The following is a 52,990-nucleotide window of genomic DNA, read 5'->3' on the forward strand; positions in this document are numbered from 1 at the left end:
CCGACACCGTCGCCGGCGAGATCCGCGCCGCCGTCGGGGCAGGGGGCGCAGCGCCTGTCGTCGTGGCGACCGCGCCGGTAAGGGCGGCTGATCCGAAGATGGCCCCGAAAGCGGCCAAGGCCCTGCTGCCCGGCCTCGGCGGCAAGGCCAATATCCTCGCCGTCAGCGCCTGCTCCAGCCGCCTGCGCCTGGAATTGGCCGACCCCGCCAAGCTGGACGAAGCCGCGCTGAAGGCCGCCGGCGTGCGCGCCCTCGTCAGCCTCGACGGACCCGTCGTGCACCTGGTGCTCGGCCCGCACGCCGAGGCGGTGGCCCGGGCGCTGGGTGAAAAGGCGACCGTTTAGCGCTCGATCCCTTCATTGCTTTCCTGGGCCCTGTGCCCAGGACCCATGGCTCAGCCCGCTCAGACCTTTCGAGCTTGATCGAGGTCTGAGCGGTCGCCGGCATGGGCCCTCGCCACAGGGGCGAGGGAAACGAGATGGGGATAGCCTGGGCGAGCGCCTTAAGCCGCGGCCAGCGCCCGCTCGCGGCGGTCGTCCCAGACGGCGATCGCCCAGATCACGAAGCCGCCGGCCGCCAGGGCGCAGCCGACCCAGCCGGTCGAGCGCCAGCCGAAGCCGGCCGAGACGGCCATGCCGGCGAGCCAGGGGCCCAGCGCATTGGCGGTGTTGAAGGCCGAGTGGTTCAGCGCCGCCGCCAGGGTCTGGGCCTCGCCGGCCACGTCCATAAGGCGGGTCTGCAGGGCGGCGCCCAGGCCGCCGCCGCAGCCGATCAGGAACACCACCGGGACCAGGGTCCACAGGCTGCCCACGGCCATCGGATAGAGGGCCAGCGAGGCGACGCTCCACAGCAGGATGGCGCCGACGGCCGGCATCAGGGCGCGGTCGGCGGCCCAGGCGCAGACCAGGGTGCCGGCGGTCATGCCCAGACCGAACACCATCAGCACCAGCGGCAGGGCGGAGGGCGAGGCGTGGGTGACCTCGACCAGGGTCGAGGCGAGATAGGTGTAGACGGCGAACATGCCGCCAAAGCCGATAGCGCCGATGCCCAGGGTCAGCCAGACGCGGCGGCTGGCCAGGGCCGACAGCTCGCGCAGGGGGCTGGCGTCCTTGGGCGCGGGCTCGCGCGGGGCCAGCAGGAACACCGAGACGGCGGTCAGGGTCGCCAGGGCCGAGACGATGACGAAGCCCCAGCGCCAGCCGATCCATTGGCCCACGGCGTTGGCCAGGGGCACGCCGACGATGGTGGCCACCGTCAGGCCGATCATCACCCGCGCCACGGCCGAGGCCCGCTTGTCGGGCGGCGCCAGTGAGGCGGCGACCAGGGCCGCGACGCCGAAATAGGCCCCGTGCGGCAGGCCGCTGAGGAAGCGGAAGATCACCATGGTCTCGAAGGTCGGCGACAGGGCCGACAGGCCGTTGCCGATGGCGAACAGCACCATCAGCCCGACCAGCAGGGTGCGCCGCGCGATCTTGGCCGCCAGCACCGCGATCACCGGCGCGCCGACGACGACGCCCAAAGCATAGGCGCTGATGGCGTGGCCGGCGGTCGGCTCGTCGACGCCCAGGGCGCGGGCGAAGTCGGGCAGCAGGCTCATCGAGGCGAACTCGGTGGTGCCGATGGCGAAGCCGCCAAGCGCCAGGGCCAGTTGGACGAGCGCGGCGGAGGGCGCGGCGCGGCGGGCGGGGACGCTCATGGCGGACCTTGCTGGGGCGGAAAGCGGCGAAGCCGGTCGCGCACGCGCCTATCGCCCGCCCGGACGCGAAAGCCCGGCGGGGACGGCGCGCGGTTAGGAGCCGCGCTGCGGTTGATCGAGTGTGTGCATAGCTATTCACTCGCCATTCCGAACGCAACCCTCTAAAGACTCCGGCGCGAAAGCATTTTCGAGCGAAGTGGCCGCCGGTTCGCGTGAAGAGAATGCGCATGCAATAACCCAAAGCTCCGGCAAGGCCGGCGCTTTGGGGAAAAGGGTGCGAGGGATCGCCGCATGAGCGGAAACTGGCGGCCGCCGTCGTCGACCGACGTGGCCAGGGCGGCGGGGGTGTCGCAGTCTGCGGTGTCGCGCGCCTTCACGCCGGGCGCCCGGATCGCGCAGGCCACGCGCGCCAGGATCCTGGAGGCGGCGCAGGCCCTGGGCTATCGGCCCAACCTGTTGCCAAAGATCCTACAGACCAACCGCTCGGGCATCGTCGCCGTCGTGGTCGGCGGCTTCTACAATCCCTATTTCGCGATGACGCTGGAGGCTTTCTCCAAGGCCCTGACGGCGGCCGGCCGGCAGATGATGCTGGTGCGCGTCGACAGCGACCGCATTCTTGACGGGGTGGTCGACCAGCTGGCCGGCTATCGCGTCGACGCCGTGGTGTCGGCCCTGGCCCTGACCTCGCAAGGCGCCGCCGACCAGCTGTCGAAGCTGCGCATCCCGATCGTCACCCTGAACTCGGACCTGGCGGGCGACTGGATCCGCTCGGTGTCGTCCGACAACTTCGCCGCCGGGGTCGCGGCTGCGCGGCTGCTGAGCGAGCGGGGAGGGCGGCGCTTCGGCTTCGTGGCCGGTCCCGCCGACAGTCCGGCCCAGGTCGCCCGCGAGGCCGGTTTCGCCCATGGCCTGGCGAAGCTTGGCCTGCCGCCGGCGATGCGGGCGGGCGGCGGCTACGACTACGCCAGCGGCGCCCGGGCGGCGCGGGACCTGTTCGGCGGCGCCGATCGCCCTGACGCCCTGTTCTGCGCCAACGACCTGGCCGCCTTCGGGGTCATCGACGTGCTGCGCGAGGATTTCGCTCTGACCGCGCCGCGCGACGTGCAGGTGATCGGCTACGACAATCTCGACATGGCCGAATGGGCCCCCTACCGCCTGACCTCGTTCGACCAGGACGTCGAGGCCCATGTGGCGGTGGCGATGGAGCTGCTCGACCTTCAAGCCGGCGCGACCTGCGTGGCGCGCACGGTGCCGTCGCGGCTGGTCGAGCGCGAGAGCACGCGACGGGGCTAGGCTAGGAGGTCGGCGCTTCGGCGCCGGTCACGATGGCCTCCACCCGAGAAGTGAGGCGGTCACACAGGTGATCCCACAAGACCCGTGCGGCCACGCTTTCGGAATGCACCCCAAGCGCGGGAGCGCGATGGTTCCCGTATCCATGGATCATGGCCAGGGCGGGCGCGTCGCCTTCTCCGAAGGAAATGATCGCCATGCCGGTCGGGCACAGGATCTGAAACTGCTCGGAGCGGGATACGAATTGCCGGGCGTCAGCGACGCCGTAAACGACAATCACGTCGCCATGGCGGCGAATGGCGTGATCGACCTGAGCGTCGATATAGCCGTTCCAGGCCTGCTCAACGCCAGGCGGGAGTTCGCGTACGGCCTTGGCTGCTTTCTCGCGGCGGGCAATATCGGCCGTCCAGGCTCCAAGAGCGACGAGCATAGCCAGGAGCATCGACGGGATGATCCATCGATGGCGTCCTGTTGGGCGATGTCCGGCGAGAGGCACGCCTGCCAGCCTCCTTCAAAGAAGGAAAGTCTGCGCGCTATGGTCAGCGTGGAATATTGGCGCTGAGTTTATGTGACGAATGGGCGCATGGACGGTGTCGACGTCGGCGCAAGCCGGTCGATCAGGTCTAGTTTTTCAGGGGGTAATGGCGGAGAGGGTGGGATTCGAACCCACGGTGCCCTTCCAGGCACGCCGCATTTCGAGTGCGGTACATTCGACCACTCTGCCACCTCTCCAGGGGGTCTTCGTGACCAGCTTTGGGCCGGTCTTGAGTGAGGGCGGGATACCTATCCGCGACGCCGGAAGAGCGCAAGAGGCTACGGCGCGCTTTTTCGTCTTTTCTTGCGGCGGGCCGCGAGCCTCCGTCGCGGCTCAGGCCTTCGGGTACAAAATCATCTGGGTGCAGCGGAAAAGAGCGATGGTTTTTCCGCTGCCTTCGGCCGTGACGACGGCGTCCCAGACCTGGGTGTTGCGGCCGCCGTGCACGAGTTTGGCCTCGCAGGCCACGCCGCCGTCGCGGGCCGTGCCCAGGAAGTTCGACTTCAGCTCGATCGTGGTGAAGCCGGTCGCGCCCTCGGGCAGCGAGACGACGCAGCCATAGCCGCTGGCCGAGTCGGCGAGCGCGATCACGGCGGCGGCGTGCAGGAAGCCGTTGGGGGCCATGTGGTGGCGGGCGACGTCGAAGCGGCCGCGCACCAGGCCGGGCTTGGCCTCCTGCCATTGCAGTCCCAGGTGGTCGGGCAGGCTGCCGGCCTGGACGGCGGTGAGGTTGGCGCTCTGGTCGTCGGCCATGGGGGCGGCTCCTGATACTTCACGTGCGAAGCATTAGGCGCGCCGGCGACCGTCGTGGCAAGTGCGTTTTTAAAGAGAACGAATGTTCCGCGGCGGAAAGCGCACGCCGTCCGCGTCCGGCGCGGGCAGCTTGCCCGAACGCACCGCCACGTCGAGGGCGGCGAGGGTCAGGGCCGAAGGCTCGGCGGTCTCGCCGGCGCGGCGGGCCACGAACTCGGCTTGCGCCACGCCGTCGCCGGCGTCGGGATTGGCGGCCTTCTGGGCGGCGACGGTGGTGTCGGCGGCGGCCGGGTCGGCGCCCGCCCAGCTGGACAGCACCCGCACGTCGTCGGGCAGGGCCAGCAGCCTGCGGGCGTCGGTGAACAGGCCGGCGGCGTCGGCGCCGGGGGCGTCGCTGGCCGGCAGGCCGGTCGGCAGGAGGGCGTCGCCGACGAAGACCACGTCGCCGGCCTTATAGGCCACGGCGCCGGGCAGGCGGCCGGAGAGGGCGATGGGGTGGAACTCGATCCCGCCCATGATCAGCGGCTCGTCGTCCTCGCGGGCCAGCTTGTCGAAGTCCCAGCCTTCGAGGTCGACGCCCTCGGCGCCGAGGGCCGGCACGAGGCGTTGCAGGCTTTCCAGCACCTGGGCGCCGATGGCGACCGAGGCCCCGGTCTCGTACTTCAGGTGGCCGGCGGCCGACAGGTGGCCGGTGTGGACGGCGGTCTCGAGGATCCAGGTCGGGCCCAGGTCCTTCTCGCGAATGTCGGCGATGATGGCGTCGACGAAGGCGGTCGAGGTCTCGCCGGTGGCCGGATCGAAGTCCAGCACCGGATCGACGATGGCGCAGAGCAGGGTCGCCGGATCAGAGACGAGATAGGTCACGCGCCCGCTGGCGGCGTGGTGGTACGCTGTGATTTCCGGCTGCATGCTTACGCCTGAAGGTCCCCGTTTGCGGGCACCATGACGGCAAGCCGTTAAGCTTCGGCGAACGCCGCAATCGTCTGATCAGCGACGGGCGTCGATGTCGCAGGGCCGCTGGGAGCCGCGCATCTGGGTGGCCCACAGCGGTTCCACATAGCGGCCGTCGTCGGCGCGCAGGCCGTCGACGCAGCGCTCGGCCGATGCGCCGCGGCCCGACATGTCGAGCGACACGGCGACCGACTGGCTCTTGCCGCCACGGGCGTAGGGGCCGTAGCCATAGCCGCCGTAGCCGATCCCGCCGTAGCCCAGGCCGCCATAGCCGGGACCGCCGTAGCCGAAGTCGTCGTAGCCATAGCCCCAGCGGCCGTTCTTTCCGAACTCGGTCTGCGAGACGGCGACGCCCAGCGTGCCGGTCTCGCCGACCGGGAACAGGGCGCTGGCCGACATGTGGCGATAGCCGCCGGTGCCGACGCCGACCTCGACGCTGCCGTGGACCTTGCGCTTGATCGGGCCGGCGTCGTCGTCGCGCGACAGGTTCAGCGGGCCGTCCTGGGCGGTCGTCTTGACCGGCGAGGCCTTCAGCCAGGCGTCGATCTGCTCCTGGGTGGTCAGGGGGCGGGTGGTCTCGGGCGTGGCCGGCGCTGGCGCGGCCGCGGCCTGGGCGGGGCTCGACGTCGTCTTGGCGGTGGCCACCACCTCGTCGTCGGCGCCGGCGGCGAGCGCCAGCACGGGCGCGGCCAGCAGGGCGAGGCCAAGCGAGAAGGGCGTGACGAGACGGGCGGCGAACAGCATGTGACGGATCTCCAACCCTCAACCGATACGCGGGCGGCGAAGCTGAATTAGGGCGCGAATGTTACGCGGGCGCAAGGCCGCCAAGCGCTGTCGGCGGGTCAATGGGATGCGAAGTCGCCTTCGTCCGGGTGACCCGATAGCCAGCGCTCGGCGACGGTGCGCAACGACGGGACCTCGGCCAGCACGTCCGCCTTCCAGGTCCCGTCTTCGGCGCCGCCGGCCAGAGCCGCGACGCGATCCAGGGCGACCAGATCCTGGCGGGGGTCGTGGATGTAGAATTCGGGCATGTGGTGCTGGTTGTCGTCGATGTCGGCCAGGATCCAGTTGACCAGCGTCCGCTTGGCGAGATCGCAGCCGGGATCCAGGGCCAGGGCGGCCTCAAGGTGGGCGCAGGGATCGTCACAGCGCAGCAGGCCCAGCCACAGGCGCGGCTCGGCCGAATGGGGCGCCTGGACGCTCCAGGCGCGGACGGCGGGCTTGACCAGCCGCTCGTACAGCGGCTGGGGCAGGATCAGATGTTGGCCCATGAAGCTTTGGCTCTGTGGCAGCAGCCAGCGGGCGAAGACCAGCCGCTCGTCGTCGGTCCAGCCTGCCGCCTCGTCCAGAAAGGTCTCCAGCGCGGTCATCGCGGCTGGTCGAACGCCAGCGCCGCGCTTTGCGCAGTAGTCGGCGAAGCCGCGCCAGGCCGGCTTGTCGCCCAGCGTGGCGGCGATGCCCCGCAGCCTGTCGAGGTCCTTGTCCCAGGGCACGGCTAGAGCGCCTCCAGCCCGATCTCGACCGCGGCCATGTCGGCGGGCAGGGGGGTCTCGAAGCGCAGGGCCTCTCCCGTCACCGGATGGACGAAGCCCAGCAGGGCCGCGTGCAGGGCCTGGCGGGAAAAGCCGGTCTCGACCAGGATGGCCTTGACCGGGGCGGCGGGCGCGCCGGCGCCGTAGACGGGATCGCCCAGGCAGGGCGAGCCCTTGCTGGCCATGTGCACGCGGATCTGGTGGGTGCGGCCGGTCTCCAGCCGGCAGGACACCCGCGCGGCCTGCGGCTTTGCGCCTTCGCCGCCGAAGGTGCGCTCGACCTTGTAGTGGGTGACCGCCTCGCGGCCGCCGCTCTTCAGCACCGCCATCTTCTTGCGGTCGTGCGGCGAGCGGCCCAGGCGCGTTTCGATCGTGCCCGACGACGGATGCGGCGCACCGCGCACCAGGGCCACGTACATGCGGTCGATGTCGTGCGTGGCGAACAGGGCCGACAGGCCGCGATGGGCCGCGTCGCTCTTGGCCGCGACCATGACGCCGGAGGTCTCCTTGTCGAGGCGGTGAACGATGCCCGGCCGGGCCACGCCGCCGACGCCCGACAGGCTGTCGCCGCAGTGGTGCAGCAGGGCGTTGACCAGGGTGCCGGTCTCGCTGCCGGGGGCCGGGTGCACGGCCATGCCGGCCGGCTTGTCGACCACGATCAGGTGGGCGTCTTCATAGAGCACGCTGAGTGGGATGGCCTCGGGCTCGGGAATGGCCGGCGCCGGCGGCGGCTCGACCACCAAGTAGTCGCCGGCCTGGGCCTTGGCCGATCCGTTGGTCACCGCTTGCGGCTGGCCGTCCGCCCCGAGGCGGAAGACGCGCCCCTCGGCCATCAGGGCCTGGAGCCGGGCCCGGGAGAGTTCGTCGAACAGCACGGCCAGCGCCTTGTCGAGTCGCTGGCCGACGAGGTCTGCGTCGAGCCGGCCTTGCAGGCGGCGCTCGCCCGCCATATCGGCGGCCCCTGCGTCGTCGGGGGCGTCCAGCAGGTCCTCGATCTCGTCGTCGGCGTCGGCCAAGGGTTTCACGGCTCCTTCACAACCCCGTCGCGTGGGCGACACGGCCGCTCCCTAGGGGCGAGGCCTCGTACAGTTGTTGGAGGGGAATAGTCCATGCGCGCCATCCGCACCACCTCGCTCGCCGGAACCAGCCTGCTGGCCCTGATGATCGCCGGCCAGGCCTTCGCCGCCGACGCCCCGCCCTCGATCGAGGTGCAGGAGGTGGTGGTCACCGCCCAGAAGCGCGAGCAGAGCGTGCTGGACGTGCCGATCGCCCTGACCGCCTATTCGGGCGAAACCCTCGAGGCGCTGGGCCTGCAGGAGTTCGAGGAGCTGGGCCAGTTCGTGCCTGGCTTCGACGTGCAGAACCAGTCGCCGAACAACCCCGGCTTCGTGATGCGCGGCATCACGTCCGACAGCGGCGAGGCCACCACCGAGCCGCGCGTGTCGGTCTACCAGGACGGCGTCTCGATCTCGAAGTCGCGCGGCTCCTATGTCGAGCTCTTCGACCTGGAGCGCGTCGAGATCGCCAAGGGCCCGCAGTCGACCCTCTATGGTCGCGGCGCCCTGATCGGCGCGGTCAACATCATCCAGGCCAAGGCCAGGCACGAGGCGGCCGCCAACCTGAAGTTCGAGGGCGGCGACAACGGCTACGCCCTGATCGAGGGCATGGTGAACGTGCCGATCGGCGACTCCCTGGCGGTGCGCGTGGCCGCCCGCTCCAAGAAGCGCGACGGCTATGTCGAGAACCTGCTGGGCGGCGAGGACTTCAACTCCACCGACACCCAGGCCGTGCGCGTGGCCATCGCCTACGACCCGGGCGACCGCTTCAAGCTGGACGTCCTCTACAACTATCAGCAGGACAATCCGTCGGGCACCTCGTTCAAGTCGCTGACCTACGCCCCGACCAACCCGCAGACCGGCGCGGTGCTCGGCGACCGGGGGCGCAATTCCGGCGCGGCGCTGTCGACCGTCGAGGGCTTCGAGAACAACCAGGAACTGGGTCTGAACCGTCGCCTGTGGAGCCTGACGGCCCTGGCCAGCTACAGGCTCAACGACAAGTTCACGCTGAACTCGACCTCGGCCTATCGCTACTTCACCGGCGAGGAAGTGTTCGATCCGGACGGCTTCTCGCTGCCGATGCTGACCTTCGCCGAAGACGCGCAGGGCAAGTCGGCCAGCCAGGAATTCCGCCTCAACTACGACGCCGGCGGCCGCATCACCGCCTTCGGCGGCGCCAGCTGGTTCTGGGAAGACGGCAGCCAGCGCGTGCCGATGCTGATCAACGAGAAGGTCGCCGGCCTCTTCCTGACCGGCCAGCTGCCGATCCCCAACGCCCTGCCGATGTCGGTGATCAACGTGCTGCCGGCGCTGGCGGCCCTGCCGTCGGCCCGCCGCGAGGAATATACCAACTACGGCGAGACCAATTCCTACGACGTGTTCGGCGACGTCACCTTCAAGGCCACCGACCGCCTCGAGCTGACCGCCGGCGCGCGCTACACCTACGACGACAAGACCAGCGGCTACGGCGCCACGATGAGCGGTCCGTCGATCATCATGCTGGCCCAGACCGGCGCCCAGCGCGGCCTGATCGTGCAGCCCACCCTGAACGGCAAGGCGCAATACCAGGACTTCACCGACAACGGCGTCACCTACCGCCTGGTGGCCCGCTACAAGGCGGCCGACAACGTCAGCCTCTACGGCTCGGTCTCGACCGGCCGCCGGCCCAAGGTGCTGGCCGGCAGCAACGGCGCGCCCGGCGCGGCGGCGACCTTCCGCGAGGTGGCGGCCGAGGAGGTCACCTCCTACGAGGCCGGCGCCAAGACCGCCTTGCTGGACCGTCGCCTGACCCTGGAAGGCGCGATCTACCGCTACGACTACGAGAACTTCCAGACCAGCCAGCGCACCGACGCGGGCCAGGTGATCCCGCTGAACGCAGGCGAGGCCAAGGCCACCGGCTTCGAGGGCCAGGTGAACTTCCAGGCGACGAAGGACTTCCTGGTCTTCGCCACCTACGGCTACAGCCACGCCCGCTTCGGCAACGGCCTGTTCGACGGCAATCACTTCCGCCTGTCGCCCGACCACCAGGCCTCGATCGGCGTGAAGGCCGGCTTCGACACCGGCGTGGGCCGCTTCACCCTGATCCCGACCTACACCTGGCAGTCGGAGATGTTCTTCGACAACAACAACGACATCGCCGCCCTGCAGACCACCACCGGCGTGATCAAGGACACGGTTCAGGACGAGAAGCAGAAGGCCTACGGCCTCCTGAACCTGCGCCTGACCTACCAGCCCAAGGACAGCGCGCTGACCTTCGGGGCCTTCGTCACCAACGTGCTGGAACAGGACTACATCAAGGACGCCGGCAACACCGGCGACGCCTTCGGCATCCCCACCTTCATCGCCGGCGAACCGCGCTTCATGGGCGTGTCGGTGTCGATCAAGCGGTAGGGGGCGTCTTGCGAGGGACCTCCCCCTGTGGGGGAGGTGATCGCGTAGCGATCGGAGGGGGGAGTTTCCGGGAAATCGGCAACTCCCTCGAAAGCTGAGAACGACCCCCCACCGGCCTTCGGCCGCCTCCCCCACGGGGGGAGGTTCGTTGACCCCTCGCCTAGCTCGCCCTTCCTCGGCTAGACCTCGGCCATGGATCCGCGCCAACTCGACGTCATCGTGCGCATCGCCGGCGCGGCGCTTCTGCTGGGGCTGGCGGCGTTGCTGGCGCGCGATCCCAAGGGGCGGCGGCTGGCGGCGAGCTTCGGGCCGCTGGCGCTGTGCCTGGCGGGGTTCCTGGCCGGCAACACGCCTGACGCGGCGCTGCGCCTGGCCGGTCTGGCGGGGGCGGTGGCGCATCTGCTGAGCGGCTATGCGGCCGCCTTTCTCTGGTGGTTCTGCCTGGCGGCCTTCGATCCGGGTTTCAAGCCGCGCGGGGCGGTGCTGGCCGGCGGCGTCGCCTGGATCCTCGTGGCCAGCGCCGACCGGGGCGTGTTCGGTGCAGCCCTGGCCGAGCGGGGGCTGTCGTGGCTGTTGGTCGGCATGGGGCTTGGCATGGTCGGCCACCTGGCCGTGCGGGTGATCGGCGACCGCGAGGGCGACCTGGTGGAAGGCCGCCGCGCCGCGCGGATCTGGGTGGTGGCGCTGATGGCCGGACAACTGCTGGCCGACCTGATCGTCGACCTGGTGATGGGCCTCGACTGGCGGCCGCTAGGTTTCTCCATCGTCCAGAACCTGGCCCTGCTGGCCTTCGCCGCCTGGCTGGCGAGCCTGGTGCTGCGTGTCGAGGTGCGTCCGCTGGGCGCGGCGCCGGCCCCTGCCTCGGCGGCTCCCGCGCCCGAGGATCCGGTCGAGGCGCGGCTGGCCCAGCGCCTGAAGACCCTGGTCGAGGTCGAGCGCATCCACCTGGATCCCGACCTGACCTTCGCCGGCTTCGTGCGGGCGATGGGCGCGCCCGAGCGCACCGTGCGCCGCTTCGTCAATCACCGGCTGGGCCACGACCATTTCCGGGCCTTCCTCAACGCCCAGCGGATGGACGAGGCGCGTCGGCTGCTGGCCGATCCGGCCCGCGCCGACGACAAGCTGATCGCCATCGCCCACGATGCGGGCTTCGCCTCGCTGGCCTCGTTCAACCGCGTGTTCCTGGCGACCGAAGGCGTCTCGCCCAGCGCCTGGCGGACGGCGCAGGCGGTTTCACCGGGTTTTGAGGAACGCTCCGCCGCCTTCTGAGGAGCCGAAGCCAGCGGGCGCCCCTAGAGCGCCGGGACCAAGTTTCGGGGAACAGGCATGAACGGCTTCATATCCATCCTGGCGATCGTGGCGATGCTGCTGGCGGCCGGCGGCGCGATCGCCCTCGTGCGTCGCGGCGGCGTCGACTGGCGCTCGCTGTTGGCGGCGGCGGGGTTTGTTTTGCTCAATGACGCCCTGCTGACGCGCGGCTATGGCCTGCTGCCCCAGCTGCTGCCGGCCAGCGGCTGGAACTGGCAGGGCAAGCTCCTGGCCCTGGCCGCCACTCTGGTCGTCGTCGCCCTGCTGGGCTGGAAGCGTTGCGGCCTGACCCTGACCCAGAACAAGGCAAGCCTGAAGACCGCCCTGCCGGTGGCGGGACTCTATGTCGGCCTGTTCCTGGCGCTGGCCTTGGTCTTTCCGAACGAGCCGGCCTCGGCCGAAACCATCGCCTTTCAACTGACCATGCCGGGGCTGGAGGAGGAGATGTTCTATCGCGGCCTGCTGCTGCTGGCGCTCGATCGCGCGTTCGGAACGCCGTGGAAGTTGGGCGGGATCACGTTCGGCTGGGGCGCGATCCTGTCGTGCGCCCTGTTCGGCCTGGCGCACGCCTTCGGCTATGGCCGCGACGGCTTTTCGTTCGACGCGCTGACCATGGCCCTGACCGCCCTGCCGTCGCTGATCGCGGTGTGGCTGCGGCTGCGGACCGGCAGCGTGCTCTTGCCAGTGCTGCTGCACAACTTCGGCAACGCGGTGATGCTGGTGGTGTGAGGCAGGCTCAGGCGAAGGCTGGCCTGGAGGGGGCGACCGCCTTCAGGGCCGCGCCGAAATAGTCCTGCACCTCCTGGAAGAGGTCGGGGCGGTAGATGGCCCGCGGGTCGTTGGCCTTGTCGTCGTCGAAGGCGTGGGTGGCGTCGGGATAGAGCTTCAGGTCCACCTTCACGCCGTCGGCGGTTAGGCGGTCGAGCGCCTTCTTGGGGAAGCGCCAGCCGACCACCCCGTCCTTCTGGCCCAGCACCGACCACACCGGCGGAGCGCCCGGGCCCCAGCCGCGTCGGCTGGTCATCGAGGGATAGGCCGCATACGGATAGACCAGCAGCGCGCCCTTCACCTGCTTGCGCAGGGCGACCGCGTCGGCGTCGGCCAGGCCGGTGGCGCTGGGGGCCGAGGTTCCGGCGGCGTAGGCGTCCATGATCGACCAGGCGCCGTGGCTCCAGCCGGCCAGGAACACCTGGTCGGCCCGGGCCCAGCCTTGCGTCTTCAGCCAGGCCAGGGTCCCGAAGATGTCGGCCGCGCGCTTGGCCCCATGCAGGGTCATCAGGGTGCAGACGAACAGCTTGCCATCCAGCGTGCTCATGCCGCGCGGCTTGAAGGAGTCGAGCACGATGGCCGCATAGCCGGCCTTCACCGCGACCTCGGCATAGGTCTCCAGGAACGGGGTCTTGCCCCCGCAGCCATGCAGGATCAGCGCGACGGGGAAGGGGCCCAGCCCCGCGGGCTTGAACACCCGCGAGCGCGCGACGACCTTGGCTCCCCAGGCTGTGCTGTCCATGCGAGGTCGAACTCCGTGCGTCGTCCTCGTCCTTCGACGGGCTCGGGATGAGGACGATGGTTGCGGCCCGTCGGTCGAGATCCTCACCCTGAGCTTGTCGAAGCTTGTCCTTGGGCGCGCCGCGCAGGCGCGGCCCGAGGGGGCGAGGATCTCGTGACGCGAGTTAGTGGCGGAACACTCGCACGCCGGTGAAGGCCATAGTGAGGCCGAGCTTGTCGGCGGCCTCGATGACCTCGGCGTCGCGCATCGAGCCGCCCGGCTGGATGATCGCCGTGGCGCCCGCTTCAGCCGCCTGGATCAGGCCGTCGGCGAACGGGAAGAAGGCCTCCGAGGCGCAGGCGCACCCACCGAGATCCAGGCCAAAATCAGCTGCCCGAAGGGCGGCGATCCGGGCGCTGTCCTTGCGGTTCATCTGGCCGGCGCCGACGCCCAGGGTCTGGCCGGCGCGGGCGTAGACGATGGCGTTCGACTTGACGTGCTTGCCGATCTGGAAGGCGAACAGCATGTCGCGGATCTCTTCGTCCGTCGGCTGGCGCTTGGTGACGATCTTCAGGTCGCTCGCCTTGATCCGCGCGTCGTCGCGCGACTGCACGAGGAAGCCGCCGGCAACACTCTTGAAGGTGTCGCCGGTCGACAGCGGGTCGGGCAGGCCGCCGGTGACGAGCAGGCGCAGGTTCTTCTTGGTGGCGAACACGGCGACGGCGTCGTCGTCGGCTTCCGGGGCGATCACCACCTCGGTGAAGATCTCGACCATGGCCTCGGCGGCCTCGCGGGTCAGGCGGGTGTTGGTGGCGACGATGCCGCCGAAGGCCGAGGTGGGGTCGCAGGCGAGAGCCCGCTCATAGGCCTCGCGCTGGGTGGCGCCCAGGGCCACGCCGCAGGGGTTGGCGTGCTTGATGATGGCGACGGCCGGGCCTTGCGCCGGGTCGAACTCGGCGATCAGCTCGAAGGCGGCATCGGTGTCGTTGATGTTGTTGTAGGAAAGTTCCTTGCCCTGCAGCTGCCTGGCCGTGGCCACGCCGACGCGGGGATTGGGGAAGGTGTAGAACGCCGCCTTCTGGTGCGGGTTCTCGCCATAGCGCATGGTCTGGCGCAGCTCGCCGGCGATCGACTTGCGGGCCGGGAAGTCCTGGCCCAGCTGCTGGGCGAACCAGGCCGAGATCGCCGCGTCATAGGCCGCCGTGCGGGCGTAGGCGCGGGCGGCCAGGGTCTTGCGCAGGGCCAGAGACGTGCCGCCGGCCGCCTTCAGGGCTTCCAGCACTTCGGCCAGGTCGGAAGGGTCGGTGCAGACCGAAACGTAGCCGTGGTTCTTGGCCGCCGAGCGGATCATGGCCGGGCCGCCGATGTCGATGTTCTCGACGCACTCTTCGTACGAGCCGCCCTTCGCGACGGTGGCTTCGAACGGATAGAGGTTCACATAGAGGATATCGATGCCGCCGATGCCGTGGTCGGCCATGGCTTTCGCATGTTCGGGCGCATCCCGAACGCCCAGCAGGCCGCCGTGGACGATGGGGTGCAGGGTCTTGACCCGGCCGTCCATCATCTCGGGGAAGCCGGTCAGGTCCGACACGTCCTTCACCGGCAGGCCGGCCGCGGCGATGGCCGCCTTGGTGCCGCCGGTCGAGACCAGCTCGACGCCCGCCTCGTGCAGGACCTTGGCCGCTTCGACGAGGCCGGTCTTGTCGGAGACCGACAGCAGGGCGCGCTTGGGGGCGACGAGATCGGGGGCGGACGGATAGTCGGGGGCGGCGGGCACGGGGGACTCCGGGTCTGGTTGCGATCAGAAAGGAGCCCAGGCGCGCGGCGGGCTTGCGAGCAGCAAAAGTGGACGCCGGTTTTGCGTCCGCTCGCAAGCTTCTTTGCCGAGTGCGCTTTCTAATGAAAGCGCACCGTCTCGAGCTCCCCGGTGGTCACCCACCTTCAACGCCAGTCACTCGAACGGCGCGGAACATACGGAGGGGCGTCGGGGAGTCAATGCGGCGTGGTGGTTGAGGGAACCTCCCCCTTTGGGGGAGGCGATCGCGAAGCGATCGGTGGGGGGATTTGGTGGGCAATCGGCCCTGGTCGGCGGCAGCTGAAAACGTCCCCCCTCCGGCCCTCTGGGCCACCTCCCCCAGAGGGGGAGGATCTCTGAAGCGCGGCGCCCGCTAAGATGCTCCCCCTCTGGGGGAGCCGTCGCGGAGCGACTGAGGGGGACGCCGTCAGCCGCTCGGCGCGGTCAGCAGCACTTCGACCGCCACGCCCGCCGCCGCCAGCGCCTGGATGTCGGCCGCCTCGACCGGGGCGGCCACCAGTCGCACGACCTGGCGGCCGCTCTTGGCCAGTTCGATCAGGTGCTGCGCGGTCGCCTCGGCCACGGGCAGGCGGTGGGCGTCGCGGCGGGCCATGGTGACGACTTCGGGATCGGCGGCCTCGTCGATGACCAGCACGTCGGCGGCCGACAGGGCCCGCACGGCGCGCAGGGTCAGAAGGTCGGCGGGGCCCTTGCCGGCCACGAAGCGCACCTTGCCCTCCTTCTTCACGCTCTTGGCCAGGGCCTCGCGGAACAGGGCGCCGGCCTTTTCCATGTCGCCGGTCATGGCCGCCTGGGCCGCCTCGCCCGAGAGGGCTTCGCGCAGGAAGGCCCGGCGTTCGTGCAGGGTGGGCAGGGCGCCGCGCACCTCGCTCTGGAAGTTGCGCATCAGGGCGGCCACGCGGCCGGCGCCCTCGGGCACCTGGGCCTCGATGTCGGAGCGCAGCATGGTGGCCAGCACGGGGGCCGCGCCGCCAGTGCCGACGGCGGCCACCACCTCGCCGCGGTCGATGACGGCGGGGGTGTTGAAGTCGCACATGTCGGGCTTGTCGACGACATTGACCAGCACCCCGGCGGCGCGCGCCGCGCGGGCCGCCGCCTGGGCGAACACCTCGTCGGCGCTGGAGACGAACGCCAGCACCGCGCCCGAATAGGAGCCGGGCAGGAAGGCGGCGTGGCCGTCGAGGCGCACCAGGGTGGCGGGCGAGCCGTCGAACAGCCGGGCCTTGGCTTCGGCGCCTTCGCCGGTTCCGGCGATCACCACCTTGCGGCCGGCGAGGGGGAAGTAGGCGGGAAAGGAGTCCAAGGCGGGGTCCTCTGGCGTGGGGCGCGCGGGTCGAGGCCCCGCAGGTCGAGGTTCAAGGCTAGGGCGCGTCGGCCGCGAGCGTGAGCCTTTTCGCGCAACAGGCGTCGAGGAACTGGAGCCGAGGCCATCCTGACGGCGTTAAATTTCACTGGCGGAGCTTCGGGAGAACGGTGTTAGCTCCGATTTCGAGGGCAGGAGACGACGCATGGCGGCGAGCTTGGACGTCAACGGCAAGACGGTGTCGGTGCAGGCCGAGCCGGACACGCCGCTCCTGTGGGTGCTGCGCGACGAACTGGGCCTGACGGGCACGAAGTTCGGCTGCGGCCTGGCCCAGTGCGGGGCCTGCACGGTGCATGTGAACGGCGACCCGGTGCGGTCCTGCGTCACCCCGATCGCCGCCCTTTCCGGCGCGAAGATCACCACTATCGAGGGCCTGGGCGGCGCCCATCCGCTGCAGCAGGCCTGGGTCAGGCTGGACGTGCCGCAGTGCGGCTACTGCCAGTCGGGCCAGATCATGTCGGCCGCGGCGCTGCTGGCGGCGACCAAGGCGCCCAGCGACGAGGACATCGACGCGGCCATGGGCGGGAATATCTGCCGCTGCGGCGCCTATCAGCGGATCCGGGCGGCGATCAAGGAGGCCGCGAGCAGCGCCGCCGCTCCGGTGGTCGCCGCGCCGCCGGCCGCCAAGCAGGCCGAGGTCGAGGCCGCCGTCGACGAGGCGGTCGCGGCGGCGGCGGGCGCCACCTCTCGGGTCCAGCGCGGAGAGGTGCGATGAACAAGCTGGTGGGCAAGGAAGGCTTCAGCCGTCGCGAGGTGGTGGTCGGGGCGGTGGTCGTCGGCGGAGCGCTGGCGGTGGGCTGCTCGCCGGCCGACCTGATGAGCGCCGGCTCCAAGGTCGAGGTCGGGGCGTTCGGCCCCTTCATCCGCTTCGAGCCTGACGGCTTCGTCACGGTGATCTCCAAGCACATCGAGTTCGGCCAGGGCAATCACGCGGGCCTGGCGGCGATCGTCGCCGAGGAGCTGGACGCCGACTGGACCAAGGTCCGCGTCGAGCAGTCGCCGGCCAACGCCAAGCTCTACGGCAACGGCGCCCTGGGCGCGCAGCTGACCGGCGGCAGCTCGGCGATCTCCAACAGCTGGGAGCAGCTGCGCAAGGCCGGGGCCGGCGCGCGGGCGATGTTCGTCGAGGCCGCCGCCAACCGCTGGAACGTCCCGGCCGGCGAGATCGTCGTCAAGGACGGGGTGCTGACCCACGCCTCGGGCAAGAGCGCCGCCTTCGCCGATCTGATGGCCGACGCCGCCAAGGCGACGCCGCCGGCCAGTCCGGTGCTGAAGGACCCCAAGACCTTCACCCTGATCGGCACAGACCGCGTGCGCCGCAAGGACGCGCAAGCCAAGAGCGACGGGACTGCCCGCTACACTCAGGACGTCCATCTGCCCGAGATGCTGACGGCCATGGTCGCCCATGCGCCGAAGTTCGGGGCCAAGGTCGAGAGCTTCGACGCCGACGCGGCCAGGAAGGTCGCCGGGGTGGTCGACGTGTTCGAGATCCCCACCGGCGTGGCGGTGGTGGCCAGCTCCACCTGGGCCGCGCGCCTCGGCCGTGAGGCGCTGACCGTGCGCTGGGACGAGGCCAAGGCCGAGAAACGGGGCTCGGCGCAGATCGCCGCGGCCTTCCGCGACCTCGCCACGGGCAAGGGTCCGGCAGACCAGAAGTGGGAGCCGTTCGGGTCCAAGGGCGACGCGGCCCAGGCGGCCGGAGGATCGGACGCCTTCGAGGCGGTCTACGAGTTCCCCTATCTGGCCCACGCCACCATGGAGCCGATGAACTGCGTGGCGATCGTCGACGGCAATTCGGTCAAGCTGGTGCACGGCTCGCAGGGCCAGACCCTGGACCAGCTGAACGCGGCCAAGATCGTCGGGACCCTGCCGGGCTCGGTCGAGATCGAGACCCTGTTCGCCGGCGGCTCGTTCGGGCGGCGGGCGACCTTCACCTCCGACTACGTGGCCGAGTGCGTGCACGTGGCCAAGAAGGTGGGAGGCGGCAAGCCGGTGAAGCTGGTCTGGACCCGTGAGGACGACATGCGCGCCGGCCACTATCGCCCGCTGGTGGTCCATGCCGTGCGGGTCACGCTGGACAAGGACGGCCTGCCCGCGACCTGGCGCCACCGCGTCGTCAGCCAGTCGATCATGAAGGACTCGCCGATGCCCTCGAAGGGCGTCGACCAGACCGCCGTCGAGGGGGCGATGGACTCGCCCTATCTGAAGGCCACGCCCGTCGTCGACGCCCAGGTCGCCTTTCCCGAGGTCGGCGTGCCGGTGCTGTGGTGGCGCTCGGTGGGGGCCACCCACACCGCCTTCGTCATGGAGCACACCATCGACCAACTGGCTCGCAAGGCCGGCAAGGACCCGGTCGAGTACCGTCGCGCGCTTTACGCCAAGGCCGGCGCCAACCGCCACCTGGCGGCGCTGGATCTGGCGGTCGAGAAGGCCGGGCCGACTGCTTCGGCGGGCTGGACGCGCGGCGTGGCGGTGCACGAAAGCTTCGGCTCGGTCGTCGCCCAGGTCGCCGAGGTCAAGCTGGTGGACGGCGCGCCCAGGGTCGGCCGGGTGGTCACCGCCATCGACTGCGGCACGGCCGTCTCGCCCGACCAGATCGCCGCCCAGATGGAAGGCGGAACCTGCTATGGCCTGTCGGCGGCGCTCTACGGCGAGATCACCCTCACCGACGGGGCGGTCGACCAGAGCAATTTCGACACCTATCGCGTGCTGCGGATCGGCGAGGCGCCGAGCGTGGAAACCCACATCGTTCCGTCCACCGCGCCGCCCACCGGCGTGGGCGAGCCGGGCACGCCGGTGATCGCCCCGGCGGTCGCCAACGCCCTGCTGGCGCTGTCGGGCCAGGCTGCCGCCAGGCTCCCCTTCGTCCGGTCTGTCTGAACGTTAACCTTGGCGCGACCGGAATTGACGTCGGACCGCTGGACGAGAGGCTGTGCTAGGACCATCTTAGCGCCATGGTCGAGCCTGCCGACAGCCTTGGTTTCGAGAAACTCACGCCCCGTGAGCGAGAGATCCTGCGCCTGATCGCCCAGCATCAGCGCTCGAAGGAAATCGCGCGCCTGCTCAGCCTGTCGCCCAAGACCGTCGAGATGCATGTGCTCAGCGCCCGTCGGCGCCTGGCCGGCATGCCGCGCCGCGACGCCGCCCTGGCCTTCGTGGCCTGGGAGCAGGCCCCCGGTAATTGGGACCCCGGTAATGACTACCGTAGGCAATCGCCAGACCTAGCCGTCGAGCCCGAGCCGGTCTCTCCTGACTTCAACAGCGGGAGCGGCCATGGCCATGAACGACAACTCACCCAAGACGAGGCCTTCGGGCGCTCCCGGTTCGGCCTTCTTCATCGCGAGCTGGAAATCGCTGGAAGAGGGCCTGACCCTGATGGCGGGCACCCCCGAGCGGGAGCGCCTGGTGCCGGAAACGGTCTCGGCGCTGCGCAAGGCGCAGGCGGCTGGCGATCCTCCTTCGAAGCTGCTGCTGCGAGTTCTCGCGGCGACGGCCTTCCTGTCGGACGACAGCCCGATCCGGTCCGAACGCGGGGAGGTTGGCGCCATGACCTGACTCCCGCCCAATGGATGGGCCTGATCCTGGTTTCTGCCCTGGCGGCCGGCGTGCTGCTCAGCGTGGTGACCATGGGAGCCCATGAATTCCTCTTCGCCCTCCAGCGGTTCCGCGAGGGCTGGAGCACACCGCCGGCGCACTGACCGGCGACCAGCTTTCCAACAATCAAATTGCCTTGAACGTGCGGGGGGCTCCCGCGCGAGTGGGAGAGTCTTGCATGAAACGCAGCGACGCGGCCCGTGCTGGGGCCGAGAAACTGAAGCGCGCCGAAGCCGCCATCGATGCGGCCCTGCGCGAAACCGCCGAGCTGGTGGGCCTGCTGCCCTCCCTGCGGCTCGATGCTCAGCTGTCGGCCGTGATCGGCCAGGAAGCCATCGAGACCCTCGGCGACACCCTGAACCACATCCTTTCCGCCCGTCGGACGATCGTGAAGGCGCACGGCGATCTCGCCGAGGTCCGCGCCCAGATCGGCTGCGGCGCCCTGGCCATCGGCGACATGGGCAAGTCCGAGGACGGCGATACGCCGCGGACTATCGGCCTGCGCGCCATCGACGGCGCCCGCGCCGCGTAGTCCGCGGCCGTCCCCCTCTCAATTCTGGAGCCAATCCATGACCGCCGTTCTCGCCGCGCTTCAGCCGGCGATCGATGAAGCCGCCGAGTTCGGCCGCTGCCTGCGCGACCTCTGCCCGATCCAAAAGCGGGTGTTGACCGCACTCATGCACAGGCTGATCGCCATGGAAGAGGCCAACGACGCCGAAGGCGCCCTGGTCGTGATCGACGAGGTCCGTCGGATCCTCGGCGAAGGCCGGCTGACGCACCACTAGGGCGCGTCGCCCCTGAAGTGAGCACGGGCTCGGATCGCGCTTGATCCGGGCCCGACTTGCGTCATGTTGCCCCCGCGAGTCCGGGGGCCTCCTTTGATACAAGCCTTGATTTCCTTCGGCGTGGCGATCGTCGTCTGCGGTCTGGCCATACGGTTCGGGGACAAGCCCGCGCGGCGCGTTGGCATGATCACGCTGGGCGGATGGGTCGTCTCGCTGATCGTCTTTCGCAACAGCGCGCGCTTCGCCGATATCGGCCTGATGCTGGTCGACGGGGTGATCGCCGCTCTGTTCGTCTGGGTCTCGCTGTCGTCACGCCGGCTGTGGACGGTGGTGGTGGCGGCGTTCCAGATGCTGGGCGTGGCCTCGCATCTGGCCACGGTCATCGACCATCGCGTGACCATCAACACCTACAAGCTGAGCCTGGCGGTCTGGAGCTACGGCATCCTGGCCATGCTGGCGGTGGCCGTCTGGCGGCATTGGCGCGAGCAGCGTCGGGTCGGGGACGAGGGCGTCTAGTCCGTCAGGTCCTCGCGCCGGTCGACGTCGAACAGCACGCCGGATGCGTTGGTGGGGACCAGGGCGAGGGCCTCGCCCGCCTCGGTCATCAGGCCCTGGGCGCCGCGATCGCCGCCGAGCGCGCGCAGGGCGGCAAGGCAGTCGCGCGAGAACAGCACGGGGTGGCCGCGCCGACCGGCATGGGTCGGGGCGACGATCTTGACGCCTTCGACCAGCCGCGCCGCCAGGGCGCCCGCCAGGTCGTGGGGGACGCCCGGCATGTCGCCCAGGAACACGAAGACGCCGTCGCAGGCCGGATCCAGCGCCGCGACCCCGGACCGCAGCGAGGCGCCCAGGCCTTCGGCGGCGTCGGGGGAGAGCAGCGGGCGCAGGCGCGGATCGGGACGGGCGGCGACCAAGGCCGCCACTGCCGTGTCGCCGGGCCGGATCACCACCGTCACCCGTTCGACCGGGGCCGCCAGGGCCGCGTCCAGGGCGTGGTCCAGCAGGGGTCGATCGCGATAGTGGGCAAGCAGCTTGCCGCCGCCGAAGCGTGTTCCCGCGCCAGCCGCCAGGACGATGGCCTCCAGTCGCATGCGATCCCTTTCCGCGACGCCTTCGGAGGCCTATTCTATGGCGGATATGACGTCCCCTGACGACAGCCCCCGACTGATCGACGGCTTTGGCCGCGCGGTGACCTATCTGCGCGTTTCGGTCACCGACCGCTGCGACCTGCGTTGCGTCTACTGCATGGCCGAGCACATGACCTTCCTGCCCAAGGCGGAGGTGCTGACGCTTGAGGAGCTTGACCGCCTGGCCACGACCTTCGTGGGGCTTGGCGTGCGCAAGCTGCGGCTCACCGGCGGCGAGCCTCTGGTGCGCAAGGGGATCATGGAGCTGGTCGAGAGCCTCTCGCGTCACCTGAAGAGCGGCGCGCTGGACGAACTGACCCTGACCACCAACGGCACCCAGCTGGCCCAGCACGCGCAGCGGCTGGCGGACTTGGGCGTGAAGCGGATCAACGTCTCGCTCGACACCCTCAAGCCCGACCTCTTCCGGCGGCTGACTCGTGGCGGCGACGTGGCCAAGGTGGTCGGCGGGATCGACGCGGCCCTGGCGGCCGGCATCCAGGTCAAGATCAACGCCGTGGCGCTCAAGCGCGACAACGCCGCCGAGCTGCCGCAACTGATCCAGTGGACCCACGCCCGCGGTTGCGACATGACCCTGATCGAGACCATGCCGCTGGGCGAGATCGACGAGGACCGCACCGACCAGTTCCTGTCGCTGCGCGACGTGCGGCGCGAGCTGTCGTCCTACTGGACGCTGACGGACCTGGCCTACGCCACCGGCGGTCCGGCCCGCTACGCCAAGGTCGAGGAGACGGGCGGGCGGCTGGGGTTCATCACCCCGCTGAGCCACAATTTCTGCGAGGCCTGCAACCGCGTGCGGCTGACCTGCACGGGCACCCTGCACACCTGCCTTGGCCGTGACGACGCCAGCGACCTGCGGGCCGTGCTGCGCGGCGGGGCGACCGACGGCGAGCTGGTGGCGGCGATCCACGCGGCGATCGGGTCCAAGCCCAAGGGCCACGACTTCCAGGTCGACGCGCCGCGTCCGGCGGTGGCCCGCCACATGTCGACGACCGGAGGCTAGGCGATGGCCCGCGTGCTGCTGTTCGGACGCCTGGCCGACCAGGCCGGCTGGCGCGAGCGCGAGGTGGCGGCGGAAAGCCTGGCCGCCCTGCGCGCCTGCCTCGCCAATGACGACGCCGACCTCGCCGAAGCGCTCGCCGGGCCCGGCGTGCAGGTGGCCGTCGACAAGGCCCTGGTGCGCGGCGAGGCCGTGCTGGCGAGCGCCACCGAGGTCGCCTTCCTGCCGCCGATGAGCGGCGGATGATCACCCTGACCGAAGCGCCGTTCGAGCCCGGCGCGCTGCTGACCGATTTCTGCGCCGGCCGCGACGAGACCGGGGCGGTGGCCAGCTTCGTTGGTTTGGCCCGCGCCGAGGGCGGGCAGGCCTCGATCCTGGAGTTGGAGGCCTATCCCGGCTTCACCGAAAGCGCGATCGAGGCCTTTGCGAAGGGCGCCGCCGCGCGGTTCGAACTGCAGGACTGGCGCATCGTCCATCGCGTGGGAAAGATCGCGCCGGGGCAGGCGGTGGTGTTCGTGGCCGCGGCGTCCAAGCACCGCCGGGCCGCCTTCGAGGCGTGCGACTTCCTGATGGACTGGCTCAAGAGCCGGGCGCCGTTCTGGAAGAAGGAGTACGGGCCGGACGGCGCGCGCTGGATCGAGCCGACGGCTCAGGATAGGACCGACGCCCAGCGTTGGGATTAGGCCGTGGAAGCGGTTCCTCGTCCTTCGACAGGCTCAGGATGAGGAACCTTGGCTGTCGCCCTCACCCTGAGCCTGTCGAAGGACGAGGGCGTCGCGCAGGACGTTCGAAGGCAAGGAGAGAGATCGCATGTCAGGCCTCACCCCCGGCGGCGGGATCAAGCCGGAGCTTCCCTTCAAGCCGGTGCGGGTGGCGATCCTGACCGTCTCCGACACCCGCGACGAGAGCACCGACACCTCTGGCCAGATCCTGATCGAGCGCGTGAAGGCCGCCGGCCACGAGTTCGCCGGCCGTGCGGTGGTGCGCGACGATATCGAGAAGATTCGCGCCACCGTGCGCGGCTGGATCGACAGCGGGCAGGTCGATGCGGTGGTCAGCACCGGCGGCACGGGCCTGACTGGCCGCGACGTCACGGTCGAGGCGCTGCAGCCGCTGTTCGACAAGGTGATCGACGGTTTCGCGGTGGTGTTCCACCTCGTCTCCTACGCCACGGTGGGCCTGTCGACCCTGCAGTCGCGGGCCACGGCCGGGATCATCGACGGGGTGTTCGTGTTCTGCCTGCCGGGCTCGAACGGCGCGGTGAAGGATGGCTGGGACAAGGTGATCGCCGCCCAGCTCGACAGCCGACACAAGCCCTGCAACATGGTCGAGCTGATGCCTCGACTTCTGGAACGATAGGGCTTCTGGAAAAGTGAGCAGGCTGACCCACATCGACGACCAGGGCCGCGCCCGCATGGTCGACGTCTCCGACAAGCCCGCGACCGCCCGCGAGGCGGTGGCGGAGGGCTTCGTGCGGATGAGCCCCGACACCCTCGCCCTGGCCGTCTCCGGAACCGGCCGCAAGGGCGACGTGCGCGCCGTGGCCGAACTGGCCGGCGTGATGGCGGCCAAGCAAACGTCATCCCTGATCCCGCTGTGCCATCCGCTGGCGCTGTCGAAGGTGGTGGTCGAGGTCGAACCGGCCGACGGCGGGCTGTCGGTCACCGCGCGGGTCAAGACCACTGGTCCGACCGGCGTCGAGATGGAGGCCCTGACCGCCGTCTCGGTGGCCTGCCTGACCATCTACGACATGCTGAAGGCCGCCGAGAAGGGCATGGTCATCGAGGCCGTGCGGCTGCTGGAGAAGACGGGTGGGAAGTCTGGGGATTGGACGGCGTAACGGGGCCGCCGCCGCCGCTCCTCCGCGACCGCTTCTTATCTTGTTTCCCTCGCCCTTGTGGCGAGGGCCCATGCCGGCGACCGCTCAGACCTGGATCAAGCTTGATAGGTCTGAGCAGGCTGAACCATGGGTCCTGGGCACAAGGCCCAGGAAAGCGAAAAAGGGGGCGGCGATAAGCGGGCCCCCTAGAGCGCGACTTCCGCCCGCCTCTCCAGCGCCGGCTGCCCGTTGCGCGTGGCGATGATCTCGCCGATCACCGCCACGGCCACCTCGAATGGCGCCTTGCCGCCGAGATCCAGGCCGATGGGCGCGCGCAGCTTGGCCAGGTCCCGCTCCGTCAGGCCGTCGGCCTTCAGCGCGAACAGACGCTCCGACAATCGTCGCCGGGCCCCCAGCAGGCCGACATAGGGCGCCGGCGAGGGCAAGGCGGTTAGAAGAGCCTCGTGGTCCAGGGCCATGTCGTGGCTGCACACCGCCACGGCGGTCCAGGCGTCGAGGCCGGCGGCGGCCAGGGCGACCTTCGGCGCCTCGCGGCTATAGCGCACGCCCGGCAGGGGCGGGGCGGCCATCGGGCCCTTGGGACGCGCCAGCGTGGTCTCGAACCCGGCCTGGACGCCGAGGCTGGCCAGGGCCAGGGCGGTCGGATCGCCGCCCATCACCACCAGGCGCGGGACCGGATCGAAGCGGCGCACGAACACCCCGGGCCAGGGAACCGGCGTCGCCCCGACCGGCGCGCAGACCCGTTTCGTCCCGTCGGTGAACCACAGGGCCGGGCGCCTTTTTCGGGCGTGAGTCAAAAGGTCGCGCAACGCGCCATCGTCGACGTTAAGGCGTTCGACCAGGATCTCGATGCGGGCGCCGCACAGCAGGCGGATGTCCGGCCAGGGGCTGCCTTCGCCATAGACGAGGCGCCTGGGAAGACCCGTCTCGAGCACTTCGCGGGCGTGCAGTTCGACGTCGCTCTCGATGCAGCCGCCCGACAGGAAGCCGGCCACAAAGCCTTGCGCGAAAACCATCTGCGTGCCGACCGGGCGCGGGCCGCCGCCCTCCAGGGCGGTGATGGTGGCCAGCGCCGCGGGGCCTTGCGCGAGGGCCTGTTCGAGCGCCGGCCGCATGTCGTCGGCCAGGCCGTGCATCGGCCATTCGGGGCCGGAAAGGGCGGCGGGATCGGTAAGGTCCATCGGCGCGATCTTAACCCCTCGGCAAGGTTCCAGAAACGCCTTCTTCAAACCTTGGCGCGTAGGCTCCTCGACATTGGTGCTCATCCGACGCGGAAGTTCATGTCGCTCACCGTCTCCAAGCTCGGTCTTGCCGCCGCCCAGTTCGGACTGGACGGCATGAACGCGTCGCCGCGTTCGCGCTCCCCCGAGATCGAGGCGCGTGACATCCTCAGCATCGCCGCCCGCGCCCGCCTGTCGGTGCTGGACGTCTCGGGCGTCTATGGCCGCTCGGAATCCGTGCTTGGCGACCTGATCCCGCGTCCGGTCTCGTGCCGCGTGACCCTGGCCGCCGCCCGCGCCGACCGTGGACCCGACTTCGTCGAGGCCGAGGCCCGCGCTTCGCTGCGCCGCATGGGCCTGGAGCGCGCCGACACCATCGTCGTCCAATCGCCGTCGGAACTGTTCGGCGCCCATGGCCCGGCCATGTGGGACCGCCTGCACCGCCTGCGCGAGCAGGGCCTGTTCCGCAATATCGGCATTTCCGCCCACGCCACCGACGATCCCGTCGGCGTGGCCCGCCGCTTCAAGCCCGACATCATCCAGGCGCCCGCCAGCCTCCTCGACCAGCGCCTGCTGGCCGACGGCTCGCTGCAGCGCATCGCCGGCATGGGCGTCGAGGTGCAACTGCGCTCGATCTTCCTCAACGGCCTGCTGTTCCTGCCGCCCGACCGCGTGCCGGCCCAGCTGAAGGGGGCCTCGGGCCGCCTGTCGCGCGTGCGCCGCATGATCGCCGAAGGGCGTTCGGACCCGCTGCAGGCCGCGCTCGGTTTCGCCCTGTCGCGTCCCGAAGCCTCGGCCGTGATCGTCGGGGTGACCTCGGCCGCCGAGCTTTCCGCCGTCGTGGCGGCTGCTTCCAGCCCGCCGCCCGATCTCGACTGGGACGAGATGGCCATCGACGACCCGGTGGCCCTCGACCCGCGACGTTGGGTCGCCTAGCGGCGGACCCGACTCGAAGCTCAAGGTTCAGAAAAGAACCTGATGAACGCCTCGAAGGGAGGCAACGCCATGATCCTCGCCGTCCTGCAGGCCCGCATGGGCTCCAGCCGTCTGCCCGGCAAGGCGATGGCCACCCTCCAGGGACAGCCGATGATCCTGCGCCAGCTGGAGCGCATCCGGCAGGCCCGCACCCTTTCCAAGATCATCGTCGCCACTAGCGACCAGCCGGCCGACGACGCGCTGGCCGGGTTCCTGGTCTCGCGCGGCGTCACCGTTTATCGCGGCGCGGGCGCCGACATCCTCGACCGCATCGCCCGCTGCGCCGAGGCCGCCGGCCCGGTCAGCCACATCGTGCGCCTGAAGGGCGACGCGCCGTTTGTCGACCCGGGCCTGATCGACCAGACCGTCAAGCTGGCCTTGAGCAGCGGCGCCGACTACGCCTCCAACCGCGTCTATCGCACCTTTCCGGCCGGCCTGGAGGTCGAGGTGATCTCGGCCCAGGCCCTGCGCACCGCCGCCGCCGAGGAGCGCGACCCGCTGGCTCGCATCTCGCCCACCGCGGCCATCCGCAGCCAGCCCGGCCGCTTCCGCCACGCCCACCTGCGGGCCGTGCGCGACTGGTCGAGCCTCGACTGGCGCGTGAAGACTCCGGCCGATCTGGCCTTCGCCCGCTCGATCTACGACGCGCTCTACCCGGCCGATCCCGGCTTCCGTATGGGCGACGTACTGGACCTGGTGGAGAGCAAGCAGGACCTGGGCCGGTTCGCGGCTTAAGCCGAGCTAGTCTGCCTCCGGGGGCCGTGGGATCTGACCGTTCGGCATCTTCCGTATGGCCATGTAGCGCTGCTGTTCTGCCGCCTCGCTATCGGTGAAGAGGTGGTCGTATCCGTCCGCGCCGGGATCCCAGATGCCTAAGTCGTTGAAGTCATAGTTCTTCTGGAACGCTTCGAAGCTCGATTTCGCAGCAAATACATGTACCAGGGTTGCTTCGGGATAGGCCTCGATCAGGCGATCGCTTTGGGGGTCGATGGGAGCCATCATGCATCCCAGACCTGTCCGCCAGATTTCGAAGATCTTCCTGGCCATGCCTGACTAAGCTGGAAACTTGCCCGCCCGCGCCAGCGACGACGCCGGGGCCTTGTCCAGGCGCTGGCTGATGTCGCGGCCGATCGTGATCAGGGCGTCCAGGTCGTAGCCGGTCTCGAAACCGGCCCGCTCCAGCATGTAGACCAGATCCTCGGTGCCGATATTGCCGGTCGCCGCCGGGGCGAAAGGGCAGCCGCCCAGGCCGCCGACCGAGGCGTCGAGCACGTCGACCCCGGCCTCGACGCTGGCGAAGGCGTTGGCGAGACCCGTGTTGCGGGTGTCGTGGAAGTGCATGCGCAGGCGCGCGTCCGGCGCCGCGGCGCGGACGGCCTCGATGCGCTTGCGGACCGTCCAGGGATCGGCGACCCCGATGGTGTCGGCGATGGCGATCTCGGGCACGTTCATGGCGGCGGCCTCGCGGGCGATGGCGACCACCTGGTCTTCCGAGATCTCGCCGTCGAACGGGCAGCCGAAGGCCACCGAGATGGTGGCGGTGATCGGCGGGCCGCCGTCGATGGCCTGGCGCTCGACGATGGCGGCCAGCGCATCAAGCTGCTGGTTGACCGTCGCGCCCTGGTTCTTCACGCCGAAGCCGTCCGAGGCGCAGACCACCACATTGGCCTCGTCGCAGCCGGTGGAGACGCAGCGCTCCCAGCCACGCATGTTGAGCACCAGGCCGATACGCGAGCGTCTGGGATCGGGGCCGCCCAGGGCGTCCATGATCTCTTCGGCCCCGGCCATCTGCGGCACACGGTTGGGGTTCACGAACGACACCACCTCGGTGCGGCGGGCGCCGGCGGCTTCCAGGCGTCGGATCAGGTCGAGCTTTTCCTCGACGGTCAGGATCGACTTCTCGTTCTGCAGGCCGTCGCGCGGACCGACCTCGACGATCTCGATGAAGCGGCTCATCGCGGGGCCTCCTCGGCGACGGGAGCAGTGGTCTCGGCGCCGCTGACGGCGTCGGGGGCTTCGACGGCCTCGTGGCGGCGGGGCTCGCCGCGATAGATGCGCAGCACCTCGTCGTCGCCGTCGGAATAGTTCAGGCCCTTGATTTCGCCGGCCTGGCGCGGGGCGTGGCCCAGAGCGGCCAGGGCGGCGCGGAACTTCTCGTCCTCGCGGCCCTCGACCACGGCGGGGCGGCCTTCGTCGACGGCGTCGGCGGCGCCTTGCGCATCGGTCAGCTGGGTGGTGGTGCCCAACTGGAAGACCATGCTGGGCTCGGAATAGCCGGTCACCGCCACCGGGCCGGGGGCGCCGGCGCGAGGGGCGAGGTCGGAAGCCTCGAGGGCGCGGGCCAGGCGCTTGGACAGCCACAGCGAGTCGAGACGCGGGGCCAGCAGGCCGGCCATGGTCCCGTGCGCCAGTATGCCCAGCACCCCGGCGGTGACCAGGGCCTTGGCGGCCTGTTTGCGCAGGATCAGCCAGCCGCCGGCGACGGCGGCGGCCACGAACAGCAGGGCGGGCAGGATCGCCAGCGGCAGGGCCGACGGCGCGGCGTAGGTCTTCCAGGCGATGACGCAGACGGCGGCGAAGGCCACGCCCGCCAGGGCCAGCAGCGCCGTGCCGATGATGCGCGGGACAAGGCCCAGGGGGCTGCGCAGGGCGGCGGCCATCAGCATGGCCAAGGCCCCGAACGAGGGCAGGGTGTAGTGGGCGAGCTTGGTGGGCAGGATCTCGAACATCAGCCAGGTCGGGATCAGCCAGCACAAAGCAAAGCGCACGCCCGGCTCCTTGCGGCCGGTCCAGGCCAGCACCAGGGCGGCGGGCAGCAGCAGGGTCACCGGGAACAGCAGCAGCGGCGAGAGCAGGGCGTAGTAGCCGAACGGGCCGCTGTGGCTCTCGTGGCCGCCGGCCAGCTTGGGCGCCAGGTCCCCGCCCACCGCCGCGCCCCAGAAGGCGCCGTCGGTGGCGATGGTGATCATCGTCGCCCAGGGCAGGACGATGGCGGCGAACAGGATCAGGCCCCAGCTCCAGCCCAGCTGCTTCAGCCAGCCGATCTTCCGGTCCCAGGCCCATAGAGCCAGGATGGCGAGGATGGCGACCAGCAGGCCGACCGGACCCTTGATCAGGGCGGCCATGGCCATGCCGATCCAGAAGGCCAGCTTTGGCCCCTTGCCGGCTTTCTCGCCGGCCAGGCCGGCCGCGTAGATCCTGGCCAGGCCCGCCATGGCCAAAGTCGTGAAGCCGCACAGCGCCGCGTCGGTCTTGGCGATGAAGGCCTCGGTCGACAAAAGGAAGGTCGCGCCCAGGATCGCGCCCGACAGCAGGCTCTCGCGCGGGCCGAAGAAGGCGGCGGCGCCCCAGGCGCAGGCCGCCGCCGCCAGCATGGCGCCCAGCAGCGAGGGAATGCGATAGGCCCAGATGCCCCGGTCTTCCGGCGCCGAGACGGCCTCGACCGCCACGGCCTGCAGCCAGTGGATGCCCACCGGCTTCTTGTTGCGCGGCTGGTCCTGCAGCTTGATGTTCACATAGTCGCCCGTCTCCAGCATCTGGGCCGTGGCCTGGGCGAAACGGGACTCGTCGCGGTCGAGCGGCGGCATGGCGAACAGGCCCGGCAGGCCGGCGATCAGCGCCACGAGCGCAGCGAAGACCGGCGCGCGCCAGCCGCGCGACCAGGCGTCGAGACGGGATTCAAGACTCGGGCTGTGGCTGGGGGCGGGGCTGGTGTTCGCGCTCATGCGTGCTGGAATAGCACGATCCTTTCATGGCGCGAGATTTGCGGTAAAAGCGGCCATGACATCCGATAATTCCGCCGCGATCCCCGATTTCTCCGTCGTCGTGCCCGTGTTCGACGAAGGCGGGGCCGCGCCGGCCCTGGCGCGCGAGATCGCGGCCGCCTTCGCCGGCGAGTCCTACGAGATGATCTTCGTGGACGACGCCAGCCGCGACGACACCAAGGCCCTGCTGACCGCCCTCAAGGCCGAGATCCCGCAGCTGCGCGTGCTGGGCCACCGCAAGAACTCGGGCCAGAGCCGCTCGATCCGCAGCGGCATCCTGGCCGCCCGCGCCCCGATCGTGGTGACCATGGACGGCGACGGCCAGAACGACCCGGCCGACGCCCCGCGCCTGGCCAAGGCGCTGCAGGCTGCGCCCGTCGAGCTCGCCCTGGTCGGCGGCGAGCGGGTCAAGCGCCAGGACAGCAACGCCAAGCGCTTCGCCTCCAAGTTCGGCAACGGCGTGCGCAAGCGCCTCTTGAAGGACACGGCCAACGACACCGGCTGCGGGCTGAAGGCCTTCCGCCGCGAGGCCTTTCTGCGGCTGCCCTACTTCGATCACATCCACCGCTACATCCCGGCGCTGATGCTGCGCGAGGGCTACGAGATCGCCTTCCAGCCGGTGAACCACCGTCACCGCGAGACGGGCGTGTCGAAATATACCAACTTCGGCCGCCTGAAGGCTTCGGTCAGCGACCTCTTCGGCGTGATGTGGCTGCAGTCGCGGGCCCGCAACCCGCAGGGCGTCGACGAGGCGTAACTCTCGATCCCTCTTTGATCCCCATTCTTGCCTTCCTGGGCCTTGTGCCCAGGATCCATGGTCCAACCTGCTCAGACCTTGCGAACCTGATCGAGGTTTGAGCGGTCGCCGGCATGGGCCCTCGCCACAGGGGCGAGGGAGGCGAAGAGGGGCATGGGAAGAGAGGCGATCAGGGCGGCGCCGGCTTCACCCGCCTGGCAAAACCGGTTAACCCTGAAAACCGACTTCGGGGGAATTCACCGCAATGTTCGCCGCCTTTCCGCTGCTGGCCCTGCCGGTGCTGATCTACAACCTGCTGGCCCTGACGGTCGGCGGCGGTTTCTCGTCTGACGCGGCCAGCTATCGGTTCGGCGAGCAGCTGTTTCGCATCCACATGGCCTCGCGCGTCGACTGGATCGTCAGCTGGGGCGACCTCCTGCTCGGCGCCTCGCTGGTGGTGCTGTTCGTCGAGCTCCTGAAGTCGACGACCAGCCGCAAGGTGGCGATCGTCAACCACTCGCTGTCGATGGTGCTGTTCATCGTCTGCCTGGTGGAGCTCCTGCTGCTGCCGGCCTTCGCGACCTCGGTGTTTTTCCTGATCACCCTGATGGTGCTGCTGGACGTGCTGGCCGGCTTCATCGTCACGATCGTGGCGGCCCGCCGCGACGTGGACTTCGGCGAGATGCGCTAGGGGCGGCCGCCCTCGTCCTTCGACAGGCTCAGGATGAGGGCTATTGCCGACGCTTCACTCGAAATCCTCACCCTGAGCCCGTCGAAGGGCGAGGATTTCGCGATGCGGCGTTTCTACAAGCGCCCTGGAGCCGTCCCGCGTTAGCCTTCCATGCAGGAGGCCCCGATGGACGACGACCAGCCGCCGCAAGACAGCAAGCTGACCCGCAGCAAGGAAGCCTGGGCGCGCTCGGGCAAGTTCCTGACCGGCGAGACGAGCCGTCCGGAGAGCGAGCGCCTGCCGCCCGGCCAGCACCTGACCCGCGACTGGCCGGTGCTGGACCTGGGCCTCAAGCCCGACGTCTCCCGCGAGGACTGGCGGCTGCGCATCGACGGCCTGGTGTCGCGGCCGGCGACCTGGAGTTTTTCGGCCCTGCTGGCCCAGCCGCAGAGCGCGTCGGTCTCCGACATCCACTGTGTCACCACCTGGTCGCGCTACGACAACCACTGGGACGGGGTGCTGACCCGCGACGTGGTGCTGGCCGTCGCGCCCAGGGACGAGGCGCGGTTCGTGGTGCTGCATTCCTACGACGGCTACACCACCAACCTCGCGATCGACGACTTCGCCCACGAGGGGGCGCTGCTGGCCCACGGCTGGGAAGGCGCGCCGATCGCGCCCGAGCATGGCGGTCCGGTGCGGCTGGTCGTGCCCCACCTCTATTTCTGGAAAAGCGCCAAGTGGCTGAAGCGCATCGAGTTCGTGGCCGCCGACCGGCCCGGCTTCTGGGAGGAGCGCGGCTATCACAATCGCGGCGATCCGTGGTCCGAGGAGCGCTACGGCTGAGGGCGGCCGATTTCGACAAGCGCCGGCGCGTCCGGCCCACTATCTATCGGTAACAGACCCTCTTACGGACGCCGTTCATGACCGCTTCCAATCTCTGGCTCGCCGCCGGCCTGCGCTCGCCCTTCGCCAAGGTCGACGGGGCCCTGGCCGCCCATGACGCCATTGACCTTTCCGTGCCGGTGGTGAAGGCCATGCTGGAGAAGGGCGCGCGGCCCGACTTCGCGGTCTGGGGCACGGTGATCCCCAACCTGACCTGGAGCAACATAGCGCGCGAGGTGCTGCTGGACGCCGGGGCGGACCCGACCATTCCGGCCTTCTCCACGGTCATGGCCTGCTCGACCAGCATGACCGGCGTGCTCGAGGCCGCCGGCATGATCGACGGGCGCGGCCGCGACCTGGCTTTGGTCGGCGGCGTCGAGGCCATGAGCCGGGTGCAGATCGGCCTGTCGGTGCGGCTGTCGGACTGGATCCGCCGCTTCCAGCAGGCCCGTGACCTGAAGGGGCGGCTGGCGGTGCTGTCGGCGTTCAAGGCGGCGGATGCGAAGCTGTTCATCCCCAAGGTGGCCAATCGCACCACGGGCCTTTCCATGGGCGAGCACACCGAGATCACCGCCAAGGAATGGGGTCTGGCCCGCGCCGACCAGGACGCCATCGCCTTTTCCAGCCACCAGAACGCCGTGCGGGCCTGGGAGAACGGCTTCTTCGACGACCTGGTGATCCCGGTCGGCGAGGCGCGGCGCGACACCATCCCGCGCAAGGACAGCACGCTGGAGAAGCTGGCCAAGCTGAAGCCGGCCTTCGACAAGGTGAGCGGCCAAGGCACGCTGACGGCCGGCAATTCCTCGCCGCTGACCGACGGCGCGGCCAGCGTCTGGGTGGCCTCGGAGGCGGGCCTGGCCCGGCTGCCCGAGCGTACGCCGCGGGTGAAGATCCTCGACTACGAAGTCACCGCCATCGACCTGAGGAGCGAAGGCCTGCTGATGGCCCCGGCCTATGGCGTGCCGCGCATGCTGGCCCGCAACGGCCTCACGCTTGGCGACATCGGGCTCTGGGAAATCCACGAGGCTTTCGCGGCCCAGGTGCTGTCGCACATCGCCGCCTGGGAGAGCAAAAAGTTCCTGGCCGAGCGGGCCGGCGTCACGGCCGATCTTGGCGCCTTCCCGCGCGAGCGGATGAACCCCACCGGCGGCAGCCTGGCCCTGGGCCACCCGTTCGGGGCCACCGGCGCGCGGATCCTGTCCCAGGCGACCAAGGAACTGGCGGCGCGCGGCAAGGGCGAGAAGGCCATCGTCAGCATCTGCGCCGACGGCGGCCAGGGCACGATGATGTTGCTGGAGGCGGCGTAGGGCTGAAGCGCCCTCATTCGCCTTCCTGGGCCTTGTGTCCAGGATCCATGGTTCAGCCTGCTCAGACCCTTCGAGCTTGGTCGAGGTCTGAGCGGTCGCCGGCATGGGACCTTGCCGCAGGGGCGGGGGAGGCGAAGAATTATGGATAGTCTTCGAGCGCACGCCTCATCTCGAAGAGCGGCCGCGAAATCCAACAATGTCTTGGGGCTGGACGTAGAACCGGCCCGAGGACTAGGGGCAACCTCGGGCCGGCGGTACGCATGTCGCGTTGTGGGGGGTGGACGCGACACGGTTAAATTGGACCCGGCAGTCCCTACGATCAAGCGAATGGATGTCGCTCGGCGCTTTTGTCGCAGGGAAGCGTTGTCAGGAAAACGGTGTCAGGTCAGGACCGAGAAGATCAGGGTGACGACGGCCACGTCGAAGGCTCGGATCAGGATGGACAGCATAGGTCGTGACGCTTTCCGGAAAGACTCGGGTCTCGACCTAGCAAGACTGGCGCCAAGTCGGCGCGGGGCGCTAGAAATCCAGGATGGCGCTGTTCTTCGATCACGACTGGTACGACGCGCGGCTGGCGCAGCGGGGCCTGGATCGTCTGGCCCTGGCCGCGGCGGCGGGTCTCAGCGCGGCCGATCTGGAGCTGGTCTTCAAGGATCAGCGCGAGATCGCGCCGGCCGAACTGGCGGTTTTTGCCGAGATGGTCGGGGTTTCCCGGGAAGAAGCCGCCCAGCGCGCCGGGGTGGGCGCGCATTCGGCGCCGGTCGATCCGGCCGCGGCGCGGATCGCGCGGCTGGAGGCCAGGGTGGCGGCGCTGGAGGCCCAGGTCGCCGTCCTTGCGGCCAGATCTGGCGGCTAGATCTCGGTCTTCTTGATCAGGCCCGCCTTGGGGCGGCGGTCGGCCGGGCCGGAATATTCCGTGCCGAGATAGGTCGAACGCGCCGCGTCGAGCACTTCCTGCCCACCGCGCAGGCCGCGCTTCTGGCCGGGCTGGCCCATGACCTGGGCGGCGAAGGCGGCGAACGGGCCGCGCGGGCGCGGCTGCGGCGGCGGATCGGCCGGCGTCTCTTCCTCGTCGCGGACGAACACGACCTCTTCGCCGTCCGCCTCGTGGCGGTCGGTGTCCTTGGGCGCGGCCAGCGCCCGGCGCGCGTTCGCCGCACGTCGGATGGGGTCGATCGGACCGGTCATGGTCGGCACGCTAGCGGCGCCTCCGTTAAGAACGAATGCGCCGTCATGGTTGATGGAAATTAGGACTTGGTCGCCAGCTTGGCGATCTGTTCCTGCATGGCCTCGAGCTGGCGCTTGAGGTCGGCCAGGCTGTCCTCGCTGGGGGCGGACGGCGCCGGCGCGGGCGGCGGCGGGGCGGCGGGGGCCTCGGCGGCGGCGTCCTCGGGGCGGCTGTAGGCGAAGGGCGAGAACATCTTCATAGCCCGGTCGAACAGCGCCATGTTCTGGCGGATCTGTTCCTCGTAGATGGCCATGCCCGGCGCGGCCGCCTTGCCGGCCAGGCCCGGGGCGCCGGTGAACTGCTGGCGCATGCGCTCCTGCTGCTTGGAGAAGCTTTCCAGCGACATCTCCAGGTAGCTGGGCAGGAAGGCCTGCATCGAGTTGCCGTAGAAGCCGATCAGCTGGCGGAGGAACTGGATGGGCAGCAGGTTCTGGCCGCCGCCGCGGTTTTCCTCTTCGAAGATGATCTGGGTCAGCACCGAGCGGGTGATGTCGTCGTTGGTCTTGGCGTCGTAGACTACGAAGTCGACGCCCTCCTTCACCATGTCCGACAGGTGTTCGAGGGTGACGTAGGAACTGGACGCGGTGTTGTAGAGCCGGCGGTTGGCGTACTTCTTGATGACCACGCGCTGCCCCGAACCTTTTTCAGCGGAAACTTTGTCGGCGCTGGTGGCGGCTTCGCCTTTTTCGGGGTTCTCGGACATTTCGTTCCCTGGGACAGCGGTGTCGCCCGCCTTTTCGCATCGCACTATCGCTAATGCAAAGCCAGGGCGCCAGTCCCGCGAGGACTTGGACGCCAGATGATGACATGAAAATGTATTCGTGACGAACGCCGTTCGTTTGGGCATGGTGCTGTTGCACTGCAAAAGTGTGGGCGCCGCACCTGCGAAGGCGTCACGGAACAGTCACGGGAAAATCAAAGCCAATGACCGATATCGTCATCGTCTCCGCCGCCCGCACGCCGGTGGGTTCCTTCCTCGGCGCGCTTTCGAGCCTGCCGGCCGCGGAGCTGGGCAAGACCGCGATCGCCGCCGCCGTCGAGCGCGCCGGGATCAAGCCGGCCGACGTCGACGAAGTGATCTTGGGTCAGGTGCTGCAGGCCGGCGCCGGTCAGGGTCCGGCCCGCCAGGCCTCGGTCAAGGCCGGCATCCCGGTCGAGAGCCCGGCCTGGAGCCTCAACCAGCTGTGCGGCTCGGGCCTGCGCGCGGTGGCCCTGGGCGCCCAGCAGATCCTGTCGGGCGACGCCAGCATCGTCGTGGTCGGCGGCCAGGAGAGCATGAGCCAGGCCCCGCACGCCCAGGCCCTGCGCACCGGCCAGAAGATGGGCGACCTGGGTTTTGTCGACACCATGATCAAGGACGGCCTGTGGGACGCCTTCCATGGCTACCACATGGGCCAGACGGCCGAGAACATCGCCAACCGCTGGCAGATCACCCGCGAGGACCAGGACAAGTTCGCCGTCGCCAGCCAGAACAAGGCCGAGGCCGCCCAGAAGGCCGGCAAGTTCGCCGACGAGATCGTCGGCGTGACCATCAAGGGCCGCAAGGGCGACACCGTCGTCGACCAGGACGAATACATCCGCCATGGGGTGACGCTGGACAGCATCTCGGGCCTGAAGCCGGCCTTCGCCAAGGACGGCTCGGTCACCGCCGCCAACGCCTCGGGCCTCAATGACGGCGCCGCCGCCCTGGTGCTGATGAGCGCCGAGGAAGCCGACAAGCGCGGCCTCAAGCCGCTGGCCAGGATCGTCTCGTGGGCCAATGCCGGCGTCGAGCCCGAGATCATGGGCACCGGCCCGATCCCGGCCACCAAGAAGGCCCTGGAAAAGGCCGGCTGGACCGTCGGCGACCTCGACCTGATCGAGAGCAACGAGGCCTTCGCCGCCCAGTCGATCTCGGTGGTGCGCGAGCTGGGCCTCGACCCGGCCAAGGTCAATGTCAACGGCGGCGCCATCGCCATCGGCCACCCGATCGGCGCCTCGGGCGCGCGGATCCTGACCACCCTTGTCCACGAGCTGAAGCGCTCGGGCGGCAAGAAGGGCCTGGCCACGCTGTGCGTCGGCGGCGGCATGGGCGTGGCCCTCTGCGTCGAGGCCGTCTGAGCCGGGTAGTCTGGCCCCGGAAGAAGTCTTCGTGACAAACTGCGTCCGGGGCTTGCGCTCCGGACGCGACCACGTGCAACCATGACGTAACGGAAGCGGGAGACTACTGTATGGCTAGAGTTGCGTTCGTGACCGGCGGCACCCGGGGTATCGGCCGGGCGATCTGCGAGCGGTTGGTGGCCGACGGCCTCAAGGTCGCGGCCGGCTATTCCGGCAACGAGGCGGCCGCCGAGGCCTGCGCCAAGGAGCTTGGCGTGATGGTGGTGAAGGGCAATGTCGGCTCGTTCGACGACTGCCAGGCCGCGGTGGCCAAGGTGACGGCCGAGCTGGGCCCGATCGACGTGCTGGTCAACAACGCCGGCATCACCCGTGACGGCTTCCTGCACAAGATGACCTACGATCAGTGGTCGGAAGTGATCCGGGTCAACATGGACTCGGCCTTCAACATGACCCGTCCGGTGATCGAGGGCATGCGCGAGCGCGGCTGGGGCCGGATCGTCAACATCAGCTCGATCAACGGCCAGAAGGGCCAGGTCGGCCAGACCAACTACTCGGCCGCCAAGGCCGGCCTGATCGGCTTCACCAAGGCGCTGGCCCTGGAGAACGCCAAGAAGGGCGTCACGGTCAACGTGATCTGCCCCGGCTACATCGACACCGAGATGGTGGCCGCCGTGCCCGAGACGGTGCTGGCCGGCATCATCGGCGGCATCCCCGTCGGCCGCCTGGGCAAGGGCGAGGAGATCGCCGACATGGTCTCGTTCCTGGCCGGCGAGCGGGCGGGTTTCGTCACCGGCGCCACCCTGTCGCTGAACGGCGGCCAGTACCTCGCCTGAGGCTGGCCTCGAACCTTCTGTCTTGACCTGACGGTCCCGGTTGGCGTCAATCGCGCCAACCGGGAGCACGTGGCGGATCGCCGCGCTCTTCCTGTTTGGGACGAGCCTGCTTGTCCGTTGCGGGCGACCGAAGCGGGCAGGCTCTATGGGGAGCGAGTGGCGGGGGCCGCGCGCCAAGGGAAGCGTTGCAGAAAAGTCGCACGGCGACGCTTGCCAGGAAGCGCCGCCTCCACGTCCAAGATTCGCCCCAGTCGGGGACCATCACCGTTCGCATGATACGACCGACGGTGGAAAGGATGGGGCCGGGAGGCTGCGCGGCAACGCTGATGCTCGCCCTGGCAGGCCTGACCATCGCCACGCCCGTCGCGGCCCAGTCCAAGCATAACCTGCGCGACGCCCTGTTCGGCGACCGCGCCGCCGCCGAGGCCCGCAAGGCCCCGCCGCCGCCGGTGGCCCGCTACGTGTCCGACGGCGGCGGGGCCTTCGTGCTCGACCGCGCCACCCCGACGACCCTGCTGAAGTTCGAGAACAGCAGCGAGGTATGGGTGCTGTCGCCCCATGCCGGGCCGCGCGGCGACGTCATCTACAAGAACGAGCTGGGCGAGCCGATGCTGCGCGCCACCAAGCTGGGCGGCATGACCCTGTTCACGCCCGACCGGCCGGCCGGCGCCGCCGCGGCGCTGATGGGCCGGGCCCCGACCATCCAGCCGCCGGCCTTCATCACGCCCAACGCCCTGTTCCAGCGCATGCTGCAGGCGGCCGACCGCGCCAGCCGCGCGGCGCGCCACCGGGTCAGCTTCGAGACCGTGCAGGACGCCCGGCCCGAGACCTCGGTGCTGGTCGCCGAATGCGCCAACGTCACCGCCGAGGCCTTCGAGCGCATGGCCCGCAACGGTGACCGCGGCCTGCTGAACCGCATCGGCCGCGTGCTGCTGGCCGAGGGGCGAAAGCCCGGCGCGACGATCAAGGACGACGCCCTGATCGTCACCTACGCCGCCGGCAAGGGCCTGGCCGGTCGTCCGTCCTCCGACCGCATCATCAAGGTGGTCGACAAGTAGGGGAGGGCGAAAGCCACCCTAGCAGTCGCACGTTCGTTGAGGCGAGACGACGCGCCAGCCGTCGCTGTCGGTCTCGGCTGTCACGCGCTCGAAATCATGAGGTTTGTGGGGGCACCACGTGCAGATGCGCGGGTTTCTGTGTTTGAAGGCGCCGTCCGGGTGTCGCATCTGACCGCCGCTGCGAACCCACTGATGGTTGGGCGCCCAGGCTTCGATCGACGCGTAGGCGCGATCGTTGGTCGCTGCGCCGTGATGAGGGGCCGTGAGAAGGGTCCGCTTCTCGGGTGGCTTGCCGGTGACGGCGCAGTTTCTGCGATGGCGCCCGCTGCTCCACATGAATGGGGAGTCTGCCGTGAATAGCACCGCGGGCTCGTCGTCGCGTTCCGGGGCGACGAACACCAGGCTCTCGATGTTCACCGTGCTCAGGGCCAGGACCGTCATCAGGGATCTGCGTCGCGGCGTCCTGCGAACCTCGACGCAGTTCACGGGCTCCAGAACGTCCGCGATCCCGCCAGAAGCGGGCTGCTTCCTTCTTTTGAAGGCGCCGTAGTCGAACCATCGGATGATGGCGCCATTTGCAAGCGCCGAGGCGACGACGCGGCTCAGGCGCTCGCCGACCGAGAACTGAAGGGAAAGCCAGGACGCGTTCAGGGCCTCCAGTGCATCCAGTGCATCCAGAGCCTCCAGTGCATCTAGTGCATCTAGCGACTCCAGAGTTTCCAGCGTGAGGCCGAGATATGGGCTATTGAAGCATGCATCTTTGGCCAGAGCCGAGAGATGCCCGAAGCCTTCCGCGACGCCTCGGGCCTGCGAGTATTCAAGATGCTCGTCGCGTTCGGTTTCGGAGGGCGCGTCATGGTCTTCAGCGCCTGCAATTGCATCCACCATCGCATCTATCCAGGCGACGTCGGAGGAGCCATCGAAGCTCTCATCTTCGGGTTCCAGAAGGGGCTCCGCCGCAAGGGCTCGTTCAAGGAGCTTGCGCGCGTCCTTGATGGTCGCGTCGAGTTCGAGGCCGTCTGCGAGCGCTGCGGCGATCACCTCGGCCCAGACTGCTGGCAGCCAGAACTCGTTGACGCTCAGGGGAACGCCGATCTGCAGATTCCATTCTGAGAACAGATCGACCAGGCCTTGCGCATGGTCTTCGTCCGCATGGGTGCAGACGACGATGTCCAGCGTCTTGCCAGGAGGGAGCACGTGGCGAAGCTGTTCCACCAGTTCCCGGGAGCACGCTCCGCCGTCCACCAGGATCGTCCGCTCGCCACGTTCGAGCACGAAAGCGTCGCCATCCACGGGGAGGGCGGTAAACCTACTCATGAGCGCCTCGTCCAACTGCACCGTGGCATTGGCTAGGCCCGATTTCTGAAGAAGCGGTTCAATCTGTCGGCGAATGCGCGCTTCGTGAAACGTGCAGCGAGAGCGCGCCCGAACCGTTCCCGCGTGAAAAAAAAGGACCCCGGCGCGAGCCAGGGTCCCTTCGCAGTGGCCGCTTCTGTCCGCTGGGGTTGGGGACCGAGAGGTGCGGGCGGCGGCCTTGTTGTCTGGCGTCCGGCTCAGCCCCAGGTCTGGCGCAGGCGGAAATAGATGAAGGGGTCGAAGTCGACGCGGCGGTCGTCGAGATAGGCAAAGTCGCCCGGCGCGCGGACGCGGCCCTCGAACACCTCGCGCTGGCGGTTGAGGCCGCGGCCGGTGAGGTTCTGGGCCTCGACCCGCAGCGACAGCCCCTGGCGCGGCTTGACCTCTGCATAGGCCAGGAGCCACGGCTCGATCTCGAAGCGGCTGACCTCGTTGAAGGCGTACGACGTCTCGGTCTCGCCCGAGAACAGCTCCACGCCCCATTGCAGCTTGCGCTTGGGCAGGTCCTGGGAGAACCGCAGCTCGCCCTCGAAGGGCTCCTGGTCGCTGATCCGGCGCTTGTGGCCGGTGATCGGGTCGACGACCTCCGACCGGGTCCAGGTTCCCTTGCCGCGCAGCAGGCCGCCGGGGACGAAGCGCTCCAGCGGCAGGTTCACCGACAATTCCAGCTCGTCGCCCGCGGCGTCGCCGATATTGCCGGGGGCGTCGTAGAGATTGCCGGCCTTGTCGACCACCAGGATGCGGTCGGCGACGTCGCTGATCTCCTTGTGGCGGGCGGTCAGCACCACCGCGCCGTCCTTGCCGAACTTGCGCTCCCAGGCCGCCTCGAACACCCAGGTCCGCTCGGGCACCAGTTCGGCGCCGCCGGCGGTGTCGCGGCCGGTTGAGAAGGTGGTCGACGAGACGAAGTCGCTGAAGTCCAGCTGGCCGACCTCGCGCTCGACGCGGCCGCGCAGCTGGTCGTGGGCGCTGGGCGACCAGGTGACCGACAGGCGCGGCTTGGGATAGGTGAACGACTTCTCCAGGTTGGTGTCGCCGGTCTGGGAGATGGTCGAGCGCTCCAGCCGCAGGGCGCCTTCCAGGGTCAGCTTGGAGTGAGCGCGCCAGGTGGCGACGCCGAAGGCCTCGCCGCGCTTTTCCTCGACCCGCACGTTGGCGGCCGGCAGCACCTGGGGCGTTCCGTTGACCAGGTAGCCGATCTGGCTCTCCAGGAAGTTCACCGCGATCTCGCCGCCGCCCTCGAACGACAGGGTCGGGCTCAATGTGTGGCGCAGCACGCCGCGGGCGATGCTTTCGCCGCTGTCGCGGGCCGAGATGAAGCGCCCGGCCTCGCCCGCTTCGGTGAAGGTGCTGGCGTAGTCGACGTGCTTGCGGCGCAGGAGGCCGGTCAGCTCGACGCGCGACTTGGCGGTCAGCGGACGTTCCCAGCCCAGGCCGATCTCGCCTTCCTCGCGGTCGTCGGCGTCGATGACCTTCAGGCGGTCGCCGCCGGCCGGGGGGATGTCCTCCAGGCTCCAGTCATAGACCTCGTGCTCGTAGACGGTGTTGACCGACAGCCGGCCGCCCAGCAGCGGGCGCTTCAAGTTCGCCTTGGCGGTCAGGCCGTCGCCGCCGCCGGTCTCGTCCAGCCAGGACGGGCTGACGGCGCCGTTCGCCCGGCGCACGACCTTGGGGCCTTCGCCCGCGCCGTCGTCGACATAGCGGAAGGCCAGCAGCGACCAGTCGAAGGCGTTGACGCCGTACTGGCGCGAGCCCTCGAAGCGCATGGCCGGGGTGGTGCGGCCGTCCTGCTGGAACGAACTGGCCACCGCCAGCAGGGTCGAGCCCTTGGCGTCGGCCCGCAGCACGACGTTGGCCACGACGTTCTTGCCCTGCATGTCGATGCCCGGGGCGCCGCCGACGATGATCTCGACGCAGTCGACCTGGCTGGCCTGAATGCGGCGCAGGGCGTCTTCCAGGGACTCGCTCTTGGTGGCCGGGCGCTGGCCGCCGATCAGCACATTGCCGGCCGCGCCGCCGAAGCCGCGCACGCTGTCGCCGCCGTCGAAGGTGAAGCCGGGCACGCGCACGACCATGTCGTAGGCCGACAGCGGCTGGCGCTCGGCGAAGAAGGCGGCGGGATAGCGGGTGACGCCCTCGGTCGCCGCGGCGACGACGGGGGCCTGGGCCGCGGCCTCGGGCGTTGCGGCCGCGAGGGCCGCGAAAAGCGATCCGAACTGCATGTCGTTCCGTCCCCTGGCCCCCGCCAGTTGCGTGGCTGGCAAACTGGGCCTTTGGCCGCCGGGAGGGAAAGTTACAAGCTTGAAATGTGGATTAAATAATGGACATCAATGGACGGAAGCGTCCAGGTTTCGAGATCCTCCCCCTGAAGGGGGAGGTGGCCGCGAAGCGGTCGGAGGGGGAAGTCTGTCGGAAATCGGCCTAGTTCAGCTGAGGCTGAAAACGCCCCCCCTCCGTCGCCTTTGGCGACACCTCCCCCGGAGGGGGAGGATTTCTTGGATCAGATATTCGTCCCGCCGACCGTCAGGCCGGTGATCTTCAGGCTGGGCTGGCCCACGCCCACGGGCACGCCCTGGCCGGCCTTGCCGCAGACGCCGATGCCGGGATCGAAGTCGAAGTCGTTGCCGATCATGGTCACGCGGGTCAGGGCCGACGGGCCGTCGCCGATCAGGGTGGCGCCCTTGACCGGAGCGGTGATCTTGCCGTCCTCGACCAGGTAGGCCTCGGTGCACTGGAAGACGAACTTGCCGTTGGTGATGTCGACCTGGCCGCCGCCGAAGTTGGCGCAGTAGAGGCCCTTCTTCATCGAGGCGATCATCTCGGCCGGGTCGTCATTGCCCGCCAGCATGCCGGTGTTGGTCATGCGCGGCATCGGCATGTGGGCGTAGGACTGGCGGCGGCCGTTGCCGGTCGCCTGCATGCCCATCAGCCGGGCCGACATGCGGTCGTGCATGTAGCCCACGAGGATGCCGTCCTCGATCAGGATGGTGCGCTTGGTCGGCGTGCCCTCGTCGTCGATGGTCAGCGAGCCGCGGCGGCCGGGGATCGAGCCGTCGTCGAAGACGGTGACGCCCTTGGCGGCCACCCGCTCGCCGATGCGGCCCGAGAAGGCGCTGATGCCCTTGCGGTTGAAGTCGCCTTCCAGACCGTGGCCGACGGCCTCGTGCAGCAGCACGCCGTTCCAGCCCGGGCCCAGCACCACGTCCATCTCGCCGGCCGGGCAGGCGACGGCGTCGAGATTGACCAGCGCCATGCGCAGGGCCTCGTCGACCTGGCCCTGCCACTTGTCGGGGCTGATCCAGGCCGAGAAGCCGGCGCGGCCGCCGGCGCCGGACGAGCCGGCCTCGCGCTTGCCGTCCTTCTCGACGGTGACCTGGACGTTCAGGCGCACCAGCGGGCGCACGTCGCGGATCAGCTTGCCGTCGGCGCGCAGGATCTCGACCACGCGGCGCTCGCCGGCCAGGCTGGCCAGCACCTGCACCACGCGCGGGTCGCGCTGGCGGGCGAAGGCGTCGATCTCCTGGAGCAGGGACACCTTGTCGGAGAAGGCGGGCGAGGAAACCGGGTCGTCCTCGCCGTAGAGCTTTTCGTTGGTCGAGCGCGGGCCTTCGGCCGAGACGCCGGCATAGCCGCGCTTGGCCAGGCTGGCGGAAGAGGCGGCCCGGCCGATGGCGGCCTCGGAGATCTCCGAGGCGTGGGCGTAGCCGGCCGTCTCGCCGGCCACCACGCGCAGGCCAAAGCCCTCGCCGCTGTCGTAGGAGGCGGTCTTCAGCCGGCCGTCGTCGAAGACGAAGGCCTCGCTCTCGGACCGTTCGAGGAACAGCTCGCCGTCATCGGCCCCGGCCAGGGCCTCGCCGAGGATGGCGCGGGCGCGTTGCGGGTCGACGCCGGCGGCGTCCAGCAGGGAAGGGGCGGAGAGGGGAGCGGTCATTCCTGTAAGGTAGGCGCTTGCAGGCCCCGCGTCATCTCCCTCCGCCCCCGGATCGCTCACCAGCTTTCGTTGATGTCGCCCGAACCGGCGATCGACTTGGACAGGCTGGCCGGACGCTCGGTCAGGGTGACGTCGCCGCTGCCGGCGATGTGCACGTCCGCCTCGCCCGTGGGGCCAAGCTTGGCCTCGCCGCTGCCGGCGATCGCGACCTTGGCGTCGGTGACGGTCAGGGCGGTCAGTTCGGCCTCTCCCGAGCCCGCGATCCGGAGGTCGACCTTGCCGGTCTTGCCCGAGGCGTAGGCCTCGCCGCTGCCGTTGAGGGTCAGCGACAGGTCCGGCTGGTCGTAGGACTGGATGTCCAGGTCGCCCGAGCCGTTGAGGGTGAACTTGCGCACGGCCGGGGCGGTGATGCGGATCACCAGGTCGTCGCTGCCCGCGAAGGTCTGCATGCCGTGGCGGTCGAAGCGGAAGCCGCGGCCCTGGCCGTCGCCGTCGAAGTGCAGGCGGTCGTTGGTCAGCACCACGCGCCGGGCCAGGCCTTCGGGCCCCTCGACGGTGATGTCGGCCTTGGGCCCTTGAGTGTAGATCACCCGGGCGGGCAGGTCGATGCGCAGGGCCTCGCCGCCGCTCCAGGCGATCTGGCGGCTGGTGTTGGGGCCGTGGTCCTCGATCGTCACGTCGCCGTTGCGGCGGATGGTGACGCGGCCGTCGTCGTCCTCGATGTGGATGTTGGCCGGGAAGCTCCAGCCGCCCTGCTTGACGAGGTCGCGGCCGCCGATGGCGAAGGCGGTTCCGAGGCACGCCACGGCCAGGACGAAGCTGGCGACGGCGATGATGGTGAGGTTACGGATCATGGCCAGGCCTCAGGCTTGCGGTTCGATGGCCGGCTTCAGCAGCCGGTAGTGGAGCCGGCCGTACCAGACCAGCAGGTTGACCAGGCCAACGGTGACCAGGCCGGTGACGGCGCTGAGCGCGGTGGCCGCGGCCATCAGGCCGATGCCGCCGAGGATGGCGAAGGCCGGGCCGCCCGGCGGGTCCATGAACGGTCCGGCCGAGAACACGAAGCCGCCGGCGATGAAGATGCCGATCCCGGCCATGAAGAAGCCGAACAGCGCCCCGATCACGCCCATCAGGATGGGCAGCAGGATCAGGATGTCGATCGCGCCCAGGCCCAGCACCGCGAATACGGCGCCGGCGGCGGCCGACGGGTTCTTGGTCTCTTCCCAGCGCTTGAGGCCGGCTTCGGCGCGCAGCTCGCGGGCCAGGCGGTCGGGATCGCCGAGGGCCGCGGCCGTCTCGGCCTCGGTGCGGCCGGCGGCGATGGCGTCGTCGAAGTGGGCCTCGTAGTCGGCCACCGCGTCGGCGATGGTGGAGGCCGGCAGGCCGGCCAGGCCGCGCTTCAGGCGGGTGACGAATTCGGCGCGGGTCATGCGGCGGCTCCCAGGATGTCGTTCACGGCCTTGGCGAAGGCTTCCCATTCGCTCTTCTGGGCGGCGAAGCTGTCGCGGCCGGCGGTGGTGAGGCGGTAGTATTTGCGGGGCGGGCCGCTGGTCGACTCGACCAGATAGGTCTCGACCAGGCCGTCGGACTGCAATCGCCGCATCAGCGGGTAGATGGTCCCCTCTCCCATATCGATGTCCTTGGCCAGCTGGCTGGCGATCTCGTAGGCGTAGCTGTCGGCCTTCGACAGCAGGGCCAGCACGCACAGCGCCAGCACGCCTTTCTTCAATTGGGTTTCGATGGCTTCAGGCACGGCTCTCGTTTCCTGTTGGTGAGAACCTTGTACGGCCAGGTAGTGTGTGATGCAAGGTAGCTGTTATTACAAGTTATCAATGTTCGAGGATCGACGTGATTCGCCTGTCGGTCGTGTGGATGAAATTGGCGAAGTTATTGAGAATGCTTCGCAACTGACGCGATTCCCCTGCCCAACGTGTGGTTTCGGGTGCTTGGCAACAGGGATTGAAGCGCGTAAGCACGCCTGCGACCGGCCGGCGCCGTGGGGGGAGTGCTTTCGACCGTTTCAAGTCGATTGCATAAGTCCGCGTAACCGGTCGTATTGTGCATGTCGGCGCGGGGACACGGCTGAGTAACAGCCGGTCGCCGCCGTAACGGGCCGAGAGGGAAATGAAGGCACAAGTTCAGGGGATGGGACGGAAGGGGTTGGGCTTTGCAGCCGCCGCCGTCATGACGACGCTCGCGGGGCATGCCTTCGCCGACGATCTATTGGGCCAGCCGACGCCGGGGGGTATCGCCCTCCAGCCGGCGGCGTCCGTGCTCAAGCACGACGCCATCTGGTTCCACGACTGGGTTCTGATGCCGATCATCACGGCCATCACCCTGCTGGTCCTGGGCCTGCTGGTCTGGATCGCTGTCCGATACAACAAGAAGGCGAACCCGGTTCCGGCCAAGTTCAGCCACAACACCACGATCGAGATCATCTGGACGATCGTGCCGGTGCTGATCCTGATGATCATCGCCATCTTCTCGTTCCGGCTGTTGTTCAAGTATAACGACATGCCCAAGCCCTACATGACCGTGAAGGCCACGGGCTATCAGTGGTACTGGGGCTACGAGTATCCGGACCAGAAGGTGCCGGAGATCATCTCCAAGGTGCTGAGCGAGGAAGAAGTGGCGGCCAAGGGCCTGCCGCACAGCCTTTATCGCCTGGCCGCCGACAACGCGCTGGTCGTGCCGGTCAACCAGGTGGTGCGCGTGCAGGTCACCGCCGCCGACGTGATCCACGCCTTCGCCCTGCCGGCCTTCGGCCTGAAGACCGACGCCATTCCGGGCCGCCTGAACGAAACTTGGTTCAAGGCCGAGAAGGTGGGCACCTATTACGGCCAGTGCTCGGAGCTCTGCGGCATCGACCACGCCTTCATGCCGATCGAGATCAAGGTCGTCACGCAGGCCGAGTTCGACGCGTGGGTTAAGTCCAAGGCTCCCGCCGAGGCGCCCGCCGCCCCGGCGACCGCCGAGGCCGCCCCGGCCGCGCCTGGCGCGGCTCCGGCCGCCACGCCCGCCGCCGCTCCGGCTGCACCCGCTTCCGCTCCGGCCGCGGCCCCCGCCGCCGCGCCGGCGGCCTAAGAACGCTTTAGGATATCAGTCCGATGGCTCACGCCGCTGACATCGATCACCACGACGCCGGCCATGGCGCCGACGAAAAGCCGCCCTTCTTCCAGCGCTGGTTCTTCTCGACGAACCACAAGGACATCGGCACGCTCTACATCCTGTTCGCCATCATGGCGGGCATCGTCGGCGGGGCCCTGTCGGGCCTGATCCGCTGGGAGCTGATGCACCCGGGCATCCAGATCTTCTCCGAGACTGGCCTGCTGGCCGAGTGGGGCGTCTTCAAGGGCAAGCACGGCTACAACGCCGTGGTCACCGCCCACGCCCTGATCATGATCTTCTTCATGGTCATGCCCGCCATGATCGGCGGCTTCGGCAACTGGTTCGTCCCGATCATGATCGGCGCGCCGGACATGGCCTTCCCGCGGATGAACAACATCTCGTTCTGGCTGCTGGTCGCCGCCTGGATCCTGCTGTGCACCTCGATGTTCGTCGACGGCGGCCCGGGCCACGGCTTCGGCGGCGGCTGGACGATCTATCCGCCGCTGTCGACCTCGGGCCACACCGGCCCGGCCATGGACCTGGCGATCCTGTCGCTCCACCTGGCCGGCGCTTCGTCGATCCTGGGCGCGATCAACTTCATCACCACGATCTTCAACATGCGCGCGCCGGGCATGACCCTGCACCGCATGCCGCTGTTCGCCTGGTCGGTGCTGATCACCGCCTTCCTGCTGCTGCTGTCGCTGCCCGTGCTGGCCGGCGCCATCACCATGCTGCTGACCGACCGCAACTTCGGCACCCACTTCTTCGATCCCGCCGCCGGCGGCGACCCGGTGATGTTCCAGCACCTGTTCTGGTTCTTCGGTCACCCGGAAGTCTACATCCTGATCCTGCCGGGGTTCGGCATCATCAGCCACATCGTCTCGACCTTCTCCAAGAAGCCGGTCTTCGGCTACCTCGCCATGGCCTACGCCATGGTCGCCATCGGCTTCGTCGGCTTCGTCGTGTGGGCCCACCACATGTATACGGTCGGCATGCCCATCAACCTGCGCGCCTACTTCGTGGCCGCGACGATGATCATCGCCGTCCCGACGGGGGTGAAGATCTTCAGCTGGATCGCCACGATGTGGGGCGGTTCGATCAGCTTCAAGACGCCCATGCTGTGGGCGATCGGCTTCATCTTCCTGTTCACGGTCGGCGGCGTCACCGGCGTGGTCCTGTCGAACGCCGGCATCGACTACAGTCTGCACGACACCTACTACGTGGTGGCCCACTTCCACTACGTGCTCAGCCTGGGCGCCGTCTTCGCCATCTTCGCGGGCTTCTACTACTGGTTCGAGAAGATGTGGGGCGTGAAATACAACGAGTTCCTCGGCGCGACCCACTTCTGGATCATGTTCGTCGGCGTGAACCTGGTGTTCTTCCCGCAGCACTTCCTGGGCCTGGACGGCATGCCGCGTCGCTATGTCGACTATCCGGACGCCTTCGCGAAGTGGAACTACGTCTCGTCGGTGGGCTACATGATCACCGTCCTCGGCGTCGGCGTCTTCATGCTGGTGCTGATCGAGGCGGCCATCCGTCGCCGCAAGGCCGAGGCCAACCCGTGGGGCGAAGGCGCCACCACGCTGGAATGGACCCTGTCCTCGCCGCCGCCGTTCCACCAGTTCAGCGAGCCGCCGGTCATCAAGGCCGACGATCATCACTGATCTCTGGTAAGATAGCAGTATAAGCGCGGGGGCGCGGATCGGGCGGCAGCCCGGCCCGCGCCCTTCGCCCATCAAGACCTCGTTCGAAGACCCGTATTCCCATGGCCAAGCCCGCCGTCCTTTCGCCCGACACGCCCGCCGACACGGTTCGCGCGGCGCGCTGGCAGGACTACTTCCAACTGCTCAAGCCGCGCGTGATGTCGCTGGTGGTGTTCACGGCCGCGACCGGCCTGGTGGCCGCCCGCACCCACATCCACCCGCTGCTGGGCGCGGTGGCGGTGCTGTGCATCGCCGTGGGCGCGGGGGCCTCGGGCGCCCTGAACATGTGGTACGACGCCGATATCGACGCCAAGATGCGCCGCACCCGCGGCCGCCCGGTGCCGGCCGGCCTGGTCGAGGGCTCGGAAGCCGCGACCCTGGGCGTCGTCCTCTCCCTGCTGTCGGTCCTGCTGATGGGCATGGCCATCAACTGGCTGGCCGCGGGCCTTCTGGCCTTCACCATCGTCTTCTACGCGGTGGTCTACACCATGTGGCTCAAGCGCTGGACGGCCCAGAACATCGTCATCGGCGGCCTGGCCGGCGCGCTGCCGCCGGCCATCGGCTGGGCGGCCGCCAGCGGCTCGGCGCCGCTGAACGCCTGGCTGATGGTGCTGATCATCTTCCTGTGGACCCCGCCGCATTTCTGGGCCCTGTCGCTCTACATCAGCACCGACTACGCCAAGGCCGGCGTGCCGATGCTGCCGGTGGTCAAGGGCGCCAAGGAAACCCGCAAGCAGATCCTGCTCTACAGCCTGGTGTTCATCCCCGTCTGCCTGGCGCCGGCGGCGACCGGCCTGGGTGGCCCGCTGTACCTGGCCGTCTCGGCGCTGGGCGGGATCGTCTTCCTGATCCTGGCCTGGCGGGTGTTCCGCAGCGACGCCGGCGACGCGGCCGACCCGCGCGTGGCCGATCGCGCCCTCTACGAGGTGGCCGACGCGCCCGCCGCTGAACCGGCCGAGCCCGGCAAGCGCCCGCCGCCGGTGGGCGGGGCCAAGGACGCCCGCAACCTCTTCGCCTTCTCGATCCTGTACCTGTTCGCCCTGTTCGCCGCCCTGCTGGCCGAGGCCATGATCGGCGTCCGGGCCCTGGAGCTTCCGCTTTGACCGATCCGAAGAAGACCGTTTCCGTAAAGCCCGACGCCGACCAGGCGCTGAAGGCTCGCAACGGCCGCAACATCGCCCTGGCGCTGGGCCTGGTGGCCTTCGTCGCCCTGGTCTTCGTGGTCACCCTGGTGAGGCTCGGCGCCAATGTCGGAAACCGGTTCTGATCCCAGGCCGGCGGCCAAGGCCGGCAAGGCGAGCAACCCGCAAGCGCGTCGAAACAAGCGCGTGGCGCTGATCTGCGTCGGCGCCTTCGCCGGCATGGTCGGCGCGGCCTACGCCTCGGTGCCGCTCTACAAGCTGTTCTGCCAGGTCACGGGCTTCGACGGCACGGTGCGCCGCGCCGAGGCCCCCCCGACCAAGGTGCTGGATCGCAGCGTCGTCGTCCGTTTCGACGCCAATATCCGGGGCCTGCCCTGGACCTTCACCACCGAGCAGGTCAGCCAGGACATCAAGCTGGGCGCGTCGGGCCTGGCCTTCTTCAAGGTCACCAACAACAGCGACAAGCCCCAGACCGGCCGGGCGATCTACAACGTCGTGCCCGAGCAGGCCGGGGCCTACTTCCAGAAGATCGAGTGCTTCTGCTTCTCGAACCAGACGATCGAGCCCGGCCAGACCGTCGAGTTCCCGGTCGTCTACTTCGTCGATCCCCGCTTCGCCGAGGATCCGGAGACCAAGGGCAAGTCCGAGATCACCCTGTCCTACACCTTTTTCCCGGCGGTGGAGGGCGAGGACGGCGGCAAGTCGGCCGACGCGACGCCGCGCATCGTTCAACCACTTGGCGGAACACCGTCCAAGGGACTATAGCAATCCACAAGGGAGTGCGCGGGCCTTGGGGGACCTACGCGACGCGTACTTCAAATAATCAGAGGGTTCGCAACACATGGCCCACGGCGCCGTCAAACACGACTACCACATCCTGCCGCCTAGTCCGTGGCCGTTCGTCGGCTCGATGGCGGCCACCGTCATGGCCATCGGCCTGATCGCCTGGATCAAGGGCGGCGTGTTCGGGATCGAGAAGGGCCAGTGGTGGCTGTTCGCGCTCGGCCTGGCCGGCGTGCTCTACACCATGTTCGGCTGGTGGTGGGACGTCATCAAGGAAGCCAACGCCGGCGACCACACCCCCGTCGTCTCGATCGGCCTGCGCTACGGCATGGTGCTGTTCATCGCCTCGGAAGTGATGTTCTTCGTGGCGTGGTTCTGGATCTTCTTCGAGATGGCCCTGTTCCACGGCCACCGCACCTTCTCCAGCATCGAGGAAGTCCGCACGGCCTGGGCCGCCTGGCCGCCCGCCGGCGTCGAGACCGTCTCGCCCTGGCACCTGCCGCTGGTCAACACGCTGACCCTGCTGCTGTCGGGCACGACCATCACCTGGTCGCACCACGCCCTGCAGCAAGGCGACCGCAAGGGCGCCAAGTGGGGCCTGATCCTGACCATCGCGCTGGGCGCTCTCTTCACCTGCATCCAGGTCTACGAGTACGCCCACATCAACCACGAGAACCTGTTCTACAACGAGGCCGCCGCCAATTCGGGCCTGTACGGCTCGACCTTCTTCCTGGCCACCGGCTTCCACGGCTTCCACGTCTTCGTGGGCACGCTGTTCCTGATCGTCTGCCTGATCCGCCTGATGAACGGCGCCTTCACGCCCAAGCAGCACTTCGGCTTCGAAGCGGCCGCCTGGTACTGGCACTTCGTCGACGTGGTCTGGCTGTTCCTGTTCGCCTTCATCTACGTGATCTTCGGCGCCTCGGCGCACTGAGGTCACGGACTATCTAAGGGCCCGGAGCGCCGACCGCGCTCCGGGCCTTTTTCGTTCTAGTGGGGCTGGGTCGAGATCTCATCCCGCTCCGCCCCACGGCCGCTTCCCTGGGCCTCGTGCCCAGGGCCCATCGTTCCGTCGCTCAGACCGTGCAAGCCGATCTCCGCCTTGCCGGCCGACGCATGGATCCTCGCCACAAGGGCGAGGAAGGCGATAAAGAGGGGCGGCGCATTTGTCGGACGGTGCAGCACGCATGCCCAAGACCAACCCCTACGCCGCCGGCGCCGCCGGGCGCTGTCCCGTCTGCGGCGAGGGCTTTCTGTTCGATGGCTTCCTCAAGGTCGCGCCGCGCTGCGAGGCCTGCGGCTACGACTTCTCCAAGCTCGAGAGCGGCGACGGCGCGGCGACCTTCGTCATCCTGATCGCCGGCGCGCTATGCGCCTTCGGGGCGCTGTTCTCGATGTTCGCCTGGAACTGGCCGGCGTGGCTGCTGCTGGTCGTCTGGCTGCCGCTGACCCTGCTGGCGTGCCTCGTCCTGATGCGGCCGGCCAAGGGCCTGATGGTCGCCGCCCAGATCGCCAACAAGGCTTCGCAAGCGGGGCGCGACGATGTCTGAGGCCGCCAAGTCGAAGCCGCGCTTTCCGATCGTCCTGACGATCGCGACCCTGATCGCCTTTTCCATCCTCTGCGGCCTGGGAACCTGGCAGGTGAAGCGCC

The 52,990-nt window shown here is 69.2% G+C and carries 58 protein-coding genes, 1 tRNA gene and 2 pseudogenes (1 of these 61 cut by a window edge); 37 read left to right on the forward strand and 24 right to left on the reverse strand.

The features are described from left to right. The coding region (locus ACODR1_RS00005; RefSeq protein WP_488878617.1) for a PTS sugar transporter subunit IIB at positions 1-344 on the forward strand (344 nt) is incomplete at its 5' end. 158 nt (positions 345-502) lie between these two features. On the opposite strand, the gene ACODR1_RS00010 is transcribed toward ACODR1_RS00005, so the two are convergent. Continuing rightward, positions 503-1,696 carry an MFS transporter gene (locus ACODR1_RS00010; RefSeq protein ID WP_488878618.1) on the reverse strand — a complete coding sequence of 398 codons (1,194 nt, stop codon included), beginning with the start codon at positions 1,694-1,696 and terminating at the stop codon, positions 503-505. Positions 1,697-1,987: 291 nt separating this feature from the next. Here ACODR1_RS00010 and ACODR1_RS00015 point away from each other — a divergent pair, with 291 nt between their 5' ends. Then, positions 1,988-2,989: a LacI family DNA-binding transcriptional regulator gene (locus tag ACODR1_RS00015; RefSeq protein ID WP_488878619.1), complete on the forward strand. Its 1,002-nt coding sequence runs from the start codon at positions 1,988-1,990 to the stop codon at positions 2,987-2,989. 1 nt (position 2,990) lies between these two features. Here the strand turns inward: ACODR1_RS00015 and ACODR1_RS00020 are convergent, their stop codons facing one another. From ACODR1_RS00020 to ACODR1_RS00050, 7 genes are all read right to left on the reverse strand, one after another. Further along, positions 2,991-3,428 (reverse strand): hypothetical protein, encoded by a 438-nt coding sequence (locus ACODR1_RS00020; protein WP_488878620.1) that lies wholly within the window; start codon positions 3,426-3,428, stop codon positions 2,991-2,993. A gap of 200 nt (positions 3,429-3,628) precedes the next feature. Further along, positions 3,629-3,718: transfer RNA gene (locus ACODR1_RS00025), tRNA-Ser, on the reverse strand. 136 nt (positions 3,719-3,854) lie between these two features. Then, positions 3,855-4,274 (reverse strand): PaaI family thioesterase, encoded by a 420-nt coding sequence (locus tag ACODR1_RS00030; protein ID WP_488878621.1) that lies wholly within the window; start codon positions 4,272-4,274, stop codon positions 3,855-3,857. A 69-nt stretch (positions 4,275-4,343) separates the two neighbouring features. After that, the gene (locus tag ACODR1_RS00035) at positions 4,344-5,183 is read right to left on the reverse strand and encodes an MBL fold metallo-hydrolase (protein ID WP_488878622.1); all 840 of its coding nucleotides are present in this window, start codon (positions 5,181-5,183) and stop codon (positions 4,344-4,346) included. A 78-nt stretch (positions 5,184-5,261) separates the two neighbouring features. Continuing rightward, positions 5,262-5,969: a hypothetical protein gene (locus tag ACODR1_RS00040; protein ID WP_488878623.1), complete on the reverse strand. Its 708-nt coding sequence runs from the start codon at positions 5,967-5,969 to the stop codon at positions 5,262-5,264. Between the two features lie 98 nt (positions 5,970-6,067). Continuing rightward, positions 6,068-6,718, reverse strand: coding sequence for a hypothetical protein (locus ACODR1_RS00045; RefSeq protein WP_488878624.1), 651 nt, complete (start codon positions 6,716-6,718; stop codon positions 6,068-6,070). 2 nt (positions 6,719-6,720) lie between these two features. Then, on the reverse strand, positions 6,721-7,773 hold the full coding sequence (locus ACODR1_RS00050) for an RluA family pseudouridine synthase (RefSeq protein ID WP_488878625.1): 1,053 nt from the start codon (positions 7,771-7,773) through the stop codon (positions 6,721-6,723). Positions 7,774-7,866: 93 nt separating this feature from the next. Between ACODR1_RS00050 and ACODR1_RS00055 the strand changes: the two genes are divergently transcribed. The 3 genes from ACODR1_RS00055 (at position 7,867) to ACODR1_RS00065 (ending at position 12,240) form a co-directional block, all read left to right on the forward strand. Then, positions 7,867-10,203, forward strand: a complete 2,337-nt coding sequence (locus ACODR1_RS00055) for a TonB-dependent receptor (protein WP_488878626.1) — start codon at positions 7,867-7,869, stop codon at positions 10,201-10,203. Between the two features lie 192 nt (positions 10,204-10,395). Then, complete coding sequence (locus ACODR1_RS00060; RefSeq protein WP_488878627.1) at positions 10,396-11,472, forward strand: AraC family transcriptional regulator; 1,077 nt, start codon at positions 10,396-10,398, stop codon at positions 11,470-11,472. Between the two features lie 57 nt (positions 11,473-11,529). Beyond that, on the forward strand, positions 11,530-12,240 hold the full coding sequence (locus ACODR1_RS00065) for a CPBP family intramembrane glutamic endopeptidase, BDIM_20840 family (RefSeq protein WP_488878628.1): 711 nt from the start codon (positions 11,530-11,532) through the stop codon (positions 12,238-12,240). Positions 12,241-12,247: 7 nt separating this feature from the next. Here the strand turns inward: ACODR1_RS00065 and ACODR1_RS00070 are convergent, their stop codons facing one another. From ACODR1_RS00070 to ACODR1_RS00080, 3 genes are all read right to left on the reverse strand, one after another. Then, positions 12,248-13,021: a dienelactone hydrolase family protein gene (locus tag ACODR1_RS00070; protein WP_488878629.1), complete on the reverse strand. Its 774-nt coding sequence runs from the start codon at positions 13,019-13,021 to the stop codon at positions 12,248-12,250. Positions 13,022-13,184: 163 nt separating this feature from the next. After that, positions 13,185-14,777 (reverse strand): bifunctional phosphoribosylaminoimidazolecarboxamide formyltransferase/IMP cyclohydrolase, encoded by a 1,593-nt coding sequence (purH, locus tag ACODR1_RS00075; protein WP_488878630.1) that lies wholly within the window; start codon positions 14,775-14,777, stop codon positions 13,185-13,187. 445 nt (positions 14,778-15,222) lie between these two features. Beyond that, positions 15,223-16,119, reverse strand: a complete 897-nt coding sequence (locus ACODR1_RS00080) for a precorrin-2 dehydrogenase/sirohydrochlorin ferrochelatase family protein (protein ID WP_488878631.1) — start codon at positions 16,117-16,119, stop codon at positions 15,223-15,225. Positions 16,120-16,324: 205 nt separating this feature from the next. Here ACODR1_RS00080 and ACODR1_RS00085 point away from each other — a divergent pair, with 205 nt between their 5' ends. The 8 genes and pseudogenes from ACODR1_RS00085 to ACODR1_RS00120 all read left to right on the forward strand — a co-directional run bounded on the left by ACODR1_RS00085 (position 16,325) and on the right by ACODR1_RS00120 (position 21,074). Continuing rightward, a complete protein-coding gene (locus ACODR1_RS00085) occupies positions 16,325-16,894 on the forward strand; it encodes a (2Fe-2S)-binding protein (protein ID WP_488878632.1) in 570 nt (189 codons plus the stop codon). Then, complete coding sequence (locus ACODR1_RS00090) at positions 16,891-19,059, forward strand: xanthine dehydrogenase family protein molybdopterin-binding subunit (RefSeq protein WP_488878633.1); 2,169 nt, start codon at positions 16,891-16,893, stop codon at positions 19,057-19,059. Before ACODR1_RS00085 ends, ACODR1_RS00090 begins: the two co-directional genes overlap by 4 nt. A gap of 74 nt (positions 19,060-19,133) precedes the next feature. Beyond that, a pseudogene (locus ACODR1_RS00095) lies at positions 19,134-19,310 on the forward strand (response regulator transcription factor); the annotation flags it as partial. Positions 19,311-19,458: 148 nt separating this feature from the next. Continuing rightward, positions 19,459-19,734 carry a hypothetical protein gene (locus tag ACODR1_RS00100; protein WP_101716124.1) on the forward strand — a complete coding sequence of 92 codons (276 nt, stop codon included), beginning with the start codon at positions 19,459-19,461 and terminating at the stop codon, positions 19,732-19,734. A gap of 14 nt (positions 19,735-19,748) precedes the next feature. Beyond that, positions 19,749-19,877 (forward strand): hypothetical protein, encoded by a 129-nt coding sequence (locus ACODR1_RS00105; RefSeq protein WP_276308897.1) that lies wholly within the window; start codon positions 19,749-19,751, stop codon positions 19,875-19,877. A 74-nt stretch (positions 19,878-19,951) separates the two neighbouring features. Further along, entirely contained in the window at positions 19,952-20,305 is a 354-nt protein-coding gene (locus tag ACODR1_RS00110; protein ID WP_488878634.1) for a hypothetical protein, read from the forward strand. A gap of 37 nt (positions 20,306-20,342) precedes the next feature. Further along, on the forward strand, positions 20,343-20,558 hold the full coding sequence (locus tag ACODR1_RS00115) for a hypothetical protein (RefSeq protein ID WP_101716100.1): 216 nt from the start codon (positions 20,343-20,345) through the stop codon (positions 20,556-20,558). A gap of 183 nt (positions 20,559-20,741) precedes the next feature. Continuing rightward, on the forward strand, positions 20,742-21,074 hold the full coding sequence (locus ACODR1_RS00120) for a hypothetical protein (protein WP_488878635.1): 333 nt from the start codon (positions 20,742-20,744) through the stop codon (positions 21,072-21,074). Here the strand turns inward: ACODR1_RS00120 and ACODR1_RS00125 are convergent. After that, positions 21,071-21,649: a nucleotidyltransferase family protein gene (locus tag ACODR1_RS00125; RefSeq protein ID WP_488878636.1), complete on the reverse strand. Its 579-nt coding sequence runs from the start codon at positions 21,647-21,649 to the stop codon at positions 21,071-21,073. The two genes, ACODR1_RS00120 and ACODR1_RS00125, sit on opposite strands and share 4 nt — an antisense overlap. Between ACODR1_RS00125 and moaA the strand changes: the two genes are divergently transcribed. The 6 genes and pseudogenes from moaA (at position 21,648) to moaC (ending at position 24,543) form a co-directional block, all read left to right on the forward strand. After that, positions 21,648-22,706 (forward strand): GTP 3',8-cyclase MoaA, encoded by a 1,059-nt coding sequence (gene moaA, locus ACODR1_RS00130; protein ID WP_488878637.1) that lies wholly within the window; start codon positions 21,648-21,650, stop codon positions 22,704-22,706. The two genes, ACODR1_RS00125 and moaA, sit on opposite strands and share 2 nt — an antisense overlap. A gap of 3 nt (positions 22,707-22,709) precedes the next feature. After that, complete coding sequence (locus tag ACODR1_RS00135) at positions 22,710-22,949, forward strand: MoaD/ThiS family protein (protein WP_488878638.1); 240 nt, start codon at positions 22,710-22,712, stop codon at positions 22,947-22,949. Further along, the gene (locus ACODR1_RS00140) at positions 22,946-23,386 is read left to right on the forward strand and encodes a molybdenum cofactor biosynthesis protein MoaE (protein ID WP_488878639.1); all 441 of its coding nucleotides are present in this window, start codon (positions 22,946-22,948) and stop codon (positions 23,384-23,386) included. The genes ACODR1_RS00135 and ACODR1_RS00140 overlap by 4 nt, the downstream gene beginning before the upstream one ends. Beyond that, a pseudogene (locus ACODR1_RS00145) lies at positions 23,382-23,478 on the forward strand (hypothetical protein); the annotation flags it as partial. The gene ACODR1_RS00140 and the pseudogene ACODR1_RS00145, both read left to right, overlap by 5 nt. Positions 23,479-23,513: 35 nt before the next feature. Further along, a complete protein-coding gene (gene moaB / locus ACODR1_RS00150; protein WP_488878640.1) occupies positions 23,514-24,062 on the forward strand; it encodes a molybdenum cofactor biosynthesis protein B in 549 nt (182 codons plus the stop codon). 13 nt (positions 24,063-24,075) lie between these two features. Then, entirely contained in the window at positions 24,076-24,543 is a 468-nt protein-coding gene (gene moaC / locus ACODR1_RS00155; RefSeq protein ID WP_488878641.1) for a cyclic pyranopterin monophosphate synthase MoaC, read from the forward strand. A 185-nt stretch (positions 24,544-24,728) separates the two neighbouring features. Here the strand turns inward: moaC and ACODR1_RS00160 are convergent, their stop codons facing one another. Beyond that, positions 24,729-25,724 (reverse strand): XdhC family protein, encoded by a 996-nt coding sequence (locus ACODR1_RS00160; RefSeq protein ID WP_488878642.1) that lies wholly within the window; start codon positions 25,722-25,724, stop codon positions 24,729-24,731. Positions 25,725-25,823: 99 nt separating this feature from the next. On the opposite strand from ACODR1_RS00160, the gene ACODR1_RS00165 reads away from it, so the two are divergent. Beyond that, complete coding sequence (locus ACODR1_RS00165; protein WP_101716091.1) at positions 25,824-26,699, forward strand: bifunctional regulator KidO; 876 nt, start codon at positions 25,824-25,826, stop codon at positions 26,697-26,699. A gap of 69 nt (positions 26,700-26,768) precedes the next feature. Next, positions 26,769-27,473: a glycosyltransferase family protein gene (locus tag ACODR1_RS00170; protein ID WP_488878643.1), complete on the forward strand. Its 705-nt coding sequence runs from the start codon at positions 26,769-26,771 to the stop codon at positions 27,471-27,473. 6 nt (positions 27,474-27,479) lie between these two features. On the opposite strand, the gene ACODR1_RS00175 is transcribed toward ACODR1_RS00170, so the two are convergent. From ACODR1_RS00175 to ACODR1_RS00185, 3 genes are read right to left on the reverse strand one after another with little or no spacing between them, the layout of a single operon-like run. Beyond that, entirely contained in the window at positions 27,480-27,785 is a 306-nt protein-coding gene (locus ACODR1_RS00175) for a hypothetical protein (RefSeq protein ID WP_488878644.1), read from the reverse strand. 6 nt (positions 27,786-27,791) lie between these two features. Beyond that, positions 27,792-28,694, reverse strand: coding sequence for a hydroxymethylglutaryl-CoA lyase (locus ACODR1_RS00180; RefSeq protein WP_488878645.1), 903 nt, complete (start codon positions 28,692-28,694; stop codon positions 27,792-27,794). Continuing rightward, the gene (locus ACODR1_RS00185) at positions 28,691-30,463 is read right to left on the reverse strand and encodes an ArnT family glycosyltransferase (protein WP_488878646.1); all 1,773 of its coding nucleotides are present in this window, start codon (positions 30,461-30,463) and stop codon (positions 28,691-28,693) included. Before ACODR1_RS00185 ends, ACODR1_RS00180 begins: the two co-directional genes overlap by 4 nt. Before the next feature lie 55 nt (positions 30,464-30,518). Between ACODR1_RS00185 and ACODR1_RS00190 the strand changes: the two genes are divergently transcribed. The 5 genes from ACODR1_RS00190 to ACODR1_RS00210 all read left to right on the forward strand — a co-directional run bounded on the left by ACODR1_RS00190 (position 30,519) and on the right by ACODR1_RS00210 (position 34,953). Further along, entirely contained in the window at positions 30,519-31,259 is a 741-nt protein-coding gene (locus ACODR1_RS00190; RefSeq protein WP_488878647.1) for a glycosyltransferase family 2 protein, read from the forward strand. A gap of 244 nt (positions 31,260-31,503) precedes the next feature. Next, positions 31,504-31,929, forward strand: a complete 426-nt coding sequence (locus tag ACODR1_RS00195) for a hypothetical protein (protein ID WP_488878648.1) — start codon at positions 31,504-31,506, stop codon at positions 31,927-31,929. A 165-nt stretch (positions 31,930-32,094) separates the two neighbouring features. Beyond that, positions 32,095-32,751, forward strand: a complete 657-nt coding sequence (locus tag ACODR1_RS00200; protein ID WP_488878649.1) for a sulfite oxidase-like oxidoreductase — start codon at positions 32,095-32,097, stop codon at positions 32,749-32,751. 77 nt (positions 32,752-32,828) lie between these two features. Continuing rightward, positions 32,829-34,097 (forward strand): acetyl-CoA C-acyltransferase, encoded by a 1,269-nt coding sequence (locus ACODR1_RS00205; protein WP_488878650.1) that lies wholly within the window; start codon positions 32,829-32,831, stop codon positions 34,095-34,097. Between the two features lie 532 nt (positions 34,098-34,629). Beyond that, the gene (locus ACODR1_RS00210) at positions 34,630-34,953 is read left to right on the forward strand and encodes a DNA-binding protein (RefSeq protein WP_488878651.1); all 324 of its coding nucleotides are present in this window, start codon (positions 34,630-34,632) and stop codon (positions 34,951-34,953) included. On the opposite strand, the gene ACODR1_RS00215 is transcribed toward ACODR1_RS00210, so the two are convergent. Then, the gene (locus ACODR1_RS00215) at positions 34,950-35,285 is read right to left on the reverse strand and encodes a hypothetical protein (RefSeq protein ID WP_488878652.1); all 336 of its coding nucleotides are present in this window, start codon (positions 35,283-35,285) and stop codon (positions 34,950-34,952) included. The two genes, ACODR1_RS00210 and ACODR1_RS00215, sit on opposite strands and share 4 nt — an antisense overlap. 59 nt (positions 35,286-35,344) lie before the next feature. Then, positions 35,345-36,028, reverse strand: a complete 684-nt coding sequence (gene phaR / locus ACODR1_RS00220) for a polyhydroxyalkanoate synthesis repressor PhaR (RefSeq protein ID WP_488878653.1) — start codon at positions 36,026-36,028, stop codon at positions 35,345-35,347. Positions 36,029-36,249: 221 nt separating this feature from the next. Here phaR and ACODR1_RS00225 point away from each other — a divergent pair, with 221 nt between their 5' ends. From ACODR1_RS00225 to ACODR1_RS00235, 3 genes are all read left to right on the forward strand, one after another. Next, positions 36,250-37,425: an acetyl-CoA C-acetyltransferase gene (locus ACODR1_RS00225; protein ID WP_488878654.1), complete on the forward strand. Its 1,176-nt coding sequence runs from the start codon at positions 36,250-36,252 to the stop codon at positions 37,423-37,425. A gap of 110 nt (positions 37,426-37,535) precedes the next feature. Continuing rightward, entirely contained in the window at positions 37,536-38,258 is a 723-nt protein-coding gene (locus ACODR1_RS00230) for a beta-ketoacyl-ACP reductase (protein ID WP_488878655.1), read from the forward strand. Positions 38,259-38,584: 326 nt separating this feature from the next. Next, positions 38,585-39,316, forward strand: coding sequence for a DUF4908 domain-containing protein (locus tag ACODR1_RS00235; RefSeq protein WP_488878656.1), 732 nt, complete (start codon positions 38,585-38,587; stop codon positions 39,314-39,316). A gap of 18 nt (positions 39,317-39,334) precedes the next feature. On the opposite strand, the gene ACODR1_RS00240 is transcribed toward ACODR1_RS00235, so the two are convergent. From ACODR1_RS00240 to ACODR1_RS00265, 6 genes are all read right to left on the reverse strand, one after another. Continuing rightward, positions 39,335-40,633: an MBL fold metallo-hydrolase gene (locus ACODR1_RS00240; RefSeq protein WP_488878657.1), complete on the reverse strand. Its 1,299-nt coding sequence runs from the start codon at positions 40,631-40,633 to the stop codon at positions 39,335-39,337. A gap of 236 nt (positions 40,634-40,869) precedes the next feature. Beyond that, positions 40,870-42,894, reverse strand: a complete 2,025-nt coding sequence (locus tag ACODR1_RS00245) for a TonB-dependent receptor plug domain-containing protein (protein ID WP_488878658.1) — start codon at positions 42,892-42,894, stop codon at positions 40,870-40,872. 278 nt (positions 42,895-43,172) lie between these two features. Further along, complete coding sequence (tldD, locus tag ACODR1_RS00250; RefSeq protein ID WP_488878659.1) at positions 43,173-44,603, reverse strand: metalloprotease TldD; 1,431 nt, start codon at positions 44,601-44,603, stop codon at positions 43,173-43,175. A gap of 56 nt (positions 44,604-44,659) precedes the next feature. Continuing rightward, positions 44,660-45,457 (reverse strand): GIN domain-containing protein, encoded by a 798-nt coding sequence (locus tag ACODR1_RS00255; protein ID WP_488878660.1) that lies wholly within the window; start codon positions 45,455-45,457, stop codon positions 44,660-44,662. A gap of 9 nt (positions 45,458-45,466) precedes the next feature. Beyond that, a complete protein-coding gene (locus ACODR1_RS00260; protein WP_488878661.1) occupies positions 45,467-46,033 on the reverse strand; it encodes a DUF1700 domain-containing protein in 567 nt (188 codons plus the stop codon). After that, the gene (locus tag ACODR1_RS00265) at positions 46,030-46,356 is read right to left on the reverse strand and encodes a PadR family transcriptional regulator (RefSeq protein ID WP_101716074.1); all 327 of its coding nucleotides are present in this window, start codon (positions 46,354-46,356) and stop codon (positions 46,030-46,032) included. Before ACODR1_RS00265 ends, ACODR1_RS00260 begins: the two co-directional genes overlap by 4 nt. Positions 46,357-46,727: 371 nt before the next feature. Here ACODR1_RS00265 and coxB point away from each other — a divergent pair, with 371 nt between their 5' ends. From coxB to ACODR1_RS00305, 8 genes are all read left to right on the forward strand, one after another. Next, positions 46,728-47,687, forward strand: a complete 960-nt coding sequence (gene coxB, locus ACODR1_RS00270; RefSeq protein ID WP_488878662.1) for a cytochrome c oxidase subunit II — start codon at positions 46,728-46,730, stop codon at positions 47,685-47,687. Between the two features lie 23 nt (positions 47,688-47,710). Then, a complete protein-coding gene (gene ctaD / locus ACODR1_RS00275; protein WP_488878663.1) occupies positions 47,711-49,375 on the forward strand; it encodes a cytochrome c oxidase subunit I in 1,665 nt (554 codons plus the stop codon). 101 nt (positions 49,376-49,476) lie between these two features. Continuing rightward, entirely contained in the window at positions 49,477-50,517 is a 1,041-nt protein-coding gene (gene cyoE / locus ACODR1_RS00280; RefSeq protein ID WP_488878664.1) for a heme o synthase, read from the forward strand. Continuing rightward, a complete protein-coding gene (locus ACODR1_RS00285) occupies positions 50,514-50,681 on the forward strand; it encodes a hypothetical protein (RefSeq protein ID WP_058349885.1) in 168 nt (55 codons plus the stop codon). Before cyoE ends, ACODR1_RS00285 begins: the two co-directional genes overlap by 4 nt. Continuing rightward, the gene (locus tag ACODR1_RS00290; RefSeq protein WP_488878665.1) at positions 50,662-51,321 is read left to right on the forward strand and encodes a cytochrome c oxidase assembly protein; all 660 of its coding nucleotides are present in this window, start codon (positions 50,662-50,664) and stop codon (positions 51,319-51,321) included. The genes ACODR1_RS00285 and ACODR1_RS00290 overlap by 20 nt, the downstream gene beginning before the upstream one ends. Positions 51,322-51,397: 76 nt before the next feature. Further along, positions 51,398-52,273 carry a cytochrome c oxidase subunit 3 gene (locus ACODR1_RS00295; RefSeq protein ID WP_488878666.1) on the forward strand — a complete coding sequence of 292 codons (876 nt, stop codon included), beginning with the start codon at positions 51,398-51,400 and terminating at the stop codon, positions 52,271-52,273. 253 nt (positions 52,274-52,526) lie between these two features. Next, positions 52,527-52,889, forward strand: a complete 363-nt coding sequence (locus ACODR1_RS00300; protein WP_488878667.1) for a DUF983 domain-containing protein — start codon at positions 52,527-52,529, stop codon at positions 52,887-52,889. After that, positions 52,882-52,990, forward strand: the 5' end (the start) of a protein-coding gene (locus tag ACODR1_RS00305) for an SURF1 family protein (RefSeq protein ID WP_488878668.1). 578 nt of this gene lie beyond the right edge of the window; only the first 109 of its 687 coding nucleotides appear in the window; its start codon is at positions 52,882-52,884; the stop codon falls past the right edge of the window. Before ACODR1_RS00300 ends, ACODR1_RS00305 begins: the two co-directional genes overlap by 8 nt.

The sequence above is a fragment of the Caulobacter sp. FG7 genome, from assembly GCF_057808875.1.

What these genes read in the sequence shown, in the direction of transcription:
- ACODR1_RS00010 (WP_488878618.1), bottom strand. Translation starts at nt 1,696, where the DNA reads ATGAGCGTCCCCGCCCGCCGCGCCGCGCCCTCCGCCGCGCTCGTCCAA.
- ACODR1_RS00015 (WP_488878619.1), top strand. Translation starts at nt 1,988, where the DNA reads ATGAGCGGAAACTGGCGGCCGCCGTCGTCGACCGACGTGGCCAGGGCG.
- ACODR1_RS00020 (WP_488878620.1), bottom strand. Translation starts at nt 3,428, where the DNA reads ATGCTCCTGGCTATGCTCGTCGCTCTTGGAGCCTGGACGGCCGATATT.
- ACODR1_RS00030 (WP_488878621.1), bottom strand. Translation starts at nt 4,274, where the DNA reads ATGGCCGACGACCAGAGCGCCAACCTCACCGCCGTCCAGGCCGGCAGC.
- ACODR1_RS00035 (WP_488878622.1), bottom strand. Translation starts at nt 5,183, where the DNA reads ATGCAGCCGGAAATCACAGCGTACCACCACGCCGCCAGCGGGCGCGTG.
- ACODR1_RS00040 (WP_488878623.1), bottom strand. Translation starts at nt 5,969, where the DNA reads ATGCTGTTCGCCGCCCGTCTCGTCACGCCCTTCTCGCTTGGCCTCGCC.
- ACODR1_RS00055 (WP_488878626.1), top strand. Translation starts at nt 7,867, where the DNA reads ATGCGCGCCATCCGCACCACCTCGCTCGCCGGAACCAGCCTGCTGGCC.
- ACODR1_RS00060 (WP_488878627.1), top strand. Translation starts at nt 10,396, where the DNA reads ATGGATCCGCGCCAACTCGACGTCATCGTGCGCATCGCCGGCGCGGCG.
- ACODR1_RS00065 (WP_488878628.1), top strand. Translation starts at nt 11,530, where the DNA reads ATGAACGGCTTCATATCCATCCTGGCGATCGTGGCGATGCTGCTGGCG.
- ACODR1_RS00070 (WP_488878629.1), bottom strand. Translation starts at nt 13,021, where the DNA reads ATGGACAGCACAGCCTGGGGAGCCAAGGTCGTCGCGCGCTCGCGGGTG.
- ACODR1_RS00085 (WP_488878632.1), top strand. Translation starts at nt 16,325, where the DNA reads ATGGCGGCGAGCTTGGACGTCAACGGCAAGACGGTGTCGGTGCAGGCC.
- ACODR1_RS00090 (WP_488878633.1), top strand. Translation starts at nt 16,891, where the DNA reads ATGAACAAGCTGGTGGGCAAGGAAGGCTTCAGCCGTCGCGAGGTGGTG.
- ACODR1_RS00100 (WP_101716124.1), top strand. Translation starts at nt 19,459, where the DNA reads ATGAACGACAACTCACCCAAGACGAGGCCTTCGGGCGCTCCCGGTTCG.
- ACODR1_RS00105 (WP_276308897.1), top strand. Translation starts at nt 19,749, where the DNA reads ATGGGCCTGATCCTGGTTTCTGCCCTGGCGGCCGGCGTGCTGCTCAGC.
- ACODR1_RS00110 (WP_488878634.1), top strand. Translation starts at nt 19,952, where the DNA reads ATGAAACGCAGCGACGCGGCCCGTGCTGGGGCCGAGAAACTGAAGCGC.
- ACODR1_RS00115 (WP_101716100.1), top strand. Translation starts at nt 20,343, where the DNA reads ATGACCGCCGTTCTCGCCGCGCTTCAGCCGGCGATCGATGAAGCCGCC.
- ACODR1_RS00120 (WP_488878635.1), top strand. Translation starts at nt 20,742, where the DNA reads ATGATCACGCTGGGCGGATGGGTCGTCTCGCTGATCGTCTTTCGCAAC.
- moaA (WP_488878637.1), top strand. Translation starts at nt 21,648, where the DNA reads ATGCGATCCCTTTCCGCGACGCCTTCGGAGGCCTATTCTATGGCGGAT.
- ACODR1_RS00125 (WP_488878636.1), bottom strand. Translation starts at nt 21,649, where the DNA reads ATGCGACTGGAGGCCATCGTCCTGGCGGCTGGCGCGGGAACACGCTTC.
- ACODR1_RS00135 (WP_488878638.1), top strand. Translation starts at nt 22,710, where the DNA reads ATGGCCCGCGTGCTGCTGTTCGGACGCCTGGCCGACCAGGCCGGCTGG.
- ACODR1_RS00140 (WP_488878639.1), top strand. Translation starts at nt 22,946, where the DNA reads ATGATCACCCTGACCGAAGCGCCGTTCGAGCCCGGCGCGCTGCTGACC.
- moaB (WP_488878640.1), top strand. Translation starts at nt 23,514, where the DNA reads ATGTCAGGCCTCACCCCCGGCGGCGGGATCAAGCCGGAGCTTCCCTTC.
- ACODR1_RS00160 (WP_488878642.1), bottom strand. Translation starts at nt 25,724, where the DNA reads ATGGACCTTACCGATCCCGCCGCCCTTTCCGGCCCCGAATGGCCGATG.
- ACODR1_RS00165 (WP_101716091.1), top strand. Translation starts at nt 25,824, where the DNA reads ATGTCGCTCACCGTCTCCAAGCTCGGTCTTGCCGCCGCCCAGTTCGGA.
- ACODR1_RS00170 (WP_488878643.1), top strand. Translation starts at nt 26,769, where the DNA reads ATGATCCTCGCCGTCCTGCAGGCCCGCATGGGCTCCAGCCGTCTGCCC.
- ACODR1_RS00175 (WP_488878644.1), bottom strand. Translation starts at nt 27,785, where the DNA reads ATGGCCAGGAAGATCTTCGAAATCTGGCGGACAGGTCTGGGATGCATG.
- ACODR1_RS00180 (WP_488878645.1), bottom strand. Translation starts at nt 28,694, where the DNA reads ATGAGCCGCTTCATCGAGATCGTCGAGGTCGGTCCGCGCGACGGCCTG.
- ACODR1_RS00185 (WP_488878646.1), bottom strand. Translation starts at nt 30,463, where the DNA reads ATGAGCGCGAACACCAGCCCCGCCCCCAGCCACAGCCCGAGTCTTGAA.
- ACODR1_RS00190 (WP_488878647.1), top strand. Translation starts at nt 30,519, where the DNA reads ATGACATCCGATAATTCCGCCGCGATCCCCGATTTCTCCGTCGTCGTG.
- ACODR1_RS00195 (WP_488878648.1), top strand. Translation starts at nt 31,504, where the DNA reads ATGTTCGCCGCCTTTCCGCTGCTGGCCCTGCCGGTGCTGATCTACAAC.
- ACODR1_RS00200 (WP_488878649.1), top strand. Translation starts at nt 32,095, where the DNA reads ATGGACGACGACCAGCCGCCGCAAGACAGCAAGCTGACCCGCAGCAAG.
- ACODR1_RS00205 (WP_488878650.1), top strand. Translation starts at nt 32,829, where the DNA reads ATGACCGCTTCCAATCTCTGGCTCGCCGCCGGCCTGCGCTCGCCCTTC.
- ACODR1_RS00210 (WP_488878651.1), top strand. Translation starts at nt 34,630, where the DNA reads ATGGCGCTGTTCTTCGATCACGACTGGTACGACGCGCGGCTGGCGCAG.
- ACODR1_RS00215 (WP_488878652.1), bottom strand. Translation starts at nt 35,285, where the DNA reads ATGACCGGTCCGATCGACCCCATCCGACGTGCGGCGAACGCGCGCCGG.
- phaR (WP_488878653.1), bottom strand. Translation starts at nt 36,028, where the DNA reads ATGTCCGAGAACCCCGAAAAAGGCGAAGCCGCCACCAGCGCCGACAAA.
- ACODR1_RS00225 (WP_488878654.1), top strand. Translation starts at nt 36,250, where the DNA reads ATGACCGATATCGTCATCGTCTCCGCCGCCCGCACGCCGGTGGGTTCC.
- ACODR1_RS00230 (WP_488878655.1), top strand. Translation starts at nt 37,536, where the DNA reads ATGGCTAGAGTTGCGTTCGTGACCGGCGGCACCCGGGGTATCGGCCGG.
- ACODR1_RS00235 (WP_488878656.1), top strand. Translation starts at nt 38,585, where the DNA reads ATGCTCGCCCTGGCAGGCCTGACCATCGCCACGCCCGTCGCGGCCCAG.
- ACODR1_RS00240 (WP_488878657.1), bottom strand. Translation starts at nt 40,633, where the DNA reads ATGAGTAGGTTTACCGCCCTCCCCGTGGATGGCGACGCTTTCGTGCTC.
- ACODR1_RS00245 (WP_488878658.1), bottom strand. Translation starts at nt 42,894, where the DNA reads ATGCAGTTCGGATCGCTTTTCGCGGCCCTCGCGGCCGCAACGCCCGAG.
- tldD (WP_488878659.1), bottom strand. Translation starts at nt 44,603, where the DNA reads ATGACCGCTCCCCTCTCCGCCCCTTCCCTGCTGGACGCCGCCGGCGTC.
- ACODR1_RS00255 (WP_488878660.1), bottom strand. Translation starts at nt 45,457, where the DNA reads ATGATCCGTAACCTCACCATCATCGCCGTCGCCAGCTTCGTCCTGGCC.
- ACODR1_RS00260 (WP_488878661.1), bottom strand. Translation starts at nt 46,033, where the DNA reads ATGACCCGCGCCGAATTCGTCACCCGCCTGAAGCGCGGCCTGGCCGGC.
- coxB (WP_488878662.1), top strand. Translation starts at nt 46,728, where the DNA reads ATGAAGGCACAAGTTCAGGGGATGGGACGGAAGGGGTTGGGCTTTGCA.
- ctaD (WP_488878663.1), top strand. Translation starts at nt 47,711, where the DNA reads ATGGCTCACGCCGCTGACATCGATCACCACGACGCCGGCCATGGCGCC.
- cyoE (WP_488878664.1), top strand. Translation starts at nt 49,477, where the DNA reads ATGGCCAAGCCCGCCGTCCTTTCGCCCGACACGCCCGCCGACACGGTT.
- ACODR1_RS00290 (WP_488878665.1), top strand. Translation starts at nt 50,662, where the DNA reads ATGTCGGAAACCGGTTCTGATCCCAGGCCGGCGGCCAAGGCCGGCAAG.
- ACODR1_RS00295 (WP_488878666.1), top strand. Translation starts at nt 51,398, where the DNA reads ATGGCCCACGGCGCCGTCAAACACGACTACCACATCCTGCCGCCTAGT.
- ACODR1_RS00300 (WP_488878667.1), top strand. Translation starts at nt 52,527, where the DNA reads ATGCCCAAGACCAACCCCTACGCCGCCGGCGCCGCCGGGCGCTGTCCC.